This window comes from Paenibacillus soyae, assembly GCF_024623455.1.
GTDB lineage: Bacteria > Bacillota > Bacilli > Paenibacillales > Paenibacillaceae > Pristimantibacillus > Pristimantibacillus soyae.
On record NZ_JANIPJ010000008.1, the window covers coordinates 173015 to 230685 of the forward strand.

Annotated in this window: 39 protein-coding genes and 1 pseudogene (2 of these 40 running past the window's edge); 30 read left to right on the forward strand and 10 right to left on the reverse strand. The window is 57.5% G+C overall.

Annotation, left to right across the window (positions count from 1 at the left end; translation table 11 throughout):
- From NQZ67_RS13100 to NQZ67_RS13135, 8 genes are all read left to right on the forward strand, one after another.
- Positions 1-192: the 3' portion of a DUF1292 domain-containing protein gene (locus tag NQZ67_RS13100; RefSeq protein ID WP_257446185.1), read on the forward strand. The gene continues 105 nt to the left of window position 1, outside the view; only the last 192 of its 297 coding nucleotides appear in the window; its start codon lies beyond the left edge, outside the window; it ends in the stop codon at positions 190-192.
- A complete protein-coding gene (locus NQZ67_RS13105; RefSeq protein WP_257446189.1) occupies positions 192-503 on the forward strand; it encodes a DUF1292 domain-containing protein in 312 nt (103 codons plus the stop codon). Before NQZ67_RS13100 ends, NQZ67_RS13105 begins: the two co-directional genes overlap by 1 nt.
- Positions 504-798: 295 nt before the next feature.
- The gene (gene mltG / locus NQZ67_RS13110) at positions 799-1929 is read left to right on the forward strand and encodes an endolytic transglycosylase MltG (protein WP_257446191.1); all 1131 of its coding nucleotides are present in this window, start codon (positions 799-801) and stop codon (positions 1927-1929) included.
- 16 nt (positions 1930-1945) lie between these two features.
- Positions 1946-2878, forward strand: a complete 933-nt coding sequence (locus NQZ67_RS13115) for a peptidase U32 family protein (protein WP_257446194.1) — start codon at positions 1946-1948, stop codon at positions 2876-2878.
- A gap of 26 nt (positions 2879-2904) precedes the next feature.
- The gene (locus tag NQZ67_RS13120; protein ID WP_257446196.1) at positions 2905-4161 is read left to right on the forward strand and encodes a peptidase U32 family protein; all 1257 of its coding nucleotides are present in this window, start codon (positions 2905-2907) and stop codon (positions 4159-4161) included.
- A gap of 432 nt (positions 4162-4593) precedes the next feature.
- A complete protein-coding gene (locus tag NQZ67_RS13125; protein ID WP_306812856.1) occupies positions 4594-6651 on the forward strand; it encodes a methyl-accepting chemotaxis protein in 2058 nt (685 codons plus the stop codon).
- A gap of 178 nt (positions 6652-6829) precedes the next feature.
- Positions 6830-9037, forward strand: coding sequence for a methyl-accepting chemotaxis protein (locus NQZ67_RS13130; protein ID WP_257446200.1), 2208 nt, complete (start codon positions 6830-6832; stop codon positions 9035-9037).
- 148 nt (positions 9038-9185) lie between these two features.
- Entirely contained in the window at positions 9186-11006 is a 1821-nt protein-coding gene (locus tag NQZ67_RS13135; protein ID WP_257446202.1) for a peptidoglycan D,D-transpeptidase FtsI family protein, read from the forward strand.
- Positions 11007-11053: 47 nt separating this feature from the next.
- On the opposite strand, the gene ytvI is transcribed toward NQZ67_RS13135, so the two are convergent.
- Positions 11054-12223: a sporulation integral membrane protein YtvI gene (ytvI, locus tag NQZ67_RS13140; RefSeq protein WP_257446204.1), complete on the reverse strand. Its 1170-nt coding sequence runs from the start codon at positions 12221-12223 to the stop codon at positions 11054-11056.
- A gap of 185 nt (positions 12224-12408) precedes the next feature.
- On the opposite strand from ytvI, the gene NQZ67_RS13145 reads away from it, so the two are divergent.
- Positions 12409-13818 (forward strand): polysaccharide deacetylase family protein, encoded by a 1410-nt coding sequence (locus NQZ67_RS13145; RefSeq protein ID WP_257446206.1) that lies wholly within the window; start codon positions 12409-12411, stop codon positions 13816-13818.
- A gap of 93 nt (positions 13819-13911) precedes the next feature.
- Here the strand turns inward: NQZ67_RS13145 and NQZ67_RS13150 are convergent, their stop codons facing one another.
- Together NQZ67_RS13150 and ilvD are read right to left on the reverse strand one after the other, a co-directional pair.
- Complete coding sequence (locus tag NQZ67_RS13150) at positions 13912-14214, reverse strand: hypothetical protein (protein ID WP_257446209.1); 303 nt, start codon at positions 14212-14214, stop codon at positions 13912-13914.
- 92 nt (positions 14215-14306) lie between these two features.
- Positions 14307-15992, reverse strand: coding sequence for a dihydroxy-acid dehydratase (gene ilvD, locus NQZ67_RS13155; RefSeq protein WP_257446211.1), 1686 nt, complete (start codon positions 15990-15992; stop codon positions 14307-14309).
- Between the two features lie 251 nt (positions 15993-16243).
- Between ilvD and NQZ67_RS13160 the strand changes: the two genes are divergently transcribed.
- The 7 genes from NQZ67_RS13160 (at position 16244) to NQZ67_RS13190 (ending at position 23007) form a co-directional block, all read left to right on the forward strand.
- Positions 16244-16951, forward strand: a complete 708-nt coding sequence (locus tag NQZ67_RS13160; RefSeq protein WP_257446213.1) for a response regulator transcription factor — start codon at positions 16244-16246, stop codon at positions 16949-16951.
- Positions 16929-18050 carry a sensor histidine kinase gene (locus NQZ67_RS13165; protein WP_257446215.1) on the forward strand — a complete coding sequence of 374 codons (1122 nt, stop codon included), beginning with the start codon at positions 16929-16931 and terminating at the stop codon, positions 18048-18050. Before NQZ67_RS13160 ends, NQZ67_RS13165 begins: the two co-directional genes overlap by 23 nt.
- 334 nt (positions 18051-18384) lie before the next feature.
- On the forward strand, positions 18385-19335 hold the full coding sequence (locus tag NQZ67_RS13170) for a D-alanyl-D-alanine carboxypeptidase family protein (protein WP_257446219.1): 951 nt from the start codon (positions 18385-18387) through the stop codon (positions 19333-19335).
- Between the two features lie 159 nt (positions 19336-19494).
- Complete coding sequence (gene ureA / locus NQZ67_RS13175; protein WP_257446221.1) at positions 19495-19803, forward strand: urease subunit gamma; 309 nt, start codon at positions 19495-19497, stop codon at positions 19801-19803.
- Between the two features lie 187 nt (positions 19804-19990).
- Positions 19991-20452: a MarR family winged helix-turn-helix transcriptional regulator gene (locus NQZ67_RS13180; RefSeq protein WP_257446224.1), complete on the forward strand. Its 462-nt coding sequence runs from the start codon at positions 19991-19993 to the stop codon at positions 20450-20452.
- A 30-nt stretch (positions 20453-20482) separates the two neighbouring features.
- A complete protein-coding gene (locus NQZ67_RS13185) occupies positions 20483-21382 on the forward strand; it encodes an AraC family transcriptional regulator (RefSeq protein WP_257446228.1) in 900 nt (299 codons plus the stop codon).
- Positions 21383-21492: 110 nt separating this feature from the next.
- Positions 21493-23007 carry an alpha-glucosidase/alpha-galactosidase gene (locus NQZ67_RS13190; protein ID WP_257446231.1) on the forward strand — a complete coding sequence of 505 codons (1515 nt, stop codon included), beginning with the start codon at positions 21493-21495 and terminating at the stop codon, positions 23005-23007.
- Here the strand turns inward: NQZ67_RS13190 and NQZ67_RS13195 are convergent.
- Positions 23004-23633 carry a 3'-5' exonuclease gene (locus NQZ67_RS13195; protein WP_257446234.1) on the reverse strand — a complete coding sequence of 210 codons (630 nt, stop codon included), beginning with the start codon at positions 23631-23633 and terminating at the stop codon, positions 23004-23006. The two genes, NQZ67_RS13190 and NQZ67_RS13195, sit on opposite strands and share 4 nt — an antisense overlap.
- Before the next feature lie 405 nt (positions 23634-24038).
- Positions 24039-24908, reverse strand: coding sequence for an AraC family transcriptional regulator (locus NQZ67_RS13200; RefSeq protein WP_257446237.1), 870 nt, complete (start codon positions 24906-24908; stop codon positions 24039-24041).
- A 208-nt stretch (positions 24909-25116) separates the two neighbouring features.
- Between NQZ67_RS13200 and NQZ67_RS13205 the strand changes: the two genes are divergently transcribed.
- The 3 genes from NQZ67_RS13205 to NQZ67_RS13215 all read left to right on the forward strand — a co-directional run bounded on the left by NQZ67_RS13205 (position 25117) and on the right by NQZ67_RS13215 (position 31821).
- A complete protein-coding gene (locus NQZ67_RS13205; protein ID WP_257446239.1) occupies positions 25117-27813 on the forward strand; it encodes a family 78 glycoside hydrolase catalytic domain in 2697 nt (898 codons plus the stop codon).
- A 234-nt stretch (positions 27814-28047) separates the two neighbouring features.
- Entirely contained in the window at positions 28048-29322 is a 1275-nt protein-coding gene (locus tag NQZ67_RS13210) for an MFS transporter (protein WP_257446241.1), read from the forward strand.
- Between the two features lie 120 nt (positions 29323-29442).
- The gene (locus tag NQZ67_RS13215) at positions 29443-31821 is read left to right on the forward strand and encodes a glycosyl hydrolase family 95 catalytic domain-containing protein (RefSeq protein ID WP_257446242.1); all 2379 of its coding nucleotides are present in this window, start codon (positions 29443-29445) and stop codon (positions 31819-31821) included.
- A 54-nt stretch (positions 31822-31875) separates the two neighbouring features.
- Here the strand turns inward: NQZ67_RS13215 and NQZ67_RS30355 are convergent, their stop codons facing one another.
- From NQZ67_RS30355 to NQZ67_RS13225, 3 genes and pseudogenes are all read right to left on the reverse strand, one after another.
- The gene (locus tag NQZ67_RS30355) at positions 31876-32208 is read right to left on the reverse strand and encodes a sensor histidine kinase (RefSeq protein WP_306812841.1); all 333 of its coding nucleotides are present in this window, start codon (positions 32206-32208) and stop codon (positions 31876-31878) included.
- A 15-nt stretch (positions 32209-32223) separates the two neighbouring features.
- Positions 32224-33231, reverse strand: a complete 1008-nt coding sequence (locus NQZ67_RS13220; protein ID WP_306812842.1) for a sensor histidine kinase — start codon at positions 33229-33231, stop codon at positions 32224-32226.
- A 137-nt stretch (positions 33232-33368) separates the two neighbouring features.
- Positions 33369-34048: pseudogene (locus tag NQZ67_RS13225) on the reverse strand (response regulator transcription factor); the annotation flags it as partial.
- Between the two features lie 293 nt (positions 34049-34341).
- Between NQZ67_RS13225 and NQZ67_RS30360 the strand changes: the two are divergent.
- The 6 genes from NQZ67_RS30360 to NQZ67_RS13255 all read left to right on the forward strand — a co-directional run bounded on the left by NQZ67_RS30360 (position 34342) and on the right by NQZ67_RS13255 (position 42380).
- On the forward strand, positions 34342-35709 hold the full coding sequence (locus NQZ67_RS30360; RefSeq protein WP_371825300.1) for a peptidoglycan-binding domain-containing protein: 1368 nt from the start codon (positions 34342-34344) through the stop codon (positions 35707-35709).
- 150 nt (positions 35710-35859) lie between these two features.
- Entirely contained in the window at positions 35860-37149 is a 1290-nt protein-coding gene (locus NQZ67_RS13235; RefSeq protein WP_257446244.1) for a DUF445 domain-containing protein, read from the forward strand.
- A gap of 11 nt (positions 37150-37160) precedes the next feature.
- Positions 37161-38501, forward strand: coding sequence for a DUF445 domain-containing protein (locus tag NQZ67_RS13240; protein WP_257446246.1), 1341 nt, complete (start codon positions 37161-37163; stop codon positions 38499-38501).
- 162 nt (positions 38502-38663) lie between these two features.
- Positions 38664-40892, forward strand: coding sequence for a right-handed parallel beta-helix repeat-containing protein (locus NQZ67_RS13245; protein ID WP_257446354.1), 2229 nt, complete (start codon positions 38664-38666; stop codon positions 40890-40892).
- Positions 40893-40954: 62 nt separating this feature from the next.
- Positions 40955-41308 carry a hypothetical protein gene (locus NQZ67_RS13250; protein WP_257446247.1) on the forward strand — a complete coding sequence of 118 codons (354 nt, stop codon included), beginning with the start codon at positions 40955-40957 and terminating at the stop codon, positions 41306-41308.
- Positions 41309-41444: 136 nt separating this feature from the next.
- On the forward strand, positions 41445-42380 hold the full coding sequence (locus NQZ67_RS13255; RefSeq protein ID WP_257446249.1) for a VanW family protein: 936 nt from the start codon (positions 41445-41447) through the stop codon (positions 42378-42380).
- An 85-nt stretch (positions 42381-42465) separates the two neighbouring features.
- Here NQZ67_RS13255 and NQZ67_RS13260 read toward each other — a convergent pair whose 3' ends face one another.
- Positions 42466-48264, reverse strand: coding sequence for an S-layer homology domain-containing protein (locus NQZ67_RS13260; protein WP_257446251.1), 5799 nt, complete (start codon positions 48262-48264; stop codon positions 42466-42468).
- 377 nt (positions 48265-48641) lie between these two features.
- Here NQZ67_RS13260 and NQZ67_RS13265 point away from each other — a divergent pair, with 377 nt between their 5' ends.
- Together NQZ67_RS13265 and NQZ67_RS13270 are read left to right on the forward strand one after the other, a co-directional pair.
- Positions 48642-49190: a hypothetical protein gene (locus NQZ67_RS13265; RefSeq protein WP_257446254.1), complete on the forward strand. Its 549-nt coding sequence runs from the start codon at positions 48642-48644 to the stop codon at positions 49188-49190.
- Between the two features lie 80 nt (positions 49191-49270).
- The gene (locus NQZ67_RS13270) at positions 49271-50005 is read left to right on the forward strand and encodes an SIR2 family NAD-dependent protein deacylase (protein ID WP_257446258.1); all 735 of its coding nucleotides are present in this window, start codon (positions 49271-49273) and stop codon (positions 50003-50005) included.
- 44 nt (positions 50006-50049) lie between these two features.
- Here the strand turns inward: NQZ67_RS13270 and map are convergent, their stop codons facing one another.
- Positions 50050-50793: a type I methionyl aminopeptidase gene (gene map / locus NQZ67_RS13275; RefSeq protein WP_257446268.1), complete on the reverse strand. Its 744-nt coding sequence runs from the start codon at positions 50791-50793 to the stop codon at positions 50050-50052.
- A gap of 153 nt (positions 50794-50946) precedes the next feature.
- Here map and NQZ67_RS13280 point away from each other — a divergent pair, with 153 nt between their 5' ends.
- From NQZ67_RS13280 to NQZ67_RS13290, 3 genes are all read left to right on the forward strand, one after another.
- Positions 50947-53859 carry a PD-(D/E)XK nuclease family protein gene (locus NQZ67_RS13280; protein WP_257446271.1) on the forward strand — a complete coding sequence of 971 codons (2913 nt, stop codon included), beginning with the start codon at positions 50947-50949 and terminating at the stop codon, positions 53857-53859.
- Entirely contained in the window at positions 53852-57148 is a 3297-nt protein-coding gene (locus tag NQZ67_RS13285) for a UvrD-helicase domain-containing protein (RefSeq protein WP_257446274.1), read from the forward strand. Before NQZ67_RS13280 ends, NQZ67_RS13285 begins: the two co-directional genes overlap by 8 nt.
- 84 nt (positions 57149-57232) lie before the next feature.
- Positions 57233-57671 carry the 5' portion of an HD domain-containing protein gene (locus NQZ67_RS13290; protein ID WP_257446279.1) on the forward strand. 113 nt of this gene lie beyond the right edge of the window, so the window shows 439 of its 552 coding nt (coding positions 1-439); the start codon lies at positions 57233-57235; the stop codon falls past the right edge of the window.

The window sequence follows — 57671 nt, forward strand, 5'->3', positions numbered from 1 at the left end:
GGTTCGGATCAGAAATATATGATGGTCGTGCCGCTCATCGGCACGGATGAAGAGGAAGACGAGGTTTACGCGTTCCGCTACGAAGAGGAAGGCGACGATCTCAAGCTATACACGATCGAAGACGAAGAAGAGTGGAATATGGTCGAAGAAACCTTCAACACGCTTCTCGGCGAGATGGAGGACCAGGACTAATGCCAGACGCGGAACAGCAAACGCCGGTTAGACTGAACAGGCTGCAGGAATTGTTCGGCGGCGAGATCGAGCTGGTGTCCGAGGACGGCACGGCGGAATCCTACCGCATCAAGGCGGAGTTCCAAATCGGCGGAAAGCAATACGCGGCGATTCAGAACGATGCTATGCGGGCCGAGGACGAGGTCGAATTCCTTCGCATTCGATTGGAGGACGGGGAACCGCATCTGGAATCCATCGAGGATGACGAAGAATGGGAGAACGCCTCCGAAGCGTATGACGATATGATGTTCGCGGGAGACGAACGCCCGTAGGACGCGACATTCTCATAGTGGAACCAAAAGGGCGGCTTGCAACCGCTCTTTTTTTCGAGTATATGATCGTATAGGGAATTCGTATAAAGTGAATGTTCAAAAAACCAGTTTTCAGCACCGAGAAGGTTGAATGAAGCTAGGAAGTGAGGAGCGGAGCGTAGCTGGAAGCTACGTGAGCACCGGAAGTTCCGGCTGAATTCAAGATTCGATGTCGAATTAGCTTCAGGGGGGGCCTCGTGATCAAAATTGGTTTTTTGAACTACCTTGCAGAAGGAATTTTGTAAAAGAGGGTGCGATGAGGTTGGATACGACTGAGGAGAGTCAGAAGCAGAATAAGAAGAGGAAACGCCGGAAACAACAAGGGCCAAGACGCTGGCTCATCAATTTGTGGGTTGCGGTCAGCCTGCTTGGCATCATGGCCATTGTAGCGGGCGGCGCCGGTTTCTATGTATGGAACAGTTTGCAGCCTACGTCTAAGGGCGAGGCCAAAGAGATTACCATTACGCGCGGTATGTCCGCCAATTCGGTTGCGGATTTGCTTGAAGAGAACGGCATTATTAAAAACGGATTCGTATTTAGTTACTATTTGCAGTTGAAGGACGAAGGCTCGCGCTTTCAAGCCGGCACCTACCAGCTGTCCCCGGGCATGGACAATGCCTCGATTATCGCGAAATTGAACGCGGGCGACACGATCAAGGAAGAAACCATTAAATTCACGATTCCGGAAGGACTGACCGTTCTGCAGATCGCCGATAAACTGGCTGCGGAAGGCATTGTAGATAAAACGAAATTTCTCGAGCTGGCGGAGACGAGCCGCGCATGGGGAGATGCCGAAACGGTTCGGAGCATCCCGGAGAACGCGGCGCTTCACAAACGGCTTGAAGGCTACCTGTTCCCCGAAACGTACGAAATGAAAAAAGGCAGCACGGAGGAAGACATCCTGATCCGTATGCTAACCGAGACGGACCGCAAGCTGGGCGCTTTGCCAGACGATTGGCAAGCAGCTCTGGAAGCTTCGGGCCGCACCATGCACGAAATATTGACGATCGCTTCCCTCGTCGAGCGGGAGGTCGTAGTCGACGAAGAGCGCGCGCTTGTCGCCGGGGTCATCTATAATCGGCTGCAAGAGCCGATGCGTCTGCAGATCGACGCGACCGTGCAATACGCTCTGGATGCGCCGAAGGAAGTGCTGTCGTTGTCGGATCTGGAAATCGACAGCCCTTATAACACCTACAAGATCGACGGGCTGCCTCCCGGACCTATCGCGAGCCCGAGTCTGGCATCGATCGAAGCCGCGCTGTATCCGGCGGACACGAATTACTTGTTCTATGTAACGAAGAAGGACGGCTCGCAAACGCATCTGTTCGCGGAGACGTTCAAGGAGCATCAGCGGAATATCGCGAAGAGCGAGCAAGCCGCACAATAAGCAAAGGAGATTTATCATGGTTTACAAACCCGAGCTTCTGGCAACGGCTTCTTCCCTTGAAGAGCTGACAAGACTTATCGAAGCCGGCGCGGACGCTTTCGTTATCGGGGAAGCCCGTTACGGTACGCGTCTAGCCGGCGAATTCAAGCTGGATATGATCAAGGAAGCCGTTGCGATCGCGAAACCTCGCGGAGTGCGCATCTACGTCGCGGCGAACAACCTGATGGATAACAAAACGCTTGAGTCGCTGCCCGCATACATCGCGGGCTTAAGCGAAGCGGGGGTCGACGCGATCGTGTTCGGCGATCCAGCCGTGCTTATGGCGGCCAAAGAGCACGCTCCGGGAATCGGACTGCATTGGAACGCCGAGATGACGTCGACGAACTATGCGACGGCCGAATATTGGGCGCGCAGGGGCGCGACTCGGTTCGTCCTGGCCAGAGAGATCAACATGGAGCAGATCGAAGAAATAAAGGCGAAATCCAAGCTGGAGCTTCAAGTGCAGGTTCACGGCATGACGAATATTTATCATTCCAAACGTTCTCTCGTCAACAGCTATTTGGACCACCAAGGCCGCGAGCAATCCGGCAGGGAAGTCGAACTGGACCGAGGATTGTATTTAATGGAGGCCGAAAGACCGAATGAGCGGTTTCCGATCTACGAGGACGCGAACGGCACTCATATTATGAGCTCGGACGATATTTGCATGCTCGAGAACCTTCATGAGCTTCTGGTAATTTGTGCAGACAGTCTGAAAGTAGAAGGCATATTGAAATCTATCGAGTATAATGAAGTAGTCGTGCGCGCCTATCGGCAAGCGATCGACGCTTATCTAGCAGATCCGGAAGCTTATGAATTCCGCGAGGAATGGCTGGATCCGATACGAGAAGTGCAAGACCCAAATCGGGAGCTGAGCTTCGGATTTTTCTATAAGGAACAAGTGTATTAACGGATAGGAAAGCAGAGGTGTGAGCGATGACATCAGGCACTAGAACGGCACCGCGTTATCAAGGCAAACGATATCGGCTGGACAAGCCGGAGCTGCTGGCGCCGGCCGGCAATCTGGAGAAGCTGAAGTTCGCGATTCATTACGGGGCGGACGCCGTGTATATCGGCGGACAGAAGTACGGCCTTCGTTCCAATGCCGATAACTTCAGCTTCGAGGAAATGAAGGAAGGCGTCGAGTTCGCGAACCGTTACGGAGCCAAGGTATTCGTGGCGACGAACATATACGCCCACAACGAGGATATCGACGGGCTGGAGGATTATTTGCGAAATCTCGAAGAGGCCGGCATCTCCGCGATTATCGCGGCGGACCCGATCATTATCGAGACGGCGCAGCGCGTGGCGCCGAAGCTGGAGGTTCATCTCAGCACGCAGCAGTCCACGATGAATTGGCAGGCCGTGAAGTTTTGGAAGGACGAGGGGCTTCCGCGCGTGGTGCTTGCCCGCGAGACCAGCTTCGAGGAAATCGAGGAGATCAAAAAACACGTCGATATCGAAATCGAAGCGTTCATTCATGGCGCGATGTGCTCCTCCTACTCGGGCAGATGCGTATTGTCCAATCACTTCACGGACCGCGATTCCAATCGCGGCGGCTGCTGTCAATCATGCAGATGGAAATACGATCTGTTCCAAGATAACGCGCCGATGAACGAGCAGGGCGAAGATCAGTTTACGATGGGCTCCAAAGACCTGTGCATGATCGATTATTTGCCGGAGCTCATCGAAGTTGGCGTGGACAGCTTCAAGATTGAAGGCCGGATGAAAAGCATTCATTACGTGGCGACCGTCGTTAACGTATATCGCCAAGCGATCGACGCTTATTTCGCGGATCCCGATAACTACGAGGTAAAGCCGGAGTGGATCGAAGAGATGAACAAAGCGGCGAACCGCCCGCTTAATACGGGTTTTTTCCTGGATACGCCGGGAGCGGAGGATCACATCTACGGGCCCGAGGAGAAGGCGGCGCCTTATGATTTTGCAGGAGTCGTGCTAAGCTACGACGAATCCTCGGGATTTGCGACGGTACAGCAGCGCAATCATTTCAAGCCCGGTCAAGAGGTAGAGTTCGTTGGTCCGGGAGGGACGTTCTTCAAGCAGACCGTGACGGAGCTTACGGATTCGGATGGGAATGTCCTCGACGCGGCCAGACATCCGCTCCAGCACGTGCGCATTCGCACGCTGAAGCCGGTTAAAGCTATGGATATGATGAGAAAGCGGATCCGCTAATCGAATAAAGCCTGCGAAGAGAGCCCTGTCTTTGAGAAGACAGGGCTCTCTTTCCATCAGGAAAAAGGTCGCGGAAACTCTCGCCCATGAGGCATGCGAAATAGGACATTCGGCGGTCTGTCAAGTAGTGTTTTTTTCGCCATATGAATTGACAAGCCAGCCTCTATATCAAATAATAGAACTATTAGTTAGACAGATTTCGCCACATTTCGAGCAAGCTGGAAGAAGCTTAGGCATGACCAATTTGAAAGGCGGGTGCTATCCCAGGTGGCCGAGAAAGAAAAAAAATCATGGAAGACATTATTCAAGAAGAACGCTGGCGGGAAGCAGCAAAATGAAAACGTTACCAAGAAAAAAATGGGTGAATCATGGTTGAAAGGCGGCAAAGCGGTTGCGTCCACGGCGAAAGCGGCTTCCTCCGCTTTTGAAGGCATGAACTGGACCAACCCGTTCAAGTCGGTTGGCATCAAGCTGTTCATCGCCATCTTCGCCAGTATTCTGGCGTGCGTGTTGACAGTAGGCCTGTTGGCCTATTCGGAAGCGAAGTCCCTTGTGGAGAAGAAAGTGTCCGAAGCAAGCTTGCAGACTATAACTCAAGTAGCAGATAACCTGGATATCATCTTTAAAACATATGAAGATCTCAGCCTGCAAATATTAATAGATAAAGATTTCCATACTCTAGTCAGCGATATGTCAAGCGGCGAGGACGACTTCGCGAGATTCGAGGCTTCCCGCAAGCTTAACGATAAGATGCAGGCCTATACGCTCGGGAACAGCACGATCAAGGGCATCATGCTACTGCCTGTCGGGGAAAATAATAGTCTGCCGGTATTGACGACCGGAGGGTCGCAAATGTCCCGCGCAAAGGCTCTGATGGAATCCGAGTGGTTCAAACAGTCGGTCGAGCTTAATGGGAAAGTATTATGGCTGGCGCCGCAAGAGGGCGGTCTGTCGCTCGACTCGTCGACGCCGACCTTCGGAATCAGCCGCCTGCTGAAGGATTCCGTCTCCAGTCAAGCAAGCTATCTGCTTCTGTTCGAGATGGAAGTGAATTCGCTCAAAGAACGTTATGCGGAGGTTGTGCTTGGAGACGACAGCCAGATCAGCATCATCGATCAGGCAGGCAATTACGTTGTCCACGGAGATCCCGCGCTTATCCGCCAAGCAAGCGGCCTTCCGCTGCCGACAGAAGGCAGCGAAGCGAAGCACGGTTCGAAGAAGGTAGACACCTCTGACCGCGGGGAAGCGCTTGCGGTGTACCAAGGCTTCGAATCCATGGATTGGCGGCTTGTCGGAACGATCCCGGTGAACGAGCTCGTCAAGGACGCGAACTCGATACGCACGTTAACTTGGATTACGGTAGCCGCGGCGGCGGTTCTCGCTATCGGCATTGGCGGGATCATCATCGTGACGATCGCGAAGCCGCTGGTGCAGATATGTTCCCTCATGATGGAAGGCGCTCGCGGCAATCTCACGGTCCGATCGACGATTCGGAAGCGCCAAGACGAAATCGGCACGCTCAGCACGAGCTTTAACGAAATGATGGAGCAAATTACGGCACTCGCGCTTCAGACGACGCGATCCGCGGAGCAAGTGCTTTCCACGGCTTCCGATTTGACGGACGCGTCCCGCAAAACCTCTGCTTCCGCCAAAGAAATCGCGGTGGCGACCGAAGAAATCGCCAATGGCGCGACTAGCCTTGCGGTTGAAGCAGAGAAGGGCAACGAGCTGACGGGGCACATCAACGAACAAATGCAGCAGGTGATCGAAGCCAACAGCGAGATGGTCGAGTCCGCATCCAAGGTCGAGAACGCAAGCAAGCAGGGCACGACCTATATGAGCAGCCTGATCCAGAAGACCGCCGCAACCGAGCAAATGACTCGTTCCATGGTGGAGAAGGTGGACGCGCTGAAGGAAAGCACGGGCTCCATCGTCAAAATTTTGGACGTGCTTAACAGCTTAACGAAGCAAACGAACATTCTTTCTCTTAACGCAACGATAGAGGCGGCGCGCGCGGGAGCGGCCGGCAAAGGCTTCATGGTCGTGGCGGACGAGATTCGCAAGCTGGCGGACCAATCCCGTCAATCCATCGATGTCGTAGCCAAAATCACGGAAAAAATCCGTTCCGAAATCGATGAAACCGTACATGTCCTGTCGGATGCGTATCCGCTCTTCCAAGAACAAATTCATTCCGTGAAGGAAGCGAACGAAATATTCGTCAGCGTACAGGAGCAAATGAGCCAATTCGCGCATCGACTGGACGGCGTGACGAGCTCCGTCAGCAGACTGGACGAGTCGCAAGCGGTAATGGCCGAAGCGATGACGAACGTCAGCGCCGTCGCGGAGGAGGCTTCCGCAACATCCGAGGAAGTGGCATCGCTCAGCAGCGAGCAGCTGAGTATCAGCGAAAATCTAGTCGAACTGTCGGAGAAGCTGGATGCCGTATCCCGTGGGCTGTCGGAGTCGCTGTCCCGATTCAAAATCGAATAAATACGAGCGTCCCGCAAGCCGAAGCCGAACCGTCATTCCGGTTCGGCTTTTTTTTATGGTAACTATTATGATATCACGGAGCGGTGTCGATAAAGTAACTATTATTCTTTTTTTCGGCTGCTCTATGGCTCGGTATGGCCTGGGACAGCACAATTCAGCTAAGGCGGTGTTTTGCAGCATGTCAGACTTGAAGAATTGGGGAAACAAATGGAAGAGAGGTCAATCAGCGTTCAAAAAGAAAGCGGTTAAATTCGTGGAACGTTGTGCGCCGATTGCCCGAAAAGCCGGAAGAGGCGCCATCAACGCCGTACACAGGACGGCGGCGACTCTAAAACGCACTCCCCTTTCCGTTCTGGTCAAGTCGGTAGGGACCAAGCTATTCGCCATCAATTTCATCAGTATCATCGTATGCGTATTGACGGTAGGATTGATCGCTTACTCCCAGTCGAAAAGTTTGATCGAAAAAAACGTGTCGGAAGCCAGCTTTCAGACCGTCAACCAAGTGACAAGCAATCTAGACAATGTGTTCCAAAGCTATGCGGATTTAACGCTTCAGGTATTGATCGATAAGGATATCATCGATAACTTGAACACGATCGTCAAGTCGGAGGACGATTTCGATATTCTGCAGGCGAACCGACTCATTTCGGAGCGGCTGTCCAACTACGTCATGGGCAATAAAACCATTACGGGAGCGGCGCTTGTTCCGAGCAACCCGGACAGATCGCTGATTACGGTCGGAAGCAGGAACAGTAAAAAGGCCGCAGAGCTTTCGAGTACCGGCTGGTTCAAGGGCACGTTGGAGAAGGAGGGGCGCGTTTATTGGATCGAGCCTCAGGAAGGCGGCATCATCGCATCCAGCGCGACCGACTCCGTCGCGATCAGCCGTACGATCAAAACGTCTTACGAGAAAGAAGCCTTTGTCCTCGTCATAGAGATAAACAGCAAATCTCTCGTTGAGCAGTACAGCAATGTGCAATTCGGCGATAAGAGCACTTTATCGATCGTGAACGGCGCCGGCCAATATGTTGTGAACGCTGATTATAGCTTGATCGGCCAGCCGCATATCGTAAGTCTTCCCGCGGAGGGCGACAAAGCCGCGCAGGGCAGCGAGAAAATGAAAACGGCAAACGGCGACAGTGTGCTCGCGGCCTACCAAACCTCCGAGCAGTCGGGATGGCGGTTCGTCGCAACGATTCCGGTTAAACAGCTGGTCGAGGATGCCGAAATTATTCGAAGCTTGACTTGGCTCATGGTGCTTCTTGCAGCCGTCATCGCGATCGCAATCGGATACCTGGTCGTGCGCACGATCGCGCAGCCGCTCGTTACGCTTCGCAACTTGATGGTGGAAGGCTCCAACGGCAATCTAACGGTCCGCTCGACGCTCCGAAACCGTACGGATGAGATCGGCGAGCTATCCGATAGCTTTAACGAGATGATGTCGCAAATAACCGAGCTTGCCAAACAAACGACGCGTTCGGCGGCCGATGTGCTGCAAACGGCAACCGATCTGACGGATGCCTCCCGGAAGACGGCGATTTCGGCCAAAGAAATCGCGGTCGCGACGGAGGAAATCGCAAACGGCGCGACAAGCCTTGCCGTGGAAGCGGAGCGTGGAAGCGACATAACGTCCCATATGAACGATCAGATGAAGAACGTCATCGATGCGAACGGTCAGATGGCGGGATCGGCGGTTTCCGTCGAGAAAGCGAGCGAGCAAGGAACGGCGTATATGGGCCAGCTCATTCAGAAGACGGGCATGACCGAAGAGATGACCAGATCGATGGTGGAGAAGGTCGACGCGCTCAAAGAAAGCACGGGTTCGATCGTCAAAATCTTGGACGTGCTGAACAACTTGACCAAGCAAACGAACATTCTGTCATTGAACGCCACGATCGAAGCGGCACGAGCCGGCGTCGCCGGGAAGGGATTTATGGTCGTAGCGGACGAAATACGCAAGCTTGCGGATCAATCGAGACAGTCCATTGACGTGGTAGGCCGGATCACGGCCAAAATTCAAGGCGAAATCGAAGAAACGGTACGGGTGCTGTCGGAGGCGTACCCGTTGTTCCAGGAGCAAATACTGTCCGTTAGGGAAGCGAATCAGATTTTCTTGACCGTTCGCGGCCAAATGGGGCAGTTCGTCGAGAAGCTGGAGCTGGCGACGAATTCGATCAACGAGCTGAACCAGTCGCAGACGGTATTGTCCGACGCGATGACAAGCGTAAGCGCGGTAGCGGAGCAGGCTTCGGCCACATCGGAGGAGGTCGCCTCGCTTAGCAGCGAGCAGCTGGGCATAAGCGAAGGGCTGGTCGTCTTGTCCGAGAAGCTGGATGCCGTATCGAAAGGACTTCAGGAGTCGCTTTCGAAATTTAAAGTCGAATAATAGGAACGAGGCGGTTTTCCCGTTAATAGAGACGGGAAGCCGTCTCTTTTTGTGCACCGCGCCGAACGTTTGAAGGAGCGCCCCTATCGGCAACACTAGGAACAGATGAGATGTTTCTTGCTGGTTGCGAAGGGAGTGCTTTCAGGTTATGGCCAAGAGAATATTTGCCGCGGGTTTGCTGATTTCCCTTGTCCTGCTGCTGTTTGTCGGGAGATTGGCCTGGCTGCAGCTGCTTCCCGGCCATTTGCCTGCTCACGCTCCTGCGCCGGGCGGCAGAGACGGCTGGAAGCGAATGGCGGTCGTACAGCGCCAGAGAAGCATGGTGCTAGATACGGGTAGAGGCGATTTCGTGGATCGTTACGGAAAGCCTATTACGGGAGAAACCTATTCCGCCCTGGCCATGTTCCCGGTCCGTCCCGACACCCGCGGCGATCGGGAGCAATTGCATGCGCTTGCTTCCGTGCTTGAGGTTACGCCAAACGAGCTGCAATCGCGTTGGGACGCTTTGGAAGCGCCCGGGTTTTGGCACGACGGTGACGAAGAAACGCCCATGCGGCTGACCAAGGATCAAGCGGATGCCATCGAGAAGCTGAATGTGGAAGGCATTCGCGTCCTTCCATACCGGAACCGTTATATCAGCAGCTTCGACGCCAAGCATTGGATCGGGTTCACGAGCGAGCATCCGGAGTGGCTAGAGGCGAAGCATCCGGACGACCTGAAGGCGGGAAGGCGCAAGCTTTCGGAGCAAGTCGGGGGATCGGGGCTCGAGAAGTCGCTCGACAGCCTGCTTCACGGGATCGGACAGACCTCGGTTTCTTATTACATGGATGCCCGCAACGCGCCGCTGCATGGCTTGGACCTCCGGGTCAGGCAGCCTCGCAACCGCTATTATCCGCTTCAAGTCGTAACGACGATCGATCTGGAGCTACAAAACAAGCTTGAAGCTTATGCCGATCGAATGGGGCTCTCGGAAGGCGCGATTGTCGTATTGGACACGCGTAATGCGGATATCGCGGCGATGGTGTCGAGACCTAAGCTACACCCCGGACAATTTTTATCGGCGGACGGCAGCGAATGGGAGAATCATGCGATTAAGGCGGTGGAGCCCGGCTCGATCTACAAGCTGATTACAGCTGCCGCCGCGCTGGAGCACCGCGTCGCCGGCCGCCATGAAACATTTCATTGCGATGGGGAATACGGCAAATACGGATTATCCTGCTGGAAAGAAGGCGGTCATGGAGACCTTAGCATGGAAGAGGGGATTGCCCAATCCTGCAACATTGTTTTTGCGACGCTGGCTGAGAGGCTGAGAGCGGAGGAGCTGCAGAGAACGGCGGAATCGTTAGGCGTGCTGGAGCGGGTCGGTTGGCATCATGACCGGGCATTCGGTCCGTTCGCCCATCCGCTTCGGCTTCTGGAGGAGGAGGAGGAGGGCAAGCTCTTCGTCGATCCCGGACACGCGGACGGAGGCGTAATGGCGCAAAGCGGCATCGGACAGCGAGACGTGAGAATGACGCCACTGCAAGCGGCGAACCTGATCGTCACGCTGCTGCATAGGGGAGCTGTCATGGAGCCAAGGCTTGTCAGCGAGATCCGTTACGCATCGGGCGAGAGCATGGTCAAGCTGAAGCCTCGACATGCGGAGCAGTCGTGGGGAAGAATCGGAGGCGGTACTGCCGATATTCTCTTAAGAAGCATGGAAGCGGTCACCGATCATGGGACGGGCTCATCCATCCGGAGGGGAATATGGACGGTTGCGGGGAAATCGGGGACGGCCGAAGCCCTCCGGAGCGGGAGGTATCTCAATCATCAATGGTTTGCCGGATATGGTCCGACCGATTCGCCTCGTTACGCGATCGCGGTGCTCGCAGCGAACCGTCCGATCGGCAGCGGCCATCAAGCGACGAAGCTGTTTCGAGGCGCCATGGACATCGCGGCCGAGCTGGAAAGCGGCAAAAAAGGCTCCTAATGACTCTTCAATAAGAAGAGCATAGGAGCCTTTTTCATTGAAAGGGCCTATTCGGCGCTATCGGACTTTGGTTTCCCGACGATGCCATCGTCCATCATTGCGTTCTCGTCTTGCGACGCGACGGGAGAATCGTATTCGTCCACAGGCGTCCGAATCCATCGGTGGAAGTAGCCTTGGTCGTAAAGCGACTTCACGAGAATGACCAGAATCGGCGAGATGATAACGCCGGCAACGCCGAACAACGAAAGCGAGATGATCATGAAAGAGAGCATCGTGAAGGCCGATACGCCAAGCGAATCGCCCGTTATTTTTGGTTCGAGAATCTGCCGCGTCACGATGACGACGAGCAGCAAGGCCGTCAGCCAAACGCCAAGCGACACGTTGCCGACGATGAACAAGTAGATAATCCATGGAATGAACAGCGTGCTTACGCCGAGCAGCGGCAGGACGTCGAAGATCGCCGCGACAACGGATATGACGAACGCGTTCTCGACGCCCAGCAAAATCAAGGCGATCAGGATGACGATGAACGTAATGCTGATCATTTTGAGCTGGGCCTTCAAATAGGTGGCAATGCCTCTAAAGACGTTGTCCCGCAGGAAAAAGAACGCATTCTTGAAGGTGCGGGGCGTCTTTTCGTTTGCCGTGCGTTTCCAGGTTGTAATTTCGATGCTTAAGAAATAAGCTAATACAATGCCAAGCACGAAGTTGAACAGGAAGCTGGAGAAGGAAGAGACGGAACCAATGAGCCAAGTGATGAAGTGGTCCGCCCAATTCTTTAACGTATCCGTTGCTCCGGCGATTAAATTTTTGGTTTCTTCCGATAGATTGACGTCATTCGGCAGACGATCGAGCTGCGTCTCGAGCTCCGCGGTCAGATTGCCGATTTGCTCGGCGAGCACTTTCTGGTATGTAGGGAAGTTCTTCATCAAGGATTCGCCTTGATTCTTGATCAGTACGGCGGCGCCGGACAATGCGCCCAAGATGACGAGCGTAAACACGACGACGGAGATGCCCGAAGCGATCGATTTCTTGACGCCCCATCTGTTCAGAAGCTTCGCCAGCGGCTCGATCGCCATGAAGATAACGAATCCGAAAAAGATCGGGGTGGCAATCCGGTATACAAAGCTGAACGCGAACATGATCAGGTAGACCGTCAATGCGATGAGCGCGATGTCGAAAGCGGTTCTCCAATATTTTTTGTAAAATGGCAGCAAGCTATTCCCTTCCCTTCATTCCTTCGATTCGATAAATGATTGGTCGTCTTTCCATTAAGATTGTACTATAGTTTTTACGAATTGTGCCTATTTTTTATGAGAATATGCTACAATTAGAGGTATTGTTATTGTTCAGAACCGCTGATCAATCATCGACCAATTCATAAAACGGTGGGGAAAACAAAATGGAAAATTTGTTATTATGGGGATTTTATGTCATGACGTTCTACGCGTTTCTCCCTGGTCTGATCAGCCGCACGTTCGGCTTTCGGGTATTCAAGAAGGGACGCGTTCATAAGGAAATCGCTTTGACGTTCGACGACGGACCGGATCCGGTCTATACGCCCCAGCTGCTCGATTTGCTGGCCAGATACAACGCCAAAGCGACGTTTTTTGTTGTCGGCTCGCACGCGGAAGGGCAGGAGGAGCTGCTTCGCCGCATGCGTGAGGAAGGACATATCATCGGTATTCATAATTATGTCCACAAATCGAATTGGGTTATGCGCCCTAGAACCGTAAGGCGCCAGATCGAGCGGACGAACGCCGTAATCGAGAGCGCGACGGGAGAGAAGGCGGTCTATTATAGGCCGCCGTGGGGAATCGTCAATTTGTTCGATTATTCCAATCTAGGTTATTTGCACATTATCTTGTGGTCGGCGATGTTCGGCGATTGGCGCGAGAAGGTTGGCGCCGAACGTTTGAAGCGCCGCATGATGAAGAAGATGAGACCCGGCGAAGTATTGCTGCTGCATGATTGCGGCAACACGCTCGGCGCGGACAAGGATGCTCCGCGCAACATGCTTATTGCCTTGGAAGCTTATATGGAGGAAGCGACGAAGAAAGGATATACGTTCGTCGGCATTGACGAGATGATGAAGCTGACGGATGCTTTCCGGGCGACGCGCCGGTCGTTCTTCAAGAGGGCGATCATTTCGATGTGGCTGTTGTGGGAAAGCGCGTTTCATCTCGTATTCCGCCTGAAGAAGGTTGGCGAGGCGGAGGTTCCCGCGTTCCATTACCGAGTGACGACTTATACCGGAGAAAACGTGCAGCTCGCCAGCGGAGGAACCGTCGAGAAGGGCGACAGAATCGCGGAGCTTCACTTCGATAACCGCATGCTGTCGGGCATCGCGGCCGACTCCAAGTCGCCGCTCGCGACCGGCATCCGCATGCTCCGCGAAGTGGAGCGGGCGCTTCCGCTTCTGGCTGACCAGCTGGCAAGCGATCCGGACGCCCAGCATATTAAGGCGGTTTACGGGGTTACCATGGTTCACCGGGGCGCGGATCGGCTAGGCTTCGAGATCTTCCAGCTGCCCGAAGGATTGTTCGCCAAATCTACGCGCATCTATCTGAAGCTGCTGCTTAAGGTGCTTACCAATTCGAAGCAATACAGCCATGGACGCAAGAGCAAGGACCGGAGCGATGCGATATCGCCGCGCATGGTGCTCATGCCGGTGCAGAAGCTTCTCACTTACGCTACGGTGCAGACACGGATGGTGAAGGAAGAAGTGGAGCGGGTCGCGGAGACGGTGGACCGGGTGCTCGGCGGAGCGGCGGACGAGGCTTCGATGGGGACGAAGACGACAGCTTTCTAAAAAAAAAGATTGATACCGATCCAATCGGTCTCAATGAATAAGCCGGTTTGCTGCCCGCGACAAGCGGGAAGGCAAACCGGCTTTTGATTGCGTCTATAAAAATGAGAAGATGAATTTCACGACGGCGAAGAAAATGAAAGTCCAGGGATCGCCGCCTTGCAAGACAACAGGTTCTTTGTTAAACGATATTCCCCAGTCGCCCGACAATATCCGTCTGTGCTTTGGTTCATCTCCAGGCTCGCCTAGACCGTAATAATCCGCCAGCCTTTTTTCGATCTCGTCTTGATCCGACTCGTTATGCGCCTGCTCGGGGACGGAGTCCGCTTGGACAGCTTGAATAGGCATAGTTAAAAGCAGGAGTGCAATGCATAACAAACAGGAAACAAATTTCAACACAGGCAGTAATGCTCCTTAAAAAGTAAATGGGCCAATCGATAATTCAGTCGAAAAAAAGAGGGCAGCCGGATGGCTGCCCCTTACTTGTAAGACTACATCTTCATAACGCCGCCCGTGCTGGCGGAAGTTACGAGATGAGCGTAACGCGCCAGGTAGCCGCGTTTGATCTTAAGCTCGAAGCCCGGCCATTCGGCGCGGCGCTTCTCGAACTCTTCGTCGCTGATGAGCAGGTCCATCGTGCGGTTGTTCATATCGATCTCGACGATGTCGCCGTCGCGTACGAACGCGATCGGTCCGCCTTCGGCTGCTTCAGGAGAAGCATGGCCGATGCTGATGCCGCGGGAAGCGCCGGAGAAACGTCCGTCCGTAACGAGAGCGACTTTGGCGCCGAGGCCCATGCCGACGATTTGGGACGTTGGAGCCAGCATTTCCGGCATGCCCGGTCCGCCCTTCGGTCCTTCGTAGCGGATAATAACGACATGGCCTTCCTTGATCTTGCCGCCCGCGATGCCCGCAAGCGCTTCGTCTTGGGAGTCGAAGCAGATGGCAGGGCCTTTGTGGTAGCCGCCAACCGATTTGTCGACTGCGCCGGTCTTAATGATCGCGCCGTTCGGAGCCAGGTTGCCGAACAATACGGCCAGACCGCCGCGCTCCGTATGCGGATTGTCGATAGGGCGAATAACGTCGTAGTTCTGAATTTCGCAGCCTTCCACGTTCTCGCGAAGCGTCTTGCCGGTTACGGTGATACAATCGCCGTGCAAAGCGCCTTCCTTCTTCAGCAGCTCGTTCAGAACCGCGCTAACGCCGCCGGCGTTGTGCACGTCCTCGATGTGCCAGTCGGATGCCGGAGCGATCTTCGCCAGATGCGGCACGCGCTCCGCCACTTCGTTAATGCGCTCGATCGGATATTCGATGCCGGCTTCGTGAGCGATAGCCAGCGTATGAAGAACCGTATTCGTGGAACCGCCCATCGCCATGTCCACCGCGAACATGTTGTCGATCGCTTCTTTGGTTACGATGTCGCGAGGCTTCAGGCCAAGCTCGATCAGCTTCATCAGCTGACGCGCGGATTCCTTGACGAATTCCTTGCGCTCAGGCGATACGGCCAGAATCGTGCCGTTGCCCGGCATCGCGAGACCCATCGCTTCCGCGAGACAGTTCATGGAGTTCGCCGTGAACATGCCGGAGCAGGAGCCGCATGTCGGACAGCCGTATTGTTCGAGCTCAAGAAGCTGCTCGTCGTTGATTTTGCCTGCTTGGTGAGCGCCTACGCCCTCGAACACGCTGGAGAGGGAGATCGAACGTCCGTCGGACGTCTTGCCGGCCTTCATCGGGCCGCCGCTTACCATAACGGTCGGGATGTTGACGCGGAGCGCGCCCAGCATCATGCCTGGCGTAATCTTGTCGCAGTTCGGGATGCAGACCATGCCGTCGAACCAGTGCGCGTTCACGACCGTCTCGACGGAATCCGCGATAATCTCGCGGCTCGCGAGCGAGTAGCGCATGCCGATATGGCCCATCGCGATGCCGTCGTCCACGCCGATGGTGTTGAATTCGAACGGAACGCCGCCGGCTTCGCGGATCGCTTCCTTCACCAGCTTGCCGAATTCCTGCAAGTGAACGTGCCCGGGCACGATGTCGATATAAGAGTTGCACACCGCGATAAACGGTTTGCCGAAATCCTCGTCTTTGACGCCCGCTGCGCGGAGCAAGCTGCGGTGAGGCGCGCGGTCGAAGCCTTTTTTGATCATGTCAGAACGCATTCTTTTGGCCGCCATAAATATTGTACCTCCTCATAAATAGTCGAAATGCATCGCTTTCGACGCTTATAACGTTATCGCATGAATACTCATAATATTATCATAATGGACAGGCGTTGGCTATATGAGGCCATTTCCCCTAAAGGCATGATCTTCTTTAAAAATATCTTAAAAATGGCTTAAGCTTTGTGAATTCATGCTTCCGCGCATTACGCGGGACCGTTCGATCATGTATAGTAGAAGCATCGGACAGAAGGAGAGGGATTAAAGTGGAACGGCGAGTGCTTATCGTGGACGACGAGCGGGAGATCGCGGAATTGATCGAAATCTATTTGAGAAACGAGGGCTTCCAGACGGAGGTCGCCTTGGACGGCGAGGCCGCGATCGAAGCGTTCGAGCGGCAGCCTGCGGATCTGGTTATTCTCGATATCATGATGCCCAAGCTGGATGGACTGGAGGTTTGCCGCCGGCTGAGGAAGGAGCATCACGTGCCGATTCTGATGGTCAGCGCGAAGACGGGAGATATGGACAAAATTATGGGGCTCATGACGGGGGCCGACGACTATATGGCGAAGCCGTTTAATCCGCTTGAGCTGCTTGCCCGGGTGCGGTCGCTGCTGCGCAGATCGTATCAATACAGCAAGCCGGCCGAGAACGGCGGAGGATTCGGCGGCGAAGGGAAAGAGCTTCGGCTCGGCGCGCTGCGGATCGACAAGCTCAGCCATTCCGCCGATGTGGACGGCCGCCCGCTGCATCTGACGTCGACGGAATTCGGCATCCTCCATTTGCTGGCGGGACAGCCCGGCCGCGTGTTCAGCGCGGAGGACATTTTCCAGCAGGTGTGGAAAGAGAAATATTTCGAATCGAACAATACGGTAATGGTGCATATCAGCAAGCTGAGGGATAAGCTGGAGAAGGAGCTCGGCGAGAAGCTGATCGTGACCGTCTGGGGGGTTGGCTACAAAATTGAAGGATAACATCGTGTCCAGACTCGTATTCCGATCGATCTTGAACGTTATTATTAGCGCGGTGGTCGCGCTGATCGCGTTAGCCATTCTATTCGTCGTCAGCTTGTTTTTGTCCAGCAACGTCAGCTTTTTTTATTTTTTGCGGGATATCGGCAACTTGGTTGTCAATGGAACGCCTGGCGGGCTCGGACTGTGGTTCATTTGGATCGTCTTGTTCTTCGGCTGCTTCCTGCTGCTTCAATGGCTCCTGTTCAGCTCGATCGGCAAGATCAACGATACCGTCAAGCAAATCGCGGAGGGCAGGCTGGAGCTGAATCACCGGATCAAGGTGAGCAGGGGTACGGCGTTCGGCGTTCTTGCGGGCAACGTCAATCAATTGACGGAACGGCTTCTTCATGCGCTCGAAGAGGAGCGCAAAGCGGAGCAGGCCAAAAACGAATTGATTACGAACGTCTCCCACGATCTGCGTACGCCGCTTACGTCCGTTGTCGGCTATCTCGGCCTCATCGAGCAGGATCGATACCGGGACGAAGTGGAGCTGCGCCATTATGTCGGCATCGCGTACGAGAAATCGCAGCATCTGCATACGCTGATCAACGATTTGTTCGAATATACGAGAATGCGCCACGATACGGTCGCGATGCATCTGGAGCCAATTAATTTGGTTGAGATGCTGGGCCAGCTGCTAGTCCAATATCATATGCCGCTAGGCGAGGCCGGCATGAAGGGCGAGCTGCACGCGGCGGAGAAGACGGTCATGATCCGGGCGGATGCCCCGAAGCTTGCGCGGGTGTTCGAAAATTTAATCTCTAACGCGATGAATTACGGTAGGGAAGGCAAACGAATCGACGTCAGCATAAGGACCTTCGAACGAACGGCCGTCGTGGAGGTCGTGAACTACGGGGAGCCGATCTCGGCGATTGATCTGCCTCATATTTTCGATCGTTTCTATCGGGCCGACAAGTCCAGGACGCGATGGTCGGGGGGCTCGGGACTCGGTCTGGCCATCTCCAAGAGCATCATCGAGAAGCACAGGGGAACGATCGAAGCCGGCAGCAGCCCCGAAAGGACGATTTTCCGCGTATCGCTTCCATTGATGCCTTCTTGATTTTCTGGTGATTTTTAAGGTTGTTGATTGTTTTCCGTTTTTCATATAAATAAAAGTTCATAAGCATGGCTTTCAGCACCGAGAAGTTTGGATGAAGCTAGAAACTGAGAAGCGGAGCGTAGCAGCGCTACGTGAGCATCGGAAGTTTCGGCTGAATTCAAAATTCGACGTCGAGAAGGCTGCTATGAGAAATCTTCGTGATCAAAGTCATGTTTATGAACCTCATCTTAAAAAAGAATTAAGAGATTTTTATGATTGCGTTAGGGTCTCCTTAAGCTAAACTCCCTATACTCGAAAGAGAGAAAGGCGAGCTGCGCGGAAGGAGACTTTATTCATGAGAGGGTCAATGGTTGTACGAGAAAAACCGAAATACGGATTAAGATTCCTATTCGCCGCGTTAATTGCGGCTGTGGTATATGGAGCAGGGGCATGGGCGAAGGAAGCGATGGAGCCGAAGGCGCCGCCGATTCAATCGACCGCCGCATTCCTCATCGACGCGGATACGGGCGAGGTACTATACGCCAAAAACGCCGACGTGCCGCTGCCGCCCGCCAGCATGTCCAAAATGATGACGGAGGTCATCGTGCTGGACAGCATCCATGAAGGCGCGCTTCAATGGGGTGACTTGGTAACCGCGAGCGAGTACGCGGCGCAAGTGCCGGGGGCGGGGATGGGGCTGGCCCAGGGAGACGTATTGACGGTGCGCGAGCTGTTCGACGCCATGGCGATCCATTCGGCGAACGACGCCGCCGTGGCTCTCGCGGAGCATGTCGGCGGTTCGGAGGCGGCTTTCACGGAGCGGATGAACAGGAAGGCGGCCAAAATAGGACTGTCGGACGGAGCCGTGTTCGGTAACGCGACAGGGCTTTCCCGAACGGATATTTTGCCATTCGAAGGGGCTTCGGCGGCTACGGATACGCTTCTGTCCGCGAAAGACACGGCTATGCTCGCCGGCTATCTGATCGGGAAATATCCGGAGGTGCTGGAGGTAGCGAGCCGCAGCAGCGTCAAGGTGTCCACGCAGGGGCAGGCGCTTGCCGCAACGAATTTGATGCTGGCGAACCAGCCCTTCGAGTACTCGGGCAGCGACGGTCTCAAAACCGGTTACACGCCCGATGCGGGCTATTGCTTCACGGGCACGGCGAAACGGGACGGCAAGCGGCTTATCTCGGTAGTCATGGGCGCGGAAAGCAAAGATTCCCGGTTTGTGGAGACGATGAAACTGTACGAGCTTGGCTTCAGCAGCAGCCCTGGTGAAGATTTGAAGGCGGCGCTAGAGTTTTAAGAGGAGTTTTGATCGTTTATCATGTCACATAAATGTAACACAAAAGACCTTTTATTATGCGGAAAAGGTCTTTTTTTTGCAAATATTATGTAATATAATCTAACATAATCAGACGGCAGTAAGAAAATTTTTAGCCAAATGGAAGGAGAGTGAGTCCGGATGGCTTTAACCGAGGCGGAGAAGGAGCAATTGCTTCTAATGATTAAGGCCGACTTGGCCAGGCGAAGACTTAAGCGCGGCGTGAAGCTGAATGTCGAAGAATGCGTGGCTCTTATCACTTCCGAAATTAAGGATGGGGCATTCGTCGGCAAGACGGTCTCCGAGTTGGTTGAGATGGGAGGAAAGCTGCTGCGCAAGGAGCAGGTAATGAGCGGGATTGCCGAGAGCTTGCTTGAAGTAAAGGTCGAGGCGGCCTTCCCCGATGGGAAGAGGCTTGTTACGGTGCCCTATCCCATTATGTTTGGTTGAGGGCCGATCGGAGGAAACGCCGTTCGGTCCTTTTGTCTTTGCCGATTTTCTGGATTAGGATGCCATACCGCGATATAATGAGAACAAACACACTTACTTTTCCAGGGCGGCTGTGTCGATAAGTGACGGGAGTAGGGATGCCGTGTTCAGGGGAACGCGGCTGCGTGATAGTGCGGGAGGAACGTAAATGACATCTACGAATGAGGACCGATTGACGTTAATGAAGAGGCTGGACGAGTCGTTCCGCGAGGTGCGGCGGCTCATTCTGGCGGAATGGAACCGGGTGAACGAGCATGGGCTGGGCATGACTCACGGGAAGATGCTGATCGTGCTGGCGGAGAAAGGCCCTCAGAAGGCGTCGAGCCTCGCAGAAGCGTTGTTCATTACGGGCGGCGGCGTGACCGGTATCGCGGACAGGTTGATCGAGCTGGGATACGTGACCAGAGAGCGGAGCGAGCAGGATCGCCGGTCGGTGCTCTTGCAGCTGACGAACGAAGGGCAAGCCATGGTGAAAACGATGATGGATTTGAGAGAGAAGGTTATGCTGAAGCTGTTCCGCGGCATGAGCTCGGAGGATATGTGCAAAGCGATCGAGCTGTTCGGCGTCATGAGCCGCAATATGGAATGCGGCGGTCAGGGGGAAGCCTGAGGGGAAATTAGAGTCCGGAGGAGAGAGATTATGCGAAAGAAGGGGCTTTTCGACCGGTCGTGGCTGGAGGAAGAGAAGCATCCGCGATTCTTCGCTTATTATTACAAGCAGTGGTCGGAGTTCGCCATGGGTTTCCATACCCACGAATCCGTCGAGATTATGTATGTCATAACGGGCGAATGCCGCATCGAGCTTGCGACGTGCGAACCCGCGGCCTCCATCGTGCTTAGACGCGGGGAATTTATTATTCTGGACGCCTCGGTGCCGCATCGGCTGCTTGTCGGCGAATTCGGTCCGTGCCGCATGCTGAACGTCGAATTCGGAATGGAGGAACGCGGGACGGTCTTTCCGTCCTTCCGGATGATGGCGGAAGAGGATTCATACGTGATGGGGCTGGCGACGGAGCCGAGCCCCTATTTGGTATTGCGGGATACGGACGAGCTGTACCCGCTGCTCAAGAGCCTCGTGCTCGAGCTCGACGTGAAGGACAACCGCAGAGAGACGAGAATCGAGCTTCTGTTCGCTCAGCTGCTCGTAACGATCGGCTTTATCCGCGGCGAGGCGTTCCGATTGGAGGATCGGCCTTCGGAGCGGTATGTGAAAGAGGCAATTCGGTTCATCCATCATAATTACGACCGGGACATTCAAGTGAAGGATATTGCTTCGGCCGTCAATCTTCATCCCGGTTATTTGCATCGCGTCTTCCGAAGCGGGACGGGCAAGACGATCTCCGCTTATCTGACGGAGCTGCGCGTGGAGAAAGCGAAGATGCTGCTGCGGCAGACGGACATTCCGGCGGCGGATATTTGCGATTATGTCGGTGTGGGCAGCCGGGCGTACTTTCATGCGATGTTCAAGAAGAGCACCGGGCAAACGCCGATCGCGTACCGCATTTCCTACCAAGCTCATAATCATGGTGACGATTTCTGACACGTCGCGGATTAGTTCGTCAGGATATTGATAACGGTTTCCCGCCGCGCTTGCTACAATAAGGGTGAAGATTACGCACTCGAATCTAGTAGACAATCGGAGGGATTGGAATGTCCGCATTCAAAATTACGTTTATCGGCGCGGGATCGATCGGGTTCACCCGCGGGCTTCTCAGAGATCTGCTGTCGGTGCCCGAATTCGGCGGCATCGAAGTGGCCTTCACGGATATTAACGAACACAATTTGGACATGGTGACGCGTCTATGTCAACGGGATATCGAGGAGAACGGCCTCGGCATCCGCATTCAATCGACAACAGATCGCAGAGAAGCGCTTAAGGGCGCCAAATACGTCATTTGCACGATTCGCGTCGGCGGACTCGAGGCATTCGCGACGGACGTCGATATTCCGCTTAAGTACGGCGTCGACCAATGCGTGGGGGACACGCTCTGCGCGGGAGGCATTATGTACGGTCAGCGCGGCATCGCGGAGATGCTGAGCATCTGCAAGGATATCCGGGAGAACGCGGCGGAAGATGTGCTGCTGCTCAACTACGCCAATCCGATGGCGATGCTGACATGGGCGTGCAACCAGTACGGCGGCGTCCGCACGATCGGATTATGCCATGGAGTTCAGGGCGGGCACTGGCAAATCGCGGAGGCGTTCGGCCTGAAGCAGGAAGAAGTGGACATTATTTGCGCGGGCATTAACCATCAAACCTGGTATATCTCCATTAAGCATGGCGGTGAAGATATGACGGGCAAGCTGCTCGAGGCGTTCGAGAAGCATCCCGATTTCAGCCGCACGGAGAAGGTTCGTATCGACATGCTGCGCCGATTCGGCTACTATAGCACGGAATCGAACGGGCACTTAAGCGAATACGTGCCTTGGTACCGGAAGCGTCCGGAGGAAATCGGCGAATGGATTGATCTCGGGTCGTGGATTAACGGGGAGACGGGCGGCTACCTAAGGGTTTGCACGGAAGGACGGAATTGGTTCGAGACGGATTTCCCCAATTGGATGAAGGATCCGGCGCTGCCGTACGCGCAAGAGAACCGAAGCCATGAGCATGGCTCATACATTATCGAAGGACTGGAGACGGGACGCGTATACCGGGGGCACTTCAACGTGGTGAACCGAGGCGTCATCTCCAACCTGCCGGCCGACGCGATCATCGAGGCGCCGGGCTACGTAGACCGGAACGGCATCTCGATGCCGACCGTCGGCGATCTGCCGCTTGGTCCGGCGGCGGTATGCAACGTCAGCATATCGGTGCAGCGTCTGGCGGTGGAAGCGGCCGTTCGCGGCGATGACCAGCTGCTGCGTCAGGCTTTCATGATGGATCCGCTGGTGGGAGCCGTCTGCAACCCGAAGGAAATATGGCAGATGGTGGACGAGATGCTCGTCGCGGGGGAGAAGTGGCTGCCTCAATATACGGATGCGATCGCGGCGGCGAAGCGGCGTCTGGCTGAAGGGCCGCTCCTTCCGACCCGCGATTACAAGGGCGCGGCTCGTCTGAAGGTCAAGACGGTGGAGGAAATGAAGCAGGACCGCGAGGCGGCGAACCGCAATGCCGGGGAGTCCGACAAAGGCAAGGAACGCGCGAAAGCGGCCCAGGCGGATTAAGCTTCCCGCGGAGCGTATTTCAATTCGATCGGCTCTAATATCGCATGTGGCGGGCTCCAGGCAGGGGGCCCGTATTTTTTCATATAGCCTAGCTTGTTCAGGAAGCCGCCGATTTCCGCTTCTTCGTCGAGAGTCCGGCAAAGCTCCCAGCAGGCGACGACGTCGTTGAGCGCGCGGTGGCCGCCGATGAGCGGAATGCCGTACCTGTCGCACATGTCCTTCAGCGTATGAGGATAGACATGGCGCTCGCGGCTGATCGTGAGCGTGTCGATAAAGTCGTTGCGGAAGGAACGTCCGGCGATGCGCATCAGGGAATGATGCAGGAAGCCGAGGTCGAATAAGGCGTTATGGGCGACGAGCACATGGTCGCCGATCATCCGGTTCAGAATGCGGAACGCGGTGTCCTCGTCCATGCCGCAGGCGGTCATATCGTCCGTTATGCCGGTGAGCTCCGTTATTTTCGCGGACAGCTTGCCGTCGTATCGCACGAGGGTGCTGAATTCGCTGGCGACCTCGCCGTTCACGACGCGGATCGCGGCCATCTCGATGACGCGGTCCTTCTTCGGATCAAGGCCGCTCGTTTCGAAGTCGAATACGGTAAACGATTTATTTTTCAGATATTGCATATGTATCACCACTTTTATATGTCGTAGAGGCTCTCAGCGCGTGCTGGGCTTCTACACATATTCTACGACGGCGCCGTAATCCCTGCCTGACGCGCGATATTGGGGAAAGGACCGCGGAGATACATGATGGCAGCTTTCGGAGAGTAGAAGCGAATAATAGGTTACAAGCGAATAAAGGTACAGCCTCCCATCTTGGAGGACTGTACCTTTATTACGTTTATTACGTTCAAGCATCAGCGGTCTCGGACGATCCGTCGTTAATGATTGTTGCCGGACGAGTTGCCCTTTTTGTCAGAGGATTTGGTCTTCGTGTTCTGGTTGCCGTGTCCCTGCTGCTTCGCCATCGTTCTCCCCCCTCTCCGAATGATAGTTAGTGTAGGGCAGGAGAAGGGATTATTATGCGCCTTAAGGGAGTTGTTTCCCCCGGAATTGGCTCGGAGTCAGACCGGTGATTCGCTTGAACACGGCGACAAAAGATTGGATGTCCCGATAGCCGACCTTCTCGGCGACGATGCTGATCTTGTCGTCCGTGCCGCGAAGCAGCTCCCCGCTCTTCTGAATGCGGAAGGCCTGCAGATAGCGGTGCCAGGTCTGCCCCGTATGGCGATGGAACAGCCGCTGCAGATGACGTTCGCTGAAGCCGCTCGTCTCGGCCAGCGCGGCCAGCGAGAGCTCCTCCCCGTAATGGAGCTCCAAATAATGAAGCACATGGCGGAAGGAAGCGTCGCTTAGCCCGTCGCGGCCGTCCTTCCGTTCGAGCTCCTGCTCTTGGTGCAGCTCGATGAGAAGCTGCAGCAGGAGAGCATGCCGGTAGTCCGCCGCTCCCGCAAGCGGCGAGGCGTAATGCTCGTACAGGGAAGCGAACAGCTTCTGGAAGCGGCCGTTCCGGTCGCGGAAGGCGCGGAACGCGAGCCCGCCGGCCTCCATCTGCTTCAGATAGCTGATGAATCCGGGATCCGACGAGAAGGCGATAAGCTTCTGGAGGAGCAGCGCCGAGAAGACGCAATTGTATACGATCAGCGGCTTGCCGCTTAACGAATTGGGACGGAAGACATGCGAATAGCCGATGGGAATGTAGAACAGCTCGCCCTTGCGCACCTTCATCACTTCGTCGCCAGCATGATGGAAGCCGTCGCCTTCCGCGATGAAGGCGATTTCCAGGAAGTCGTGGTTGTGGAACGGAGCGTAGAAGTTTTCCGTGGCCCGGTTCACGAACAGAAGCTGATCGCGGTTGAAATAATGGTCGCCCCGTAACGTTTCGCTGGTTTTCTTCATATCCCGGTGTCTCTCCCCACTCGATAGGATCAACGGCTTCAATGTCCGGAATGCCGTGCTAGAATGTCCGGTTTGCCCATAAAGTTTCGAAGCGGCTTTTTTATAATAATAGTTGAATCGCCCGCCTAATGGGAAGAGCCTGAGGCCGTAGGATCAGGAGAGAGCCGACAGCGCTGGCGATGATGTTCGAGTAGACGGAGGGATATTGATGGTTCAAGTAACGGATTTAAGATGCGAATACCGGCGTAATCCGCTCGGGATCGGCGAAACGCATCCAAGGATCAGCTGGAAGCTCGAATCGGATGAGCGCGCGGTACGCCAGACGGCATACGAAATCGAGCTCGCGGCGGACGAATCCCTCGGGCAGGCCGTCTGGCAATCGGGACGCGTCGCTTCGGAGCAGTCGGTTCTTGTGGAGTTGGCGGGATTCGAGGCAGAATCGCGCAGGCGTTATTATTATCGCGTTCGCGTATGGAATCAGAACGGGGAGGCCTCGGCATGGTCGGAGATCGCTTTTTTCGAGACGGGCATGCTGAAAGGCGAGAATTGGGAGGCGGAATGGATTTCCGCCCCGCTCGAATTGCTGCCCGAGGAGAGCGAACGGCTGCCGCTGCTTCGTAAAGGCTTTTCATTAAAGGCGCCGGTCGCGAAAGCAAGACTTTACGCGACGGCGCATGGACTATACGAGCTTGAGCTGAACGGGAAGCGCGTGGGCAACGATTATTTCGCTCCCGGCTGGACGAGTTACCGACACACGCTGCAGACGCAGACGTACGACGTCTCGGAGCTGCTGCAGGCTGGCGATAACGCGATCGGCGCATGGCTCGGTAACGGGTGGTACAAGGGGTACCTCGCTTGGGGCAATAAAAAGGCTCATTATGGAGACCGTCTCGGGCTGCTCTTGCAGCTGCGAGTTGCCTATGCCGACGGCAGCGAGGAGACGATCGTCTCGGACGGGAGCTGGCAATGCGCGGCCGGCCCGATTCTGATGTCGGAGATCTATCACGGGGAAACGTATGACGCTAGGGAAGAACTGTCCGGCTTCAGTACGGCTGGATTCGATGCGGCGGGCTGGACGGCCGCCCAAGTCGCACAACATGACAACGGAAGACTGACGCCTCAAATCAACGAGCCCGTACGCAAGATCGAGACGGTAAGGCCGGTGGAGCTGATAACGACGCCAGCAGAAGAGACGGTTATCGATTTCGGGCAGAATCTGGTCGGCTGGGTCCGGTTCCGTGTGTCTGCAGATGCGGGAGCGGAAGTCGTCATCCATCACGCCGAGGTACTTGATCAGGAGGGCAATTTCTACACGGATAATCTTCGCGCGGCGAAGCAAGAAATTCGGTATACGTGCAAAGGAAGCGTCGGCGGAGAGACGTTCGAGCCGCGCTTCAGCTTCCAGGGCTTCCGCTTCATTCGATTGACCGGATTCCCGGAGCCCATTGATCTGAGCGCCTTCGAAGCGGTCGTGCTGCATTCCGATATGGAAGAGACGGGACGATTCCGGTGCTCGGATCCGCTCATTAACCAGCTGCAGAGCAACATCAGGTGGGGGCTGAAAGGCAACTTCCTCGACGTGCCGACGGATTGCCCGCAGCGGGACGAGAGGCTGGGCTGGACGGGAGATGCCCAGATGTTCATCCAGACGGCCGCGTATCTGTCGAACGTCGCGCCGTTCTTCGCGAAGTGGCTCGGCGACCTGGCCTCGGATCAACGGGAGGACGGCGGCGTTCCGTTCGTCGTGCCGCATATTCTCGACGACGGCTCCTTCTCCTCCGCGGCATGGGGAGACGCGGCGGTCATCTGTCCGTGGACGCTGTACGTCAGCTACGGCGACACGCGCATTCTCGAGCGCCAATACGAGAGCATGAAGCATTGGGTAGCGTATATCCGCGCGCAGGGCGAGCAGGAATATCTGTGGAACACCGGCTTTCACTTCGGCGACTGGCTTGGCCTCGACGCCAAATCCGGCGATTACGTCGGCGCCACCGAAAGAGATCTCATCGCTTCGGCTTTCTACGCGTATTCAACCATGCTGCTTCGGAAAACGGCTGATGTTCTCGGCCTCGAGGAGGACGCGGCGGTGTACGAAGAGCTGGGGAGGAACGTCGTGGCGGCGTTTCAGGAAGAGTTCGTGACGCCGGCGGGCCGATTGTCGGCATCGACGCAGACGGCTCATGTGCTGGCGCTCATGTTCGGGCTGCTGGACGAGACGGCAGAGAAACGCGCGGCCGCCAAGCTGAAGGAGCTGCTGGAGGCCAGCAAGCATCATCTGACGACCGGGTTCGTCGGAACGCCGTATATCAGCCATGTGCTCTCCCGCTACGGGATGCAGGAGGACGCATATACGCTGCTGATGCAGAAGGATTATCCGTCCTGGCTGTACCCGGTCACCAAAGGCGCGACGACGATCTGGGAGCATTGGGACGGAATCAAGGAAGACGGCAGCTTCTGGAGCCGGGACATGAATTCGTTCAACCACTACGCATACGGAGCCGTCGGCGACTGGCTGTACAAAAGCGTGGCCGGCATTCAGCCTGATGAAGAAGCTCCGGGCTACAAGCGGATGCTGATCGCCCCGCAGCCGGGCGGCGGTCTGACCTGGGCCGAGGGAGTTCTAGAGACACCGTACGGCACCGTTCGTTCCGCCTGGAAGCTGAAGGAGGACGGCTCTATCGAAGTCGAGGTGACGATTCCTCCGAACACGTCGGCGGAAATCCGTCTTCCGGGCGCGTCCGACGCGACCGCCGTGAAGGAAAGCGGCGAGCCGCTTCGCGCGGGCGGCGGCCTGCTCAGCGTCGCGGGCGACGGTCTCGGCATCAAGATCGAAGCGGGCTCCGGCACTTATACGTTCGTCTATCCGATTCACGCGGCATCGACCGATCTGGTCGCTGCCCCATAGTCAATGATTTAGCTCCTTTCGGCCGTTACGACGGCCGGGAGGGGCTTTCGTCGCGCGCTCGGAAGCCGAGGAGAGACTCCGCCATTCCCGTTCCATCGGCTGCAAAGCATCGATCGATGAGATGAATAACAGCCGATTTCTTGCCTTTTTGCGCGCTGTCTATTCGATATTGATGTGTTACACTGTGAATTGGAGAGATCAATCGATCGGACTAAGGCAACGGGGGAATGACAGATGGGTTGGAGAACGCGCCTGCTTCACGCATGGCAAGCCGCGAAAGGACCGGCGCTGCCGCCGGAGCGGAGGCTCGGCAAAGATGCCGTTACCTCTCTTATCATTCATAGCTGTTTTCAGCTTGGCGCTTCGATGTCGGGACTGTTTCTTAACTTATATTTGTGGAGGCTGACGGAGGATCTCGTCGTGAATGCCTTATACAATATTATTTCGTTTGCGATAACGCCTGTCGCGTTCGCAGCGGGAGGCTGGCTGTCGAAGAAGCGGGATCGGATGATCACCTACCGGACGGGGATCGTTTTGATCGCGGTTTTTTATTTGCTTGTCATCATCGCGCAGGAGCGGGTGCCGGATTATTACGTTTTGTTCGCGTTGTTTAACGGCATCGCGTCGGGCTTTTACTGGACGGGGTATTTGGTGCTGCAGTACGACGTGTCGACCGAGACGAACCGGATCCGGTATCTCGCCATTAACCTCGTGACGTTCAACTCCGCAGGGCTGCTGGGACCGGCGCTCGCCGGCTTCATCATTCAGCGAAACGACGGACTTTCGGGATATATCATTATCTTTACCATCGCATTCATCATGTTCGTTATCGCCGCCTTCATCAGTATGCGGATTCCGAAGATCGAATCGCATCATAAAGCGTATTACTTGAAATTAATGGGCGAAGTCATGAGACGGAACGCGCGCTGGGTGAAAAGCTTGTACAGCTTCCTTATCCTGGGCCTGTTCCAAGGAATTATGCTGTTCCTGCCCAATATCCTGCTGTTCCAAGCCGTGGGCCGCGAGGACTGGGTCGGCTATTTGGGCGTGTTCTTCTCCGCGCTCACGGTGGCCACGGGCTATGTCATTTCGCGCAAGGCGCAGAAGGAAAACGTCCGCAAATACGTGGCGCTCTCCACGAGCGGCACCGTCATCGGAGCGGCGCTTCTCTTGTTCGGGGTCGGGCTTTGGTCGGTGGTGCCATTCATGATTATCTTCTCCATCTGCAACCCGCTGGCGATTAACACGCTGAATTCCTACTATTTCCGCTTGATCGGGACGCTGCCGCTCAAGGGCCAGCTTCGCGTCGAGTCGGTCGTCATGAGGGAGCTGTTCTTGAACGTGGGACGCGTCATCTCCATCGCGGTGCTCGCGGTATTCGGCTCCGATATGGAGTCGATCTGGATGCCGGTCATTTTGTTCACGGCGGCGGCTCTTCAATATTTGCTCGTTTTGCTTATTTCGGCGAAGGATGAGGAGCAGACGGATAGTTCCGTTCGGGGCAAATAAGACGGCATGAAGGTTAAAAATTTCCCTATAGACCTTCATATCTTGCATATTCCCTCCGTATGGAGGACGGTACAATGGTAGCGTACGGGCAAGATGTCGAAGATCAGAGGTGGAGAAAGCATGCTATTCATAGGGGATAACAAGCCGGCGGCCAAATGGACCGAGGGGTATCCGATCGGTAACGGACGAGTGGGGGCCGTGGCGTTCGGGGGCATAGAGCGGGAGCTTCTGCAGCTTAACGAAGATACGTTGTGGTCCGGGGTGCCAAGCTCGGGCACGAATCCGGGAGCCAAGGACGTCATACCGGAGGTCCGGCGTCTTATAAGCGAAGGTCAATACCTATTGGCCGACGCGAAAATGAAGGAAGCGATGGGACCGTATACGCAGTCCTATCTGCCGTTCGGAGATCTCGTCGTCGAGCTCGGTCACGGAGCCGACGCAACGGACTTCTGGCGCGAGCTGGACCTGGAACGCGCCGTTGTGACGACAAGCTATACGATAGGCGATGTGCATTATCGCAGAGTTTGTTTCGTTTCGCACCCGCATCAGGTGCTCGTCATGCGAATCGAAGCAAGCAAGCCGGGCGCCATTCAGCTTCGGGCGATGCTGGACAGCCCCCTCCGTCATCAGACGTCGGCCGGGGAAGGAATGCTTAAGCTGTCGGGGACAGCGCCGACGCATGTCGATCCGAATTATCATAGAAGCGGGGAGCCGATCGTGTATGGCGACCATGGCATGCGGTTCGAGGGCCGACTTGCGGCGATAGCGGACAACGGATCGATCCGGACGGAGGATGGCGTCTTGTTCGCGGATGAGGCGGCAGTCGTTACGCTCCTGTTCAGCGCGGCGACGAGCTTCAACGGCTTCGATAAGCACCCGGGTCTTGAAGGGCGCGACGCGTCGGCAATCGCGGAGGAGCAGCTGGCGCAGGCAGCCAAGGTCGCTTATGAAGATTTGCTAGAGTCACATATCCAAGATTACCAGTCTCTATTCGGGCGCGTATCCCTTCGACTCGGGGAAGATGAGGCACGATCCGCCATTCCGACATGGAAGCGGGTGATCGAGCAAGGGGCGCAGGACAACGGATTGGTAGAGCTATTATATCAGTATGGAAGATACTTGCTGATCGCCAGCTCCAGGCCGGGAACCCAGCCCGCCAATCTGCAGGGCATCTGGAACAAAGAGCTTCGGGCGCCGTGGAGCAGCAATTATACGCTGAACATTAATACCGAGATGAACTATTGGCATGCGGAAAGCACAAATCTCGCGGAATGCCATGAGCCTCTGCTGCGGTACATCGGGGAGCTGAGCGAGACGGGAGCCGTCGTCGCCAGGGAGAACTACGGACTGTCCGGCTGGGTCGCCCATCACAACAGCGATTTGTGGCGTCATGCCGCGCCTGTCGGAGCGTTCGGATCGGGCGATCCCGTATGGGCGAACTGGTACATGTCGGGTCCTTGGCTGTGCGCCCATCTGTGGGAGCATTACCTGTACAGCGGCGACGAAAGCTTTCTAGCCGATTATGCTTATCCGATCATGAAGGAAGCGGCCGTCTTCTGCATGGAGTGGATGATTCAGGACGATACCGGGCGGTGGATCACGTCTCCGTCCACATCGCCGGAGCATCGATTCCGCACCGAAAGCGGCGAGCTGGCCGGCGTGACCGAGGCGTCTACGATGGACATGGCGCTGATCCGGGAGCTGCTGACGCGTTGCGAGGAAGCCTCCGCGCGGCTCGGCGTCGATGAAGAACTGCGCGAGCGTATGAGGGAAGTGCGGAGCGCGCAGCTTCCTTACCAGGTCGGCAAGCATGGCCAGCTTCAAGAGTGGGCGGCCGACTTCGACGACGAGGATGTTCATCATCGCCATGTCTCGCATCTGTACGGTCTCTACCCGGGCTGCGAAATTAACGACATGGAGACCCCGGAGCTTGTGCAGGCCGTTCGCCGTTCACTGGAACGCCGCGGCGACGAAGGCACGGGCTGGAGTCTTGCATGGAAGCTATGCTTGTATGCCCGTCTCGGCGAACCCGACAGAGCGCTTGGACTGATCGGCAATATGCTCAGACTGGTAGACGGCGACTCGACCAGCGTAACCGGCGGAGGCGTGTACGCCAACTTGTTCGGCGCCCACCCGCCGTTCCAAATCGACAGCAACTTCGGCTTCACCGCAGGGGTCACGGAGATGCTGCTGCAAAGCCATCTTGGCGAGCTGTCGGTTCTGCCGGTACTGCCGGCTGCCTGGAAGGAAGGATCCGTGACGGGGCTTCGCGCGCGCGGCGGATTCGAGGTGGATCTGGCGTGGAATGCCGAAGGTAGGTCGGAAGCTGCGATATATGCCGCGCGGACCGGAACTTGCGCCGTGAGGATGAAGGGCGTTGCTTCCGTCGAGGACGAGAACGGGGAAGCGATCGCATTCAAGCGGCGGGATGCAGAGCGCATCGAATTTATGGCTCAAGCAGGAAAGCGTTATAAAGTACACGGGCTGCGAGGCTCGTAAGTTTAATAGAATGCGATAAACGACGAAACCACTTCCGTCAGGAAGTGGTTTCGTCTATTTAGAGGACGCCGGCAGCGACACAATGAAACGCGTGCCCGCGCCGACCTTGCTTTCGACTTCGATGCGGCCACGATGCGCCTCGATGATCGATTTCGTGATGGCGAGACCGAGGCCGGTTCCGCCTCGGGCGCGGGAACGGGAAAAGTCGCTGCGGTAGAAGCGGCCGAAAATATGCGGGAGATGCTCGGGCGGGATGCCTGCGCCGTTGTCCTCGCAATCGATTTGAAACTCCGCGCCGATGATTTTCAAGCCGAGATGAATCGTTCCCGCAACGGGATCGGTGTGCTGCACCGCGTTTTGAAACAGGTTCAGAACGACTTGCTTCATTTGATCCGGGTTTACCTAGGCTAGGACTCGTTCTTCGCTCGCGAGCTGCCACTCGCGTCCTCCTGCCAGCACGTTCAGCTGCGGTTCCATCGACGCGATCAATTCGGCAAGATTCGTCTCCTCCAGCGAGAGCGGTATGGATTGATCCATTCTCGCGAGCTGAAGCAGGTCCTCCACCAGTTTATTGACGCGTTCGGACTCCGTCTTCATGCTGGCAAGCGATCGCCGCAGCTGCTCCGGATGGGTTGCCGCTCCTCTCTGCAGCACTTCGATGAAGCCTTGAATCGAGGTTAGGGGAGTTCTCAGCTCGTGGGAAGCGTCCGCAATAAATCGTCTCATTCTCTCGTTCGCGGAGCGTTCAATCTCGAACGAAGAATCGAGTCTCTTCAGCATGCCGTTGAACGCGATGGACAAGGAATCGATCTCCGCCTGGCCTTGCCGTTCGGGGAGCCGGGCGTCCAAATTGCCGGAATCGGTACGCTCGGCCGCCGTTACAACCTTCGATAACGGCGCCAGCGTCCGGCGAAGCAAAGGAAGATAGAAGGCTAGTCCTGCCATTAACGCGCATAGGGCCAATCCGGCAAAAATGCCGACCTGCGTCATGAGCTGGCCGCGGAGCGATTCGGTCTCCACCGCCGCTTGCACGAGCTCGATCTCGCGGCCGCGGGGTTTGCCTGCCAGCCGGAATACGGCGAGCTGCTCGCCTTGCTTCGAATCGATCAGCCGGTAATCGGTTCGGCCCGACGACCTCAGCCGTTCTTTGATGAGGTCGTAATCCTTCTTCGTTAGCAGCGGCGGCTCCGCCGCGTTCCAGCTGTCATCCTCGGTCACCGTTGCCGCCTGGCCGTCCTCATCGATAAAAGCCAACGAAAATCCCGGTTGAAAAAATAGCGGCGAGTCCGATCTTATGCGCCCGGGACGATGACCGGTCGGGTCATTGCCGCCTGTAATCAAATCGAGAGGCAGCGCGGCAAGCTGTGCTTGCAGCGAATCGGCTTTGTTGCGGTACGGAAAGTCTTTCATAAATAAATATTGAAGGACGCCGATCAAGACGAACAACGCGGCCAGTACTAGAAGTGACCGAACGAGCAGCTGGTAACGCAGCGAGCCTGGTTTTGGAACAAGACGGGCAATGCTCGAAATCTGCCCCCCGCTAATGCCAGATCCATCCGATAGCCGGCTCCTCGCAGCGTGCGAATAAGCCGGTGTTCTTTGTCGCCCAGCTTGTCCCTGATGGAGCGGATGTACACTTCGACGATATTTTGCTCGCCGCCGAAATCATAGCCCCATGCTTTTTCCAAAATAAGTAATTTGCTCAGCGCGATGTCGTTGTTCATGACGATAAATTTGAGCAACTCGTACTCCGTCGGCGACAGCTCCAGGAGCTGCTCCTTATAATGGAGCTCCTTTCTCTTGTCGTCGATGCGGAACGGTCCGTAAGCGACCTCTCCGAGCAGGTTCGGAAATTGATTGCGCAGCCTGGCGTGTATGCGGGCAAGCAGCTCCCCGAAGCTGAACGGCTTGGCCAAATAATCATCCGCGCCGAGCGTCAGCCCGTAGACGCGGTCCTCGACCTCGTCCTTGGCGGTCAACATGATGACGCGATTTGATTGCCCGCGCTTTTGAGCTCATGGCATACCTCGAAGCCGTCTTTATGAGGCATCATCACGTCCAGTATGACGACATGCGGCTGGAAGCAAGCTGCGGCCTGAAGGGCGGCAATGCCGTCGGAGGCCGTCTCTACGATGGCTCCCTCGTTCGTTAAACCAAGCTCCAGAAATTGCAGGATGTTAGGTTCGTCGTCCACGAGCAGAAGCTTGATTCCTTGCAATGATGTCACGGGTAATCCTCCTAAAGTTTTGTGGAACGCAGTGGAACAAAACCGCTTCGAAAGCATTCGCTCAGTTTTGTGGAACGCAGTGGAACAAAACCGCTTCGAAAGCATTAGCTTCGTTTTTATCCTTTCTATTATGAAGCCCTGATGGGAGAAAGCCAACTTCGGAATGACTGAATAGGGGCACTTTCAGCGAACTTTCAGCCGGTTTTTTTTCTGCGGGAATGTAACGATTTGAGAATTATGGGGATAGTAACGTTGGTAACAAATCACTCATGGAAAAAGGAAGGTGCAATCAGGTGAAGGTTGGAAAGTTCTCAGCATCAAATAAGCGGTTCACCGGCGGTAAGCTTGCCGCCAAATACTTAAGCGTCGCGCTAATGACGATCGCTCTTATGTTCTGCATACCGCATACGACGCACGCGGTCGGCAAGCGCGCGAAAGGCCCGGATGTATACGTGATCCAAGGCATGCTCAAATCGTTGGGCAGCTACGAGGGCCCAATCGACGGCTATTACAGCCAGTCGCTTGTGAAAGGCGTTATGTATTATCAGAAGACGCATGGTCTTGCGGTAACGGGAGCGGTGGATCTTAAAACGCTGCAATCCATCTCCTATTCCTACGTTTCGATGAAAGGCGGCGGAGGCCAAGCAAAAGCGAAGTCGCAAGGCGGCGCGCAAGGCATTGGCGGCGCAGGCGGAGTTGGTGGGGCAGGCGGCGGAGCTGGTGGTGGCGCAGGCGGTGCAGGGGGCGGCGCAGGCGGAGCTGGTGGCGGTGCAGGTGGAGCAGGCGGCGGAGCAGGTGGAGCAGGCGGTGGCGCAGGCGGAGCAGGCGGCGGTGCAGGCGGAGCTGGTGGCGGCGCAGGCGGCATTGGCGGTGGCGCAGGTGGAGCAGGCGGCGGTGCAGGCGGAGCAGGCGGTGGCGCAGGCGGCGGTGCAGGCGGAGCTGGTGGCGGCGCAGGCGGCATTGGCGGTGGCGCAGGTGGAGCAGGCGGCGGTGCAGGCGGAGCTGGTGGCGGCGCAGGCGGCATTGGCGGTGGCGCAGGTGGAGCAGGCGGCGGCGAAGGCGGAATTGGCGGCGGTGCAGGCGGAATCGGCGGCGGAGCTGAAGGCGGTAAAGGCAACGGCGGCGGAATCGGCGGCGGAGCTGAAGGCGGCAAAGGCAACGGCGGCGGGATCGGCGGCGGAGCTGAAGGCGGTAAAGGCAACGGCGGCGGAATCGGCGGCGGAGCTGAAGGCGGTAAAGGCAACGGCGGCGGAATCGGCGGCGGAGCTGAAGGCGGCAAAGGCAACGGCGGCGGGATCGGCGGCGGAGCTGAGGGCGGTAAAGGCAACATGGGCGGAGCCGGCACAGGCAAACCAGCCCCAGGCAACATGGGCGGAGCCGGCACAGGCAAACCGGCCCCAGGCAACATGGGCGGAGCCGGCACAGGCAAACCAGCCCCAGGCAACATGGGCGGAGCCGGCACAGGCAAACCAGCCCCAGGCAACATGGGCGGAGCCGGCACAGGCAAACCAGCCCCAGGCAACGTGGGCGGAGCCGGCAAAGGCAAACCTGCTCCCGGTAACGTGGGCGGAGCCGGCACAGGCAAACCGGCCCCTGGCAATGTAGGCGGAGCCGGCACGGGCAAAGGCGGTATCGACTCCAAGCCGGGCAGCCAGCAATAACATATACCAGCAAGCCGCTTCGGCCGCTCCTGATACACGGGGCAATGGCCGGGGCGGCTTTTTGCTTATTGGACTTTGGTCAAGTGGATGCGAGTGCCAAAAAAGGTTAAACTAGCATTACCTATTCTTGCAGTGAAATGGAGCGACATCATGGGAAAATGGAGCGTGAGAAAACGGGCGAACGCTTTGCTTGGACTTTCGGCGGTTGGGATTTTGGCCGCTTTTCCGTTCCAGCATACATTCTGGGGAGGCTTCGGGTTTGCGTTGTTCAGCGCGGGAACGATCGGCGGTCTCGCGGATTCTTTTGCCATTGGGGCGCTGTACGGCGATCCGCTACGGATCAAGTGGCCGCGGTGGATGGGCACCCATATTATCGCGCGGAATCGGCAGCGGCTGATCGGCGAGCTGGTGGACATGGTCGAAAAGGATTTGCTGACGGTGGCATCGATCAGGGAGACGCTGGAGGAGCATGACTTGGGCCAGGTGCTGGCGGGCTATATGACCAGCGGGAAAGGAAACGAGGAGACGCGCGCGATCGCGCAGAAGCTGCTCGCCATGCTGCTCGCCAAGGCCGATCCGGAACAGCTTGCCGCCGGACTGCAGCGTTTCATTGCCGACCACGGGCAGTCGCTCCGCTTGTCCGATCTGCTCGCGGATATCGGCGAGTGGAGCATCCGGAACCGCTATGACGACAAAGCGATTTCGTTCATCCTGCAGCCTTTTGTCCAATTGGTGAAATCCGCGTCGTTCAAGCTGGTCATCGAGCAGGTCGCGCAATCGGCTATTCGTTCTTACGAAGGGGAGAAGTTCCGCAGGAGGCTGGTCAATTACACCGGGGGATTGAACGCGGCGTCCATTAGCGGCAAGGTTCAGGATTGGCTGTCTGCTTTCCTGCAAAATCTTGCCGAAGAGGGCCATCCGCACCGCGAGAAGCTGAAGGCGATGATCGCGGAGTTCGTCCGAAGGCTGCGGGACGACGAGGAGCTTCGGGAGCAGGTGGAACGGGGCAAAACGAAAGCGCTGGAAGCGTTGAAGGAACGGGCGAGACTGGACGAATTCCTTCGCAAGCAGCTTGGCCGTTTCCATGCGGCATTAACCGGTCCCGGAAGCGGCGGGGAGACTGTGCCGGGCGCAGGCGTGTTCCGTTGGTTAGACACGGAGCTGGAGCACGGACTGCAAAAACTGAACAACGATTCGCAGCTGCAGCGTTCTCTGGACGGCGGCATCAAATCGTTATTGCTGTCCTGGATCGAGGAGAAGCATGCTTGGATCGGTCGATTGGTCCGGGAGAAGCTGGAATCGTATAGCGAAGCCGAGCTCATCTCGCTCGTCAAGGAGAAGGCGGGCCGCGATCTTCAGTATATTCGCTTGAACGGGATGATCGTTGGCAGCTTCGCGGGCGTGATGTTGTATTTGCTTACGTTTTGGATTCGGGGGTGATGGCGGTGGACATGAGAAAACGGGCAAACCTGAGCTTGATCCTGCTTGCGTTCCTGTTTGCGGCGGCAGCCGTTCTCCTTTATTTCGGACATGATGCTTGGTGGTCTAATTTGCTGCTATATACGGCCGAGGCGGGGCTGGTCGGCGCGCTTGCGGATTGGTTCGCGGTAACGGTGCTGTTCCGTCATCCGTTCGGCATGAAATGGGTGCCACATACGGCGATCATCCCTCGCAAGCGCGAGAAGCTGATCGAAGGCGTGGCCGCGATGGTCGAGAAGCAGCTGCTCAGTAAAAACGCCATTATGGATAAATTGATGGGCTACAGTATAGTGGAAGCGTTGATCGGTTGGATCGAGCGGGAGCGGACAGGGGCGCCGTCGTCTCTGTCGGATCGAATCTGGTCGCTCCTGATCTCATGGCTGCGGGGAGCGGATATGACGGCGTGGGCCGATAAGCTCGATGAGCACGGACGATCCATCCTTCGGGAAGCGAACTTGTCCCGCTATGCCGGCAAGGGGCTCCGATGGCTGCTGTCGAACAGCGATTTTCAGAAATGGCTTGGTTACCTGATCGATTACGCGGCCAAGCGGGCATCCGCCGAAGAGACGAGACAAGCCATACGCGCGATGATGGGCAAGGAGAAGGATAAATTCGTGAGCGAAGGCGGCTCCTTCACAAGGTGGCTCAAGCAGAAGCTGGTCGACTTCGCGGAAGCGGCGGACGCTATTAACTTAGACGAAGCGGCGGATACGATGTACCGCGACCTGCAGAGCTTCATGGCGGAGCTGCAAAATCCGGAGCACGAGCTTCGGGTTATGATTGAAGCCCGGGTACTGACGCTTGCGGACCAGCTGGAAGCGAGCGAGGAGATTGGGGCAACGATCGAGTCTTGGAAGCGGGACATGCTGGATGAGCTGTCGCTTCAGCCTTCGATACACGCGATGCTGGAGAGCGCGAAGAGCATGCTGCTCGCCGGCAACGAGCTGAAATACGTCGCGATCGAAGAACGAACGCTTCATGTCGAAGACGTCAAAGGCTGGCTAAGCGGCTTGATCGCCGCCTATTGGGAAGCGTTCAAGTCGGACGAAGAGACGAAGTCGCAGCTGGATCATTACGCGAAGGCCTTCATCCGAGGCTTGCTTGAGCGCGAGCATGCCCTAATCGGCAAGATCGCGAGGAAGACGCTGGAGGGCTTCACGGAGGAACGCCTCGTCTCGTTCGTGGAAGACAAGGTCGGCACGGACTTGCAGCGGATCCGCGTCAACGGCGCCTTCATCGGCGCCGGCGTCGGAGCGCTGCTCTATCTATTCCTGCATGGCGTGTACGCGCCGCTGCTGGAGCTGTTCGTTTGAGGAGAACTTGCATCCGCGTAGATGCAAGTCTCTTTTTTTTTCGCGCAAAAATAGGCAAATGGACGTTCTTTATACAGAACTACAAGAATGGTATAGTGAATAGGAACATGTTTCCATATGCATATGGATGATGCGAGGAGGATATTGAAGACAGTGAAATGGATGATCTGGTGCTTACTAATCGGCATGCAGCTATCCCTTGCGCAGCTGCCGTTGCGCGCGGCAGCCGACATAGGGACCTCTTTCCAGGCGAAAGGCTCGGCGATGGCAGAGAACCATGCGGGGTCCGTTCAATCCGAGAGCGAGAAGACGGATGAAGGGAAGCTTCCGACGGGGGCTGATGCAGAACGTTATCAGGAGACGCCCCATGTCATTGATTTGAAGAAATGGGGCATCAGCAACGAGGGTAAGGATTCCGTCAAGACAACCAAAGGCATTAACGCGGCGTTGAAGTGGGCGCACAAAAACGGCATTACCGCCGTGACGCTGCCGGCCGGCACTTATTTGATCGATAAGAACAGCCGAATTAACATGGTAGGAAACATGCTGTTCGAGCTGACGAACGATGTCATCCTGCAGAAGGAGAAGAACGGGAAGGAGCTGTACCATCTTCTCTATATCGGCCTTGGCGCGGACAACGTGACCATACGCGGCGGGGTGTACATAGGCGATAGGGATGCGCACGATTACAGCAAAAAAGATCATAAGTATTCGTCCGGCACGCATGAAGGCGGCTATGGCATTGCGGTAGAAGGCGCCGATTCGGTTACGATCGAAGGCGTGAAGTCCACCCATTTTACGGGCGACGGGCTCATCCTCGGCGGTTACGGAACGATGGTGCTGGATCTGTACGAGAACAGCTTTGTCTCCGGAGAGTACAACGAGAAGGGCAAACCGGCGGCGAACAAGGAGAAGATTCGGACGGTGAAGCCATTGCGCTTCGATCATGCTATCTTTAAGACCAAACGTTATTTCGAGCTGTCTAACCCGATCAAGCTTCCGGGCGTGTTCGACGTGTTCTTCTTCGATAAATCCGGCAAGCTGCTGAAGACGATGAGCGGCGTGAAGACGCGCGACCAAATCGCGATACCGGACGGTACAGACTACGCCCACCTGGAATTCACGAAGAAGGATACCAAGGGCGCGTATATCGAATTCTGGAACCGGGTCGTCAGCACGAACGTGGTGGTTCGGGACTCGGAGTTCGCTTATAATCGCAGGCAGGGCATTACCGTCGGCGGGGCGGACCGCGTCCTGATCGAGGATAACGTCCTTCATCATATGAAAGGAACGATGCCGCAAGCGGGTATCGACGTCGAAGGCGGCTTCCATGTGAACGGTTATTTCAACAGCAACGTGACGATCCAGAACAATCGCTTCCATGATAACGCTTCTTACGATGTTGTTCTCTTCGACGGCAAGGACGCCGTCGTACGCGGGAATCATCTGGCCTCCAAGGGCGCGATCGGACTTGCGGTATCCGAGCCTTTCACAGGAGCTGTAGTCGAAAACAATCTATTCGAGAATTCCCGAATATTTGCGTACCATGACGTAACGCTGAGGGATAATAAGCTCGTAAGCTCCTATACCACGTTGACGGGCCCCAGAATCAAGATCGAGGGCATGGAGCTCATTAATTCCACGCTCGGCATATCGGCCAGCGAACCTTTCGGCGTCGAAGCGTCCGACGTCACGATCACGAGCACGGACAAAAAATCGGAAGCCGGCTTGTCCCTCTGGGGCAAGCGCATCAAGCTGAACAACATTACGATCTCCGGTGAGTCGAAGCTACGGACCGTAACCGGAGGGATCGAGCCGGGCAGCATCATCAACGGGCTTAAGGTAACCAATTTCAATTCGACGTACGGTCTCTCCTTGCCACCGGCAACCTATAACGATTGCGAATTCGCAGGCGCGGAAGGCGCATACTACGGCTCGATCGGAGTCAGCGCGGCCGGCAAATACGTGTTCGACGGGTGTACCTTCAAGATCAGCCGGACGGCAGCAACCGGAATTGCGGCCGAAAATCCGAAGCTGGAGCTCACCGTCAAAAATTCGAGCTTCGAGATACTTGGCAATGCCAGCGCGATAAGCGTGCAGGCCGCCAAGGACGTGCTGCTCGAGAACAATACGATCGTCGCGAGCCAATTAACGAACGAGAAGACGGAGCTCATACGGCTCAATGATTATTGGAAGCGGGACGAAAAAAACGATATTATGAAGGCTGTCATCCGCGGCAATACGATTACGGCGAATCTTGCCGCGATCGGCATCTCCACGATTCACGCGGGGAAAGGCGCACCGCCCTATACCGTCGAGGACAACACGCTAGTGAAAGCTAAGCTGGCGTTAAAGTCGAACGACGCGCAGAAAAACAATGTTTTAAAATAGCGTGATGGTCTTATCTTAACCCTTCTTCTGCCTGCATATATATGGGAAAGAAGAGGAGCGTGATGGGATTGAATCGCGAAGTAAAGCGATATTTCGACCTCAAGAGCAAGCAGAAGGAGATCGAGCAGGAGCTGACGGAGCTGCGCCGCGATATTCTGGCCTATTGCGAGGAGCAAGGCGTCAGCGAAACGACGATCGGATCGTATCAGGTCAAGCTGGTCAAGCAGGAGCGCAAGGAATACGACGACGCGAAGCTGTACGAGGCGCTGCCCGACCCGCAGGTTTGGCGCTTGTTATCCAAGCCGGACTTGTCGCGCATCGCCAGCTTGGTGAAGCTGAGGGTTATTACCGAGGAGCAGCTGAGGGACACGTACGCCGTGAAGGAAGTGACGCTGCTGCAGGTTGACAAAAAATAAGGCGGGCAGCCGCTGGCGATCCGCGAATAGTTGAAGCCTTTCCCGAGAGGGAAGGTTTCTTTTTTTTGCGGGCATGAACAACCGGTGGAATTCGCATACTAATTTGGTTAATACCTAATCGGGAGTTGGACAGCAGATGGGCTTTAATGGATGGTTTGCCGTATTGCTTGCGATGATGCAGTGGACGATTCCAGGGCCGAACGCAACAATTACGTCGAATGGAGCAGCGGTCGCCGAAGAGGTGGCGAGAGAATCGTATTGGGCGTCGATACCGGGGTTCCCGCTTGTGGATGACGAGAAGCTGGACAAGCTGATGGCAAGTGTCGCGGCTAAGGTGGAGACGAAGCCGATTAACGCGTCGCTTGACGCGTCGGGAAGAATCGTGCCGGAGCGAAGGGGGACGAAGCTGGAACGCACGGCGTTCAAAAAACGGTTTTACGGCTATATGCTGGAAGGGGAGCCGACACGGATCGAAGTGCCGCTGCGAAGCGTGTATCCGAGAGTCGACAGCGAAATCCTATCGGCGATCAAGGTGAGGTACATCGGCCAATACGTGACCTATTTCAATAGCCGCAACGCGAACCGGTCCGCGAATATCGGATTGGCGGCGAAGGCGCTCAACAATCAAGTCGTGTTCCCCGGCGAGAGATTCTCGTTCAATCAGTCGGTCGGCAAACGGACCAAAGAGAAAGGGTACCAGCGCGCGCCGGTCATCGTGCGCGGCGAGCTGTACGAGGATATTGGGGGAGGCATCTGCCAAGTGTCCTCCACGTTGTTCAACGCGGCCGACCGCGCGGGGCTGAAGATCGTCGAGCGTTACTCCCACAGCCGCAGCGTGCGTTACGTTCCTCCTGGACGCGACGCGACGGTCAGCTGGTACGGACCGGACTTCGTGTTCGAGAATCCGTACGACCAGCCGATTCTCATTCGGGCCTTCGTCAGCCCGGGCGCCGTGCAGATCGTCATTTGCTCCTCGGAGCATCTCGAGCTCAGGCCGCGCGAGGTACCGGGAGCGTCGAAGGTGCTGCCGGAGGAGGTCCGGGTTAACGAACGGGACGTGATCGCGGAGTGATCGCAAGAAAAGGGCTGTCCGGGTCGTCTTACCGACGATGGACAGCCCTTCTAATTGAGGCGAGACTAGTCTCGTTTCGCTGCTATTAGATGAGCTTGGCGATCTCCAGGAAGCGGATGAGCAGCGCCGCGGCCTCCGCGCGCGTCGCGTTGCGCTGCGGGAGCAGGTAGCCGTCGGCCGTGCCCTTCATCAAGCCGATCGATAAGGCGGCGGCTAGTTCTTCGTTCGCCCATACGATGTCATGGGCGTCCCGGAACTGCTCTTCCTGCGCCTTAGTGAGGCTATCGCCGATGTCGTTCTCAGCTCCGGCGAAGGCAAGGGCCCGCATGAGCATCGCGGCTGCTTCTTCGCGCCGAATGAACGCTTCCGGCTTGAAGACGCGGTCTTCGTAGCCGAAGATAAGGCCGGCTTGCTCCGCGGCCGCGATATCCTTCGCGTACCAGGCGTCCTTCGGCACATCGCGGAAGCCGCTGCCGTCCTCGGCCGAAGAAAGACCCAGAGCGCGAACGAGCATCGTCGCGAATTCGGCGCGAGTCACTTGATCCTCTGGAGCGAATGCGGATTCGTCTTTGCCGAGCACCAAACCTTTGTTGGCGGCAAGGGCCACTTCATCCTGCGCCCAATGGCCGGCCATGTCGTCGAAGCGGCGGTCATATGCCGCAAGCATATAAATGCTGTTGCCGTTCCGCTTAAGCCGGGCGATGGTTCCCGTCTTGTCCATGGACTCGGCAAACGCGGCCGGAACGAAATGCAGCATGCCCGTCTCCGGCATATATTGCAGAGCCGTCAATTGCCGGCCGTCTACAGACGAATCGGCTTTCATTTCTCTAACCGCATAGCGGGCGCCGAACGGAACCGGCCATACCCCGCCTTGCGCGTCCGTCAGCTCCGCCTCGAATTCCAGAATGTCGCTGACCAGCGTGCCTCCTGATTGAGCCAGAGCGGCAAGCGCGTCATCGAGCAGCCGTCCTTCCAGCTTCTTCATGGTGAAGCGTACCGTTAGGTCGTGAGGTGAGCGGCCGGTCAGCTTCTCCCAGTCCTTCGGATTCCAGAGGGCGGCAGGGAAGCGGTATACGGCGAGCTCGTTGGAGATGACGAGCATGCTCTCTTCCGTGCGGCTGTTTTCCGGCCATGCCCCTGCATCAACCTCGAACGTATGCCCCGTAAAACGAACTTCAACCTGTTCGTTCGACGCAAAAGCTTGGCGGATGAGAGCCGAGCAATCCGATCCTGCATCGGCATGAATCACGCCGCTGCCCGGTTGCGGTTGTTCGCAGCCGTTATCCGGCGATCCCTCGTTCCCGCTTACGCCTCCCGGGCTTCCCGGCGAGCCGGAGCTTTTGACCTCGATGCTGATCGGCGCCGAATAAAGGTCGTACGCGTGATTTCCTTCGAGCTGCGTCGTATACCGGAGCATGAGGTGCGCGGTGCCCGCGAACTTGGCCGTCAGCTCGCCGCCTGCCGTATCGAACAGCTCCTGGCCATCCAGCCAGACGAGATCCGGCGCGACTTCGTGCTTATGACGACTGTAGGTTTCCGCGACCGCTTTCAGCGTCAGCTTGTCGCCGGACTTCACGGAATAGCTCTCCTGCTGCGCTTCGAGAGCGACGTTCCAATCCTCGGAATAATACGCGTAGTCCGTCGTGATGCCGAACGCTCCGCGCAGGAAGAAGCTCGTGTAATCCGCGAGTCCGTTGATCGTCCAAGGCGAAATAATGATTCCGCGATGCTTGGAAGCCTCCATATATTGCTGGCCCATGCCGATAAATCCGGCATTATACGTGGCGTTCAGCTGCTGCGTCGCGCGGAGCGTGTCGCGCAGCGCCTTGCCGACATTGACGTCCGTCTCGGAGCCGCTACCGACCAGCAAGCCGACGGGCATGCCGGGCATTTGCTCGGCGAACAGCCTGAGCTGGGAGGCGTTGAAGGACATGACGTTGATCATGTCTTCGGCATCTTGCTCGCGGATGACCCGTACCAAGGCGTCAACCGCTTTCGGATTGCCCGTCTTGATCTCCGCGTACAGCATAATGCCTTTCTCCCGCGCCAGCTCGATCTGCTCCTCCAGCGTCGGCACGCGAACGAGCGGGAAGCCGTTCGGATACGGTTTGTTCGCGTTGAGCTGCTTAATTTCCTCCAGCGTGAAGCTTTCGACGCTGCCGGTTCCGTTCGTCGTGTTCTGCAGTACGGCATCGTGGATAATAACCAGATGGCCGTCCACGGTGACGTACATATCGTTCTCGATAAAGTCGGCGCCGCTCTCATAGGCGAGCAGGTTGCTCTCGATCGTGTTCTCGGGAGACTTCGACGGCATGCCGCGATGGCCGATGATATATGGCTCGCGAATGAGCGTTATCGCATGATTATAGACGCGAAGCGCTTCGAACGCGGTCTCCGGCGAGTCGGTCACGATGCCGTTCGTGCCGGTCGCGATGAGGCGGTGCTTCGATAGCGAGGAGTCCGAGCGGCTGGCATCCTCCTTGCTCCAGACGACGATCGTGCGCTGCTGCAAGTACGCGGCGTTCTCTTCCGAGGCAGCCGCTTCCGGCAAAATCGCGATTTTGGAGCCGCTGCTAGTCGTCTCGCGGCGAATATCCAGCAGCTCGCCGCCCGTTCCGGCAGCATGGCTGAAATCCAGGATGCCGCGAAGCATCGGCATAATGGTTCTCGCCCGCTTAATGAGAGCTCCGTCGGCAGACACGACAAAGGCGTCCTCCAAGCCGTTCGTCTTCGCGTACATGGCGACCGCATCCGCCGCGCTCTCCGATGTCACATAGAAGGCAGGGATTATGCGGCCTTCGAGCTGCTCAACCACGTCGGAGACATTCGCCAGAATAGCCGTGCCGGCCGGGTTCGTCACGCGGAGGGCATCGTCCACATGCAGAATGACCGTTGCCGGCGTCTCGGGCTTCGAGAGAGACTCCAGCTGCGCTGCATCGCTGATTTCCATGACGACGGTCGGTCCCATCGCGATCTTCGTTTCCGGCTCGTATACGTCCGCGAACCGGTCGGCGGGAAGCGGAGGGAGCGGCTCCTGCTGCAGCGTCACGCGCAGATTATCGACTTTCATGCTGCTGCCGTTTGCTTGCAATCCAATCCCGCCTTTCAAGTAGGCACCGGCCGAGTCGGTGTCTACAATTTTGGAATCGTTGATCCATTCCTGCACGCGGTTGCCGCGGGCGACTACGGTGTAACGGTACATGGTGCCGGAATCGAGCTTCTCGCCGAACGGCCCCTTGTCGATGACGGACCAGCCGTTCGACGTATTGCGTTCCGCGAATTCGACGCCGTTCGCCGCCGACGCGTCTTGGCGCACGGCCATTTGATAATAGGGATAATTGCCGTTCTGAATCCGGAACATGAGGGAATGCCACCGCGTCGGCTCGTTCGCGGCCAGGTGCGTGATATCCGCCTCGATTCTGTAATCGCCGAACAGGCTCAAATAATCGGGCAGCAGCACGCGCGACGGGTTATCCGGCGACGCGGACGCCTGCAATTCGAACGCGCCGTTCCGCGCGGCGGCCTTGGAAGGCGTTGCTCCTTCGATACGCGACCAGCCGTCCGGCATCGTGCCGTCCGGAAGAAGGTCGAAATTGTTCTCATACAGGACATAGCCGGACTCTTCGGCCGACTTAGCCACAATGAGCATCGATATCGTCACGCCGTCGATCTCTCCGGTTATCCGGTGAACGCCTCCTTCCAGCACGTTTATGCTGCCTTCGGAGAGCTCAAGCTTATCTTCGGACGAGCTCCATCGGACGGCGTCGCCTTTCACGGTGCCGTTCGTGAAATCGCTGAACGACGCCGCGAAGCTCAGCTCGCCGAGCGCCAGCGGCGAGCCGACGGTCGCGAGGACATATCCCGTATCATGCTCCAGGGAGACGACCTTCGCGCCAGTCGCCGAAGCTTTGACCGTCACGGGCGCGCTGACCTCGAGGTTCGCGTATACCGCCGTGACGACGGCGCCGCCTTCGCGGACGGGGAACAGCTCGCCGCCCACGACTTTGAGCACGTTCTCGTCCGAGGAATACAGCTTCAATCTTCCCGCGGTTACGTTCTCCGTCACCCCGTCGGAGAAGGTGACTTGAGCGGCCGGGACGATAGGACCGCTCAGCGCCTCCATTTCGGCGGGGATGCCGAGCTCCATGGCTGCGGCCGTCAGCCGCGTCACCTTCAAGTTATCGAACGACACGCTGCTCTGGTCCGCTTGGAACCCGACTTTGCCGCGCTTCAGCAGGTCGCTGTCGAACGACCGGTCCACAAGCAGCGAGAAGTCCGCGTCATTGGCATGTTTGATATACTCCTTGACGTTGTTATCGAAGACGCGAACCTTCATCGTATAGGTTTCGTTCAAGGCGAGGGGCTTCCATGGACCGGAGGCCATAACGGACCAAGCGTTGTCCGGCTTCCGGTAAGCCACCTCGTAGGTTCCGTTCTGGCGGATCGCCATCTGATTATAGGGATGCTTGCCCTCTGCCGTCCCGCGGAACATCAGGGATGCCCATCTGGCCGCGTTCAGCACGCTATGGAATTGGACATCCGCTTCCACGACGTAATGGTCCCATTGGACGGGAGCCGTTACGCGGGATTGCTTGCCGGACGCATTGCCGTCGAAGGCCATGCGGCCGCCGCTGACGGCGAATGGCGGGCTTCCCGCGCCCGTGTCAGAGATCCATCCGGCCGGAAGCGAGCCGTCCGGCACGCCGTCGAAGCTCTCCTCGAGCAGCACGGGATTGCTCGGACCCTGTACGACGTCGGAGTCGCTGAGCGTCAGCGTACCGTACCCGCTCGTATCGTTCCAGAACGAAGCGGATTGGTAGGCGCTCCAATACGAGGTGCGCTGCTCGGCGGTATCGCTGCCGTAACGGTCGGTGACGCTGACCTCCAGCCCGAGCTCCTTGGACAATCGCGGATCGAACGCCAGAAGCTCCCAAGAGATGGCGGCTTCTAGCTCCCAGCCCGTGTCCGTCTTGTGGATCGCGCGCAGGATGTCTTTGTCGTCCTTGCCCGCGTGTCCGGATAGTGCGGCGCCGAAGCTGAAAGCCGGCGTCCTGGAATCATCGCGGTAGACGAAGCCCGCCTGCAGGTCGGAGCCGGAGAACGGAGCCGAGCGGTGCAGGGTCGGATCGACGAACAGGTTCATATTGTCCTGCTCGAACCAGTAGCCCGGCATGTCTTGCAGCGGGGTGGAATCCTCGGCACGGACGCCGATATACAAATATTGGTGGTCCCACAGCACGCCGAATGCGCCCTGCGGCGAATTCGCTTCCTCTTCGCCAGCGGTCAATGAACGGGATAGCGGCTGATCGATGCTCCAATTTGTATCTTCGAGGGCGCCGTCAATGACGGGAGCGCCATCTGTCCTGCGTACGGTGAGCGATGGACGCTCCGCGGCCGCCGCGGCGGCAAGCTCGGAATTCTCGTCAGTAGCCGGGTCTTCTGGCTGCTCCTCCGGCAACTCCGAAGGCTGAGGCTCATCAGTCGGGGAAGGCGTCTCTGATGCCTGCCCGGGCGCATCCGTCTGCTCGGGAAGCTCGGATGGTCCCGGCTGCTCGGTTTGCTCGGGAAGCTCGGACGGTCCCGGCTGTCCGGTCTGCTCGGGAAGCTCGGACGGTCCCGGCTGCTCCGACTGCTCAGGTTGCTTCGAAGCGTCCGGCTGTCCGGATGGTTGCTGCTCTTCCGATTCCGGCGCCGAATCCGATGACGGTGTTCCCGCATTTGCGTCGGGGGAGTCTTCGTCTTCCCCGGCGGTTTCGGCGGGCGCGGCTGCGTCTTCCGCCGGAATGGCCGCCGGCGCGCCGGCGAACGCGTGGATGGGGATAACTCCCCATAATAAGGCGGCGCACAGTATGGCGGGCAGCAGCTTTGAGGCTCGGTACATCATCTACTCCATCCTCTCGATTTTGTTTTTAAGCAGAAGGCCAAGGAACGCCAAATAACCCTTTTACGGATCGGACACCGGCCGCTCGCATGGGGACTGCGGCAGCTTCCGATTCATAAAAGGGTTTTCTCCTGTTCTCGTACCCTTGCTATGGAGAGCGTTTCGCTCATTACCACTGTAAGCGGATAATGTTAGCGGCAGATTCGGGAGGGATAAATGTACTGTAAATGACTACCGCTTGCTTCATTATTCCTTAATGTGTCGCGGAACGGGCTTTCTCGAAGCTTTGACAATTTCCGAGAGTAAACGATATAATTCTTTATAAAGAACAAATTAACGAGGTTATTGTGCGAATTAGAGAACAGTCTGGGAGTGATAGATTGATCGTTCAAGTGTCCACCGAAAAAGAAAAAGCGCTGTTCGACAGCATTTGGATGAAGGTGTGGGACGAAAAGGGCTTCGAGCACGAGCATGCCGACGGCGACTGTTTCCTCTTCTACGCGGATGGCAAGGCCGCCGGCACGGTACAGTTCGTTCCTTATAGGAATGAAGACGGAGGCGATTGGCAGCGTGTCCTGAATCCCGACGCGGCGGATCGGCTGCGGCGATATCCGGGGCAGGTCTTCATGATCGACAAATTCGCAATCGTCAAAGCCTATCGCTCATCCAGCTTGCTCGACATGCTGATGTTCAGCTTGTTCGAATACGCGGAGAAGGGGAATCAGCTGTACGCCATTGCCCTGCTGGATCCGCTGTTGTACCGGCTGATCCGGTTCCAGTACCATTTCAAGGTCGAAAAAATCGGGGCGCGCGCGATGTACAAAGGGGCGGAGGTCATTCCGATTCTGATGGACAGCCGCTATTTTCTGAGCAGGAAAGCGGAGTTCGGCTGGTACCGAGAGACGGCCGCGGCGCTGAGCCGCTATTAAAACGTTCGTTCTGCCGAGTAAGCCTCGTTCTTCCATTCCAACGCATTTGGTATAATGGCGGAAAGAGGAGGGATATTCGAATGAACGAAAACGCGCTGAAGGAGCTGGCGCAAAAGCTCCATCTTGCTAACGGGGCCGTCGCGGTGCTAACCGGAGCGGGGATGAGCATGGAGTCGGGCTTGCCGGACTTTCGATCGAAGGACGGCTGGTGGAGAGGCATCGATCCGATGACGGTTGCAACAGCGGATGCGCTGGAGAGGAATTACGAGCTGTTCCGCGAATTTTATCGGTTCCGAATCGAGACGGCGGAGCGTTACGCCCCGCATGAAGGCCATCGTATATTAGCGGACTGGGAGAGAGGCGGAACCATTCGAGGCATCGCCACGCAAAATGTGGACGGATTCCACGCGATGGCAGGCAGCCGGAGCATCGCCGAGCTGCACGGCTCGATACGGACGGCTCGCTGTCAGCGGTGCGGACAAGAAGCGACGACGGCAAGCTTCGTCGGCGGACAGAGCTGCGCCGGCTGCCAGGGTAAGCTGAGGCCGAATGTCGTGTTGTTCGGAGAGCCGTTGCCGGAGCGGGCCTGGAATCAGGCGCTGGCCTGGATTCGCGAAGCCGAGCTTGTGCTCGTCATCGGAACGAGCCTTCAGGTCGCCCCGGCGAACCAGCTCCCGAGGCTGACGTCCGGCTGCAAGGCGTATATCGGACTGGAGCCGGCGGATGGGAGCTACGGCTTCGACATCAGCATTCAAGGCAAGGCGGGAGAAACGCTGGCTGCGCTCGACGCGCTTGCAAGAGAGCTCGCGCCTTAAGCGCGTGTTCAAAAAGTCCAGTTTTCAGCACCTGAACGAATTCTTTAAGCGACGGTGACGATGATCGGTTTATCCTTCGTAATGATGATCGTATGCTCGTATTGAACGGCCATGCTTCCCCGCGGGAGCCGGAGCGACCAGCCGTCGCGCTGCTCATCCGCATAGTCGGCGCCCGTCGAGAAGAACGGCTCGACCGTGATGACCATGCCTTCCCGCAAGACGCGGCGGTCACGCTTGTCGTAGTAAGGAAGAATATTCGGCTCCTCGTGAATGGCTCTGCCTACGCCATGGCTGCATAAATTCCGGATGACGCGGTAGCCGCCCCGTTTCGCCTCGAGCTCCATTTGCCTTCCGATTTCGTTCAGCTTCGTGCCGTCGCGGAGCGAATCGATAATGTTCAGCATCGCCTGATGCGTGTACCTGCACAGTTCCGTTACGGTTTCGTCATATGGCGGCAGCTGGAAGGAGCTTCCCGAATCCGCGATGTATCCGTTTTTGGCCGCGCAGACGTCGATATTCAGGAGATCTCCTTCTTGCAGCTTATACATGCCGGGTATGCCATGGGCGATGCTGCGGCCTACGCTGATGCAGGAGTGGCCGGGAAAATGAAAATCCCGTTTCGGGGCGGATACCGCGCCGAAGCTCTCCAGCACCGATCCCCCGTACTCATCCAGCTCTCTTGTCGTCATGCCGGCCTCGGCGTACGCCTTCATCTTCTCAATGGTTACCGCCACGATTTTTCCGATTTCCTTCAAGCCTTCGATATCGGCTACTGATCCGATCGTCATTCCGCAACAATCCTTCCGTTATTCGTTATCCCACCATTTTACAGGTTTCAGCTCCTATTCGCCACCGCCAGACGGCCGGACCAAGCAAGTCTATCAACCCGACAAATGGGGAATAATTGATAGAAAAGAAAGCTAGAAGCCAGGAGGGGTGGCATGGGCGGGTCAATCGAACAATTATACCGCATGCTTCGGGAGGAGCCGCTGAGGCGGAAGATGCTCCTTACGGTCAGCTACGCGCAAGGGCATTTGTGGATGGAGCATATGTGCCGCAGGTTCGGCGACGTGCCGAATGCTTATGCGACGACGCTGGAGGCGTGGGTGCTCGAAAGGCTGAAGCTGCAGCTCGCGCGGGCGGGGAAGCGTTACCTAACTTCTTCCGAGTCCAGATGGGTTGTCTACAAGCTGATGGTTGACCTGCAGCAGAAGGAACGGGAGGGCTTCTTGGCCAAGCTTACCTTGACTCCCGGTCTGGCGGACGCGTTCCACCGGGCGCTGCTTGAGCTTCGAGCTTGCGGGCTGACCGCGGAGCTGCTTGAGCCGGAGAGATTCGAACAGCCGGCGAAGGGGGAACTGGTGAGGAAGCTTCTGGCAAGCTACGAGCAATGGCTGACGGAGCATCGCCGAATCGATTGGGGCGGCCTGGCATTCCGTTTGGAAGACCTTCGCCCAAGCGCTGACGAAGCGATGCTGCTCGTAGACCCGGAGGTTCTTCGCACGTCCGCCGACAGAGCGCTGCTTGAGAGAGTGTCCGGAGGATGCTTCAGACTGCTTGAGCCGGAAGGTTCATTCCTTGACTCCGAGTCGTTTCCCTATGCCAGACTGAAGCTGTTCCGCGCCGCCGGCGCTCTTGCGGAGGGCAGGGAAATGATACGGCGTATCGTATCGGACGGGATATCGTTCGACCAAGTCGAGATTATCGCTTCCGGCGCCGCGCAAGCATCCGCGCTTATGACGATCGGCGCATCGCAAGGCATTCCGATGACGTTCGAGGAAGGACGGTCTCTGCGGGCCACGCGCGTAGGCAAGGCTGCGCTGTGCATCCTCGACTGGCTGCAATCCGATTACGCGATAGCCCCGATAGCGTCGGGGCTGAGGCAGGACGTTATCCGGTTCGACGGCGCTCCGGATACGCCCCGCGTTTCCTCAAGCGTATACGTTCGGGAGCTGCAAGGAGCCGGGGTCGGCTGGGGAAGCTCCCGTTACGCCCTGCTCGTCAGGCTTGCGGAGGAAGCCGCGGCCGAGGGACGGAGCGAGGAGAAAGTCCAGGCGCTGCGTACGCTGCACCGAACGTTCGAAGGCTGGCTGGGACTGTTCGACGGGAACGCCTTGCATTCCCCCCAATCGATATTGGAGGCGCTGATCCGCATTCTCGGGCGTCACGCGGTCATTGCCGATGAACGGGATGCGGAGGCGCTTGCCCGAATGCGTTCCTTGCTCGGAACGATTAACGCGGCAGGCAGCCTCCCGCTTGGCGGGGAGCTAAGCTTGCGCTGCGTTCGGGAAGCGCTGGAAGGAATGAGAGCGGGCTCGGTGCCGATCCCGAAGCCGGGCATGATTCATGTCTCTTCACTCGCCGCGGGCGGGATGACGGGACGACCGCATACGTTCATCGCCGGCATGGACGAGAGGAGCTGGTCGTCCGCGAGCCGTCAGGATTCCGTCTTGCAGGATGAAGAGCGGCTTCGCATTCATCCGGAGCTGCCGCTCGGCAAGACCGCCGCGGAACGTCTTGCCGATGCGAGAAACCGGCGGCTCGGCATGATTCGCGGAACCGTCACCGCGAGCTTTTCTTCTTACGATATGGCGGAGCAGAAGGAGCGGATGCCGGCTTACGAGCTGCTTCAGCTGTTCCGGAGGAAGACCGGGGCGGCCGCCGCCGACTATGAGCAGCTGATGGAAGCGATGGGCAGCATGCGGACTTATACGCAGGCAGGCCCGGGAACCGAACTGGATCGATCGGAGCTATGGATGCGCGCGCTGCGCGGCGGGGAACAAGCCCTCCTCCGAGGAGGAATGGCGCTGCTTGGGGCATATCCGCATCTCGCGAAGGGGGCGGAAGCGATGTCGGCCAGGTCGGGCGAGCTTGCGTCGCCCTTTGACGGCATCGTCGAGACGAAGCTCCACCGGATGAAGCTGGGCGGTGACGCCGGCCCTGCCGTTAGCGCCAGCATGCTGGAGCGTTACGGGCGCTGTCCGCTTCGGTTCTTCTTCCAATATCAGCTGGGCGTCGAGCCCGAAGAGGAGGCGGTATTCGACCGGACGCGCTGGCTCGATGCGAGTCGGCGGGGGAGCTTGCTGCATGGCATCTTCCACCGCTATTTGAACGGAATCATCGCCGGGGATACAGGAAAGGCGGGCACAAGCAGCCTGGAAGTCTTGTTCAAGATCGCGGAAGACGAGGTCCGGCGTTACGCGGAGGAGGTGCCGGCGCCCAGCGAGCCGGTATTCCGCAAGGAACGCGCCGGCATTCTAGGCGATGTGCGGATCTTCTTCGACAACGAGCGGACAAGGAGCACGAGACCCGTCCTCACCGAGCTTCGGCTGCACGGCTCCAGCCCGCTGAACGTCGTGCTCGGAGATGGATGGACGCTGCCGATCAAGGGCTTCGTGGATCGGGTCGACGAAGTCGCCCCGCACCGCTACAAAATCTACGATTATAAAACGGGCAGCCCGGGGAGGTACGGAGGTGGCGCCTGCTTCTCAGGCGGAGCCCTGCTGCAGCTGCCGTTGTACGGCTTGGCCGTCGAGCAGTGGATGAAGGAGACGGGATATGATCCCGACGCGGAGGTTGTGGAATCTTCCTATCTGTTCCCGACGGAGAAGGGGATGGGCGAGGAAGTAAGCCGGCCCCAGAATCGGAGGGCGGAGCTGGCGGAGCTGCTTCATGCGGCAACCTCAGCCATTAGGGAGGGGGTATTCCCGCCGACGTCCGACGCGAAGCAATGCGACCGGTGCGAGTACAGCCCGGCATGCGGACAGCAAGCGAAGTCATTCGCGGTCAAGCGGGAGTCGGAACGCAACGCGGAGAGGCTGCGTTGGCTGATGGAGGTGAGCCGGCATGATTGACGATACGGAAGCGCTGCTTAGGGATGAAGAGGCGCGCAGACGGATCCTTACGGATCTCGATACGACCTTCCTTGTTGAAGCGGGCGCCGGCTCCGGCAAAACAACGTCCATCGTCGGCCGCATGCTCGCCGTCATTATGGAAGGCAAAGCGGAGGCCAGGCAGATGGCGGCGATCACGTTCACGAACAAGGCGGCCGGCGAGCTGCTCGGCCGATTCCGCATTAAGCTGGAATCGGCTGCCGCGGACGCGGCGACGGCCGAGGAGCGGGCTGTCTGGGAGCGGGCGCTGCACCAGCTTCCGGAATGCTTTGTCGGCACGATCCATGCGTTCTGCGGCCGGCTTCTGAGAGAGAGACCGCTCGAAGCGGGACTGGACCCGGCGTTCCGCGAGATCGACGAGCTCGAGGATCGGGAGCTTCGCGAACGCAATTGGGATCGCTACTTGGCCGAGCTGGAGCGGAGCGGCGATACCGAGCGGCTCGGCGAATTGATTGCGATGCAGGTCGACGTCGACGATCTGAGAGCGGTCTATCATCGCGTGTCGCAGTATGAGGACGTCGAGATCCGCATGACGGAAACGGAGAGGCCCGATTTCGCATGGATCCGGGATACGCTTGTTCCGATGATTACGGAAGCCGGCGCTTACTTGCCGACCTTCGAGCCGGAGAAGGGATGGGATCCGCTGCAGACCGCCATCCGCCAAGCCCGAAGGCATCTGGAAGTCCGGGACATGGAGGACGAGATGAATATTTTGCGGCTCGCGAGGCTGTTCGACCGAAGCCTGACCGTGACGCAGAACCGCTGGACGGATAAAGCGAAAGCCAAGGCATGGTGCGAAGCCTTCCAGTCTTGGCGGGGCTCCGCGCTCGAGCCGTTCCTGAAGAGCTGGAGGGAATATATCCATCCGAAAGCGGTGGCGTTCGTGCTGCCGGCCGTCCGGCTCGGCCGGGAGAGCCGGATCGCCGAGGGCAAGCTGAACTTTCAGGACCTGCTGCTGCGGGCGGCGGAGCTGCTGCGCTCGGACGCGGGGGTTCGGGATTATTTTGCCAGGCGGTTCCGGGTATTGTTCGTCGACGAATTCCAGGATACGGATCCGGCGCAGGCCGAGATGATGCTGCTGCTCACCGGCAGGGATGCGCGAGAAAGCGATTGGCGAAGGTCGGTACCGAGACCGGGCTCCTTGTTCGTGGTCGGCGACCCGAAGCAGTCCATCTACCGCTTCCGCAGAGCGGACATCTCGACCTATAATTTCGTCAAAACGCGGATCGCCGCCAGCGGAGACGTCATTGGCCTAACGCGCAACTTCCGTTCGGTCCACGCGATCGGGGATTATGTAAACGTTGCCTTCGCGGCCAAATTCACGGAGCCGGGCGGTCAGTCGGATTATCAGGCGGCCTTCGTGCGCATGCTGACCCAGCTTCCGAACCCGCCGGAGGACCGCGCGCTTCACGGCGTATTTACGATGACCGTGCCGAAGCAGGATTACGACCGGCAGCTGGACATCGCTTGTTGCGACGCGGAGAGGACGGCGGCGTTCATCGCTTGGGCTTGCCAAGGCAACCTGAACGTAATGGACAAGGACGGCAGAGGGAAGCCTGTCCTGAGGCCCGCCGAACCGGGCGACTTCCTCGTTCTTGTCAAATATCGCAAGTATATCGCGCTCTACGCGGAGCTGCTGGAGCAATACGGATTGCCCTCCGATACGTCGGGCAGCGAAGCCATGACGGAGGAGCTGCGCGCGGTTCGCCTGCTGGCGCAGTCCCTGAATAACCGGGCGGATCCGATCGCTCTGCTGGCTGTCCTCCGGGGCATGCTGTTCGGGATCAGCGACGACGAGCTGTATCATTACCGGCGGGAAGGCGGAGCCGTAAGCCTGGACTCCATCGCGCGTTCGGATGAGCTGTCGGACAAAGGCCGGCGGGTAGAGGAAGCGATTCAAACGCTGCGGCGTTACGCGGAATGGACGGCGGAGCTGCCCGCGCTTGCCGCGTTCGCGCGAATTGTGGACGATATGGGATTGCTCGCGGCCTCGGCGGGAGCCGGGAGCGGCGGCGCCATTCGGTGCGGTACGCTCGTCAAGCTGCTGGAGCTGCTGCAGCAGGACGCGGACGCCGCGGTAGATTGGACGGCCATGACGAAGCGGCTGAACCGATTAACGGACGAGGAAAGCATGGAGTCGGCCAGCCTCTTCTCCGGGAGCGGAGCCGCGGTGCGCGTCATGAATCTGCACAAGGCCAAAGGGCTGGAGGCGCCGGTCGTTCTGCTGGCCTGCCCTTGCGGGTGCGTGGAGCACGATGCCTCGGAGCACGTGGATCGAATGGCCGAGCCGCCGCAAGGCTATTTCACGATCGAGAAGCGGAAGGACAGCTATACGACCGAGGTGATCGCCCAGCCGGCCGGATGGGAGGAGCGCGCCGAGGAGGAGCGCTTGTTCATGCGCGCCGAGACGGATCGCCTGCTGTACGTGGCCGCGACCCGGGCGAAGCAGCTGCTGATCGTGAGCCGGTATCCATCCCGCCCGGCTATCGATCCGTGGAGCCCGCTCGCCGGCTCGTTGGAGCGATATTCGGAGCTGTACGTTCCGAATGCGCGGCCTCTCGAAGCGGAGGAGCTGCGGCAGATGCCGCCCGTCGCGCAATGGGAGGAGACGCGGACTTTAATCATGGAGAGAGCGATACGTCCGTCGTACCGTCTCGCCAGCGTGACCGGACTGGCGAAGGCCAGCGGCGGCGAAGAGGAAGCGCGGCGTTTGTTCGACGAAGGGGGCGTTCCTTCAGCCCTTGAGGAGGCCGGCGGCACCGCGTACGGCACGCTGGTCCATCGCTGCCTGCAGGCGCTCGGCGAAGGGATGGACGACGGCGATCTGCCGTTGTTCACCCGGCTGGCCGCGCAAGAAGCAGGCCTGGATGAGCGATGGGCGGAGAAAGCCGAGGAAGCGGTACGCCTTACGGTCGCGTCCGAGCTGTGGCGGCGCGTGATGAGAGCGAAGCGGCGCTGCTTCGAATATACGTTCTTGGCTGCGCGAAGCGTTCCAGCGCCCGAGTCGGGTGCGGCGGAGACGCTGCTGCTGCACGGCGTGATCGACCTGGCGTTCGAGGAAGACGACGGCTGGGTCATCGCGGACTTCAAGACGGATCGGTACGGCACTGCGCCGGAGGAGTCCGGACTTGCGGCACGCTATAAACCGCAGCTTGCGGCTTATGCGGAAGAATGGGAGCGGATGAACGGCGGAGCGGTTAAGGAAACGGGGCTCTATTTCGTCCATTCGCACAAGTACAGGATGTTGTAGAGGTTGTTCAAAAAGTCCACTTTTGTCACGAACGTTCATGCTTTCTTTCCTTTTCCTGTATAATAGCGGATAGGAAAGGTTGTGATGAGTATGCGAAAAATCGACGAGGCCATTGAATTCGCTTCGGAGGCGCACCGGCATCAGTTCAGGAAAGGGACGGAGATTCCGTACATCAGCCATCCGTTCGGCGTGGCGATGCTCCTGCTGGAGGCGAAGTGCAAGGAGGAGGTCGTTATCGCCGGGCTTCTTCACGACACCTTGGAGGATACGGAGACGACGGAGGAGGACATTCGCAGCCGGTTCGGCGCGGAGGTGCTGCGGCTTGTGCAGGGAGCTTCCGAGCCGGACAAGGGAGCCTCATGGGAGGATCGCAAGCGGCATACGCTGGCGTTCCTGAGGACGGCGGATCGGGATACGAGGCTGCTGGCCTGCGCGGATAAGCTGCATAATCTGCGGTCGATCCGGCGCGAGCTGGAGACGTCCGGCGACGCCGTGTGGACGAAATTCAAACGAGGCTACGAGG

What these genes read in the sequence shown, in the direction of transcription:
- NQZ67_RS13105 (WP_257446189.1), top strand. Translation starts at nt 192, where the DNA reads ATGCCAGACGCGGAACAGCAAACGCCGGTTAGACTGAACAGGCTGCAG.
- mltG (WP_257446191.1), top strand. Translation starts at nt 799, where the DNA reads ATGAGGTTGGATACGACTGAGGAGAGTCAGAAGCAGAATAAGAAGAGG.
- NQZ67_RS13115 (WP_257446194.1), top strand. Translation starts at nt 1,946, where the DNA reads ATGGTTTACAAACCCGAGCTTCTGGCAACGGCTTCTTCCCTTGAAGAG.
- NQZ67_RS13120 (WP_257446196.1), top strand. Translation starts at nt 2,905, where the DNA reads ATGACATCAGGCACTAGAACGGCACCGCGTTATCAAGGCAAACGATAT.
- NQZ67_RS13125 (WP_306812856.1), top strand. Translation starts at nt 4,594, where the DNA reads ATGAACTGGACCAACCCGTTCAAGTCGGTTGGCATCAAGCTGTTCATC.
- NQZ67_RS13130 (WP_257446200.1), top strand. Translation starts at nt 6,830, where the DNA reads ATGTCAGACTTGAAGAATTGGGGAAACAAATGGAAGAGAGGTCAATCA.
- NQZ67_RS13135 (WP_257446202.1), top strand. Translation starts at nt 9,186, where the DNA reads ATGGCCAAGAGAATATTTGCCGCGGGTTTGCTGATTTCCCTTGTCCTG.
- NQZ67_RS13145 (WP_257446206.1), top strand. Translation starts at nt 12,409, where the DNA reads ATGGAAAATTTGTTATTATGGGGATTTTATGTCATGACGTTCTACGCG.
- ilvD (WP_257446211.1), bottom strand. Translation starts at nt 15,992, where the DNA reads ATGGCGGCCAAAAGAATGCGTTCTGACATGATCAAAAAAGGCTTCGAC.
- NQZ67_RS13170 (WP_257446219.1), top strand. Translation starts at nt 18,385, where the DNA reads ATGAGAGGGTCAATGGTTGTACGAGAAAAACCGAAATACGGATTAAGA.
- ureA (WP_257446221.1), top strand. Translation starts at nt 19,495, where the DNA reads ATGGCTTTAACCGAGGCGGAGAAGGAGCAATTGCTTCTAATGATTAAG.
- NQZ67_RS13180 (WP_257446224.1), top strand. Translation starts at nt 19,991, where the DNA reads ATGACATCTACGAATGAGGACCGATTGACGTTAATGAAGAGGCTGGAC.
- NQZ67_RS13185 (WP_257446228.1), top strand. Translation starts at nt 20,483, where the DNA reads ATGCGAAAGAAGGGGCTTTTCGACCGGTCGTGGCTGGAGGAAGAGAAG.
- NQZ67_RS13190 (WP_257446231.1), top strand. Translation starts at nt 21,493, where the DNA reads ATGTCCGCATTCAAAATTACGTTTATCGGCGCGGGATCGATCGGGTTC.
- NQZ67_RS13195 (WP_257446234.1), bottom strand. Translation starts at nt 23,633, where the DNA reads ATGCAATATCTGAAAAATAAATCGTTTACCGTATTCGACTTCGAAACG.
- NQZ67_RS13200 (WP_257446237.1), bottom strand. Translation starts at nt 24,908, where the DNA reads ATGAAGAAAACCAGCGAAACGTTACGGGGCGACCATTATTTCAACCGC.
- NQZ67_RS13205 (WP_257446239.1), top strand. Translation starts at nt 25,117, where the DNA reads ATGGTTCAAGTAACGGATTTAAGATGCGAATACCGGCGTAATCCGCTC.
- NQZ67_RS13210 (WP_257446241.1), top strand. Translation starts at nt 28,048, where the DNA reads ATGGGTTGGAGAACGCGCCTGCTTCACGCATGGCAAGCCGCGAAAGGA.
- NQZ67_RS13215 (WP_257446242.1), top strand. Translation starts at nt 29,443, where the DNA reads ATGCTATTCATAGGGGATAACAAGCCGGCGGCCAAATGGACCGAGGGG.
- NQZ67_RS30355 (WP_306812841.1), bottom strand. Translation starts at nt 32,208, where the DNA reads ATGAAGCAAGTCGTTCTGAACCTGTTTCAAAACGCGGTGCAGCACACC.
- NQZ67_RS13220 (WP_306812842.1), bottom strand. Translation starts at nt 33,231, where the DNA reads ATGAAAGACTTTCCGTACCGCAACAAAGCCGATTCGCTGCAAGCACAG.
- NQZ67_RS13235 (WP_257446244.1), top strand. Translation starts at nt 35,860, where the DNA reads ATGGGAAAATGGAGCGTGAGAAAACGGGCGAACGCTTTGCTTGGACTT.
- NQZ67_RS13240 (WP_257446246.1), top strand. Translation starts at nt 37,161, where the DNA reads ATGAGAAAACGGGCAAACCTGAGCTTGATCCTGCTTGCGTTCCTGTTT.
- NQZ67_RS13245 (WP_257446354.1), top strand. Translation starts at nt 38,664, where the DNA reads ATGATCTGGTGCTTACTAATCGGCATGCAGCTATCCCTTGCGCAGCTG.
- NQZ67_RS13250 (WP_257446247.1), top strand. Translation starts at nt 40,955, where the DNA reads ATGGGATTGAATCGCGAAGTAAAGCGATATTTCGACCTCAAGAGCAAG.
- NQZ67_RS13255 (WP_257446249.1), top strand. Translation starts at nt 41,445, where the DNA reads ATGGGCTTTAATGGATGGTTTGCCGTATTGCTTGCGATGATGCAGTGG.
- NQZ67_RS13260 (WP_257446251.1), bottom strand. Translation starts at nt 48,264, where the DNA reads ATGATGTACCGAGCCTCAAAGCTGCTGCCCGCCATACTGTGCGCCGCC.
- NQZ67_RS13270 (WP_257446258.1), top strand. Translation starts at nt 49,271, where the DNA reads ATGAACGAAAACGCGCTGAAGGAGCTGGCGCAAAAGCTCCATCTTGCT.
- map (WP_257446268.1), bottom strand. Translation starts at nt 50,793, where the DNA reads ATGACGATCGGATCAGTAGCCGATATCGAAGGCTTGAAGGAAATCGGA.
- NQZ67_RS13280 (WP_257446271.1), top strand. Translation starts at nt 50,947, where the DNA reads ATGGGCGGGTCAATCGAACAATTATACCGCATGCTTCGGGAGGAGCCG.
- NQZ67_RS13285 (WP_257446274.1), top strand. Translation starts at nt 53,852, where the DNA reads ATGATTGACGATACGGAAGCGCTGCTTAGGGATGAAGAGGCGCGCAGA.